Raw genomic sequence first — 57,671 nt, forward strand, 5'->3', positions numbered from 1 at the left:
GGGTTACTTCTACCCGGGTCCGGCGGTGAAGGACGTCGGGCTCACCTCGGCGCCGCAGAAGAGTCAGGACGCGATCCGGGAGTTCGGCCGCCCCGAGTACGAGGCGCTGATCGCCGGCAACCCGACCGAGGTGCCGCTCGACGCGAAGAGCCTCGTGGCGGCGTTCAACCGGTGGGACCGCGAGATCGGCGGCGGGAAGGTCAAGCAGGGATGAGTGCCTTCTCCCAGCTGCGGTTGGACGGGGTGTCCCGTCGGTTCGGCGGTCAGGACGCGCTCACCGAGCTGGACCTGACCATCGAGACGGGCGAGTTCATCGCGCTGCTCGGCCCGTCCGGCTGTGGCAAGTCGACGGCCCTGAACTGCCTGGCCGGGCTCCTGCCGTTGACCCGGGGGAGCATCTGGCAGGACGAGCGGCGGATCGACACACTGCCGCCGGAGCGCCGGGGCTTCGGCATGGTGTTCCAGAGCTACGCCCTCTTCCCGCACCTGACGGTGCGGGCGAACATCGCCTTCGGGCTGCGCATGCGGCGGCTGCCGAAGGAGGAGACACGCCGGCGCACGGCGGAGGCGGTGCGGCTGGTGCGACTGGAGGACCACGTCGACAAGCTGCCCGGTCAACTGTCCGGCGGTCAGCAGCAACGCGTCGCCATCGCCCGCGCCGTGGTGTTCGAGCCGTCGCTGGTGTTGATGGACGAGCCGTTGAGCAACCTCGACGCCAAACTGCGGCTGGAGATGCGGACCGAGATCCGCCGGCTGCACCAGTCGTTGGGGCTCACCACCGTGTACGTCACGCACGACCAGGAGGAGGCGCTCTCCCTGGCGGACCGGCTGGTGGTGCTGCGGGAGGGGCGGGTGCAGCAGATCGGGTCGCCGCGCGAGTTGCACACCCGGCCGGCGAACTGGCACGTCGCCGACTTCATGGGCTACCGCAACCTGTGGCGGGGCCGGGTGGTGCGCTGCGACGGCAGCCGGGCCACTGTCGAGTCGTCCGGTCAACGCCTGCTCGGCGAGGCCGTCGGCGACCTGGCCGACGGTGCGGAGGTGGTGGTCGCGGTGCGCCCCGAGGACATCCGCGTCGACGGGGCCGGGGGGACCGCCAACGCCCTGTCGGCGACCATCGAGGTGGTGGAGTACCAGGGTCGCGAGTTGGCGGCCGAGGCGCGCACCGACACGGGTCAGGCGCTGCACCTGCGTACCGAGCAGCGAATCGCACCCGGCGACCAGGTCAAGCTCGCCATCGACCCGCAGCGGCTGCTGGTCTATCCCGCCGGCGCGACAGCGGAGACCGACCGCCTCGCGGACGCGTCGGTGGCGACACGGTGAGCGCGCCCGGGTCGGGCCGACCGTCGGCGCACTGGCAACACCGCCTCGCCGAACGGGGCATCGACCGTCAGCTCCTCCTGCTGGTCCCGGCGCTGGTCTTCGTCATCGCCCTGTTCCTCTATCCGTTCTTCTACGGGTTGACGCTGTCGTTCCAGCCGACGAACGGCGGGCCGTTCAGCGACTACGCCCGGTTCTTCTCCGACGCCTACGAGCGGGGCACGATCTGGATCACACTGCGGATCGCGCTGCCCGCCGCGCTCCTGAACGTCCTCGCCGCCGTGCCGATCGCCTACCGGATGCGCGGCCGGTTCCGGGGCAAACGGCTGGTCACCACGCTGCTGGTCGTGCCGATCACGCTCGGCACCGTCCTCACCGCCCAGGGGCTGCTGAACTTCCTCGGCCCGACCGGCTGGTTCAACCGGATCCTGCTCGCCACGCACCTCGTCGACGAGCCGGTACGACTGACCCACAACTACTGGGGTGTGTTCTTCTCGCTGGTGATCACCGGTTTCCCGTTCGCGTTCCTGCTGGTGCTCTCCTACCTCTCCGGGATCGACCCGACCCTGGAACGGGCGGCCGCGACCCTGGGGGCGGACTGGCGTCGCCGGTTCACCCGGATCACCCTCCCACTGCTGATGCCGGGTCTGGCCACCACGTTCTGCCTGACGTTCGTCCTGGCGTTCAGCGTGTTCCCGTCGGCCGTCCTGGTCGGCAACCCGGCCGGTGAGACGCGGGTCATCTCCCTCGCCGCCTACCAGGCGGCGTACGAGCAGTACGACTACCCGTACGCGTCGGCGATCGCCATGATCATGGGCTTCGTCGAGCTGGTCGTCATCGCGGTGGTGCTGGCCGCGCGCACTCGTTTCTACACCGGCGCCACCGGAGGCAAGGGCTGATGGCTTCGATCACCCAGGCGCCACCGGCGCGACCCCCCGCCACCAGCACCGACCGGCGTCGGCGCATCGCCGCCCGGCCGGCCGCCTGGATCGTGTGGGGCGTCGTCATCTTCTTCTTCGTCAACCTGTTGGGCGTCGTGGCGTCCGTGCTGGTCAGCTCGTTCGGCAAGCGCTGGTTCGACACCTGGCTCCCGGACGGCTACACCACGAGCTGGTACGGCCGGGCCTGGGACGAGTTCGCGCTCCTGCAGGTCATCGTCGTGACGCTTGAGGTCTCCGTACTCGTCGTGGGTCTCGCGCTGCTGATCGGCGTCCCGGCGGCCTACGTCCTCGCGCGGCGGTCCTTCCCCGGCAAACGGCTGATCTTCCTCGTGTTCCTGCTGCCCATCCTCATGCCCCCGATCACGTACGGCATCCCGCTGGCGACGGTCCTCTACAAGTTCGGGCTGGCCGGGAACATGTCCGGGGTGGTGCTCGCCAACCTCGTACCCTCGGTGCCCTTCGTCATCCTGACCATGACCCCGTTCATCGAGCAGATCGACCCGCGCATCGAGAGCGCCGCGCGGATGTGCGGCGCGGGTCTGCGCACGGTGTTCCTCCGGGTCCTCACGCCGCTGCTCGTGCCGGGCATCCTCGCCTCCGCGATCCTCGTCCTCGTCCGGACCGTCGGCATGTTCGAGCTGACCTTCCTGACCGCGGGTCCCGACTCGCAGACCCTCGTCGTGGCGCTCTACTACTCGATGTCCGCGTCCGGGATCCGCGCGCAGCAGTCGGTCGACGCCATGGCGGTCATCTACACCTCGATGATGCTCGTGCTGCTCGTCGTCGCACTGCGCTACGTCAACCCGACCCAGCTCGTGGCCCAGGTCAAGGAGGACCCCGAGCACTGACGGCCGGCGACCGGCCCGGTCAACCGCCCACCACGTCCCGGTACGCCCCGGTGGCCCGCCAGCCGACGTCCGGACCGGCCGCCACCTCGTCGAGGATCTCGCCCACGCGGCCCGCGACCGTGCGGAGTGCGGGCAGCTTCGCGCGCAGGCCGCGGTAGGTCGTGGCGAGGGTCGGGTCGACCGCGACCGGCTCGGTGCGGGCGCCCTCGGGATCGAGCAGGGTGACGGCCTCCTTGAGGTCGGCGGCGAGGCCGATCGCGTAGAGCCCGAGCGCGGCCGCGCCGAGGGCGGCGTCCTCGTCCTCGCCCGCCACCTGGGTCGGACAGTCCAGGACCGCGGCCATCACCGCACGCCACAGCGGAGAGCGGAACGCGCCGCCGGCCAGGCGAACGCTGCTGACCGGCGTCAGCTCGGCCAGGCGGTCCCGGACGCCGCCGAGGTGCAGGCACACACCCTCCAGCGCGGCGCGCACCAGGTGACCTCGGGAGTGCTCACTCCGCAGTCCCAGATACGCGCCCGGCGGGCCGAAACCGACAGCCGACGCCCGGTCGTCCAGCAGGTAGGGCAGCATCACGAGGCCGTCGCTGCCCGGGGCGATCCGTTCGGCGAGCGCCAGGAGTTCGGGTGCGGCGAGCTGGTCATCGGACGCCTCGCGGCGGTCGGGGTCGACGGCGCTGCCGGCCCACCGCACGACGTTGCCGCCGTTGATGACCGTCCTGCCGACCACCCACGCGTCCTCGGTCAGCGCGGCGCAGGAGAAGGTCTCCGCCGGGTCGACGAGCGGCGCCGCGACGACCGTCCGCAGGGCCCCGGTGGCCGCGAGCGTCAGGCCGGCGACGGTGCTGTCGATCGCCGCCATGCCCAGGCTGCTCGACGGACCGTCGCCCGCGCCCACGACGACAGGTGTGCCGGACGGCAGGCCGACCGCCTGCCCGGCCGCCGAGGAGAGCCGCAACACGCCCGTCGTGGGCAGGACCGGGGGCAGTTGACTGCCGGACACCCCGACGAGATCGAGTACGCCCGCGCTCCACACCCGCCGGTGCACGTCGAACATGCCGGTGCCGGACGCCGACGACAGCTCGGTCACCAACGTCCCGGTCAGCCCGAGGACCAGGTAGTCCTTCAGGCCGATCCACCACCGCGTCGCGGCGCAGAGGTACGGCTCGTGGCGGGCGAACCAGATGAGCTTGCAGAGCGGGCTTCCCGGGTGCACGGGGGTGCCGGTGACCCGGTGCAGCTCCCGGCTCTGGCCGGAGACCCGCAGGTCGCGGGCCACCTCCGCGGAGCGCGTGTCACGCCCGGTCAGCAGCGGCGTCACCGGGCTGAGTGTCGCGTCCAGCCCGATCACGCCGTACCTGGGAGAGCTGACCGCGAGGGCGACGACCTCCGCCCCGGCGGTGTCGGCGACACACGCGGACACCGCCGCCAGGGTGGCCGCCAGCAGCACGTCGGGGTCCTGTACCTGCCAGCCGGGCACCGGTTGGAGCAGCGGGTACGCCCGTGTTCGGACGTGTCGGGCGGAGCCGTCCAGCGTGAACGCGCCCGCCCGCACGGCGGTGGTGCCCACGTCGACCCCGAGGATGACACGACGCTCCGGCCCCATGAGCACATGGTCGAGCGGTGTTCGACGGGTGGGCAAGCGGTTGCGCACAGTTGTCGTGCCGTGTGGAACGAACCGGCACGCTAGAGCCGATTGACGTTGAGGCCATCTGCATGACCGGCCGAACGCCGAAGACGAAGAAGACCGCGCTTCGCCCGACCCGGCACCGATGTCAGACGTTGAACTTGCCGCCCTTGATGCCCCGGACGAAGCCGGCCCACTGACCCGCACCGAACGACAGCACCGGTCCCTGTCGGTCCTTGGAGTCCCGGACCATGACTGTCGGGGTTGGCGTGGCAACCTCGACGCAGTTTCCCTCGTTGCTGCGGGTGCTTGTCTTCCAGTTGAGCGTGGTCATGTTAGTTCCTCTGCGATCGATGCCATGAGTTTGCGAGACTGCGCTTCGGTGAGCGCCGGGTTCTCCATGATCTCCCACGCCTCCCCATACGTTGCGACCTCGGCGGGCTTGTCGAGGTAGAGCGCACCGGTGAGGCTGTCGGAGTAGATGATCGACGGCTCGGCTCCCCCCTCGAATTCGAGGATCGTGAACGTGCCGCTGGTCATGTTGCCCCGGTGCAGACCCCCGGCTAGCGGAATCACTCGCAGCGAGACGTTCGGCTGCCTGCTGACCTTGATCAGGTGTTGCAGTTGCTCTACGTCCACCCCTCGCCGCAAGACAGCCTCCTCGAGCAGAACGTCGAACTGCGGAGCGGGTGGTGCCGAGCGCGTCAGCAGCGCCTGACGACCGAGACGCACCGCCAGCCGTCGCTCGATCTCCGGCCGGGTGAAGTCTGGACGGGCCACCTGCAAGACGCGGGTAGCGTACGTCTCGGTCTGAAGCAGGCCGGGAACAAGCTGCGCTTCGTACGTCCGCAGTCGAGCTGCTGCGGCTTCCAGCCCCACGTACAGCTCGAACCACTCCGGGATGGCGTCGCCGTAGGAGTGCCACCAGCCTCGACCCTTCGTCTCCTTCGCGAGACCCATCAAAGCCTCGGTCAGTTCTGGTGACGCTCTGTAGATTTTGCACATCGCTTCTACGTCGAGCGATCTCATCGACGTAGCGCCGGTCTCGATGCGCCAGATCTTCGGTGTCGACCACTCCAGCGCGTCGGCTGCTGCCTTGACCGTCACGCGGGCCTCCTCGCGAAGCTGCCGCAGGTACCGCCCTAGCTGTCGCCTCGGGACAGTAGAGCCGGTGTCTGTCGTCACTGCCGCTCTCCTTCTCGTGACTACATACCGGGCGCAGCTTGCACTCGATATGTAACTCCTGCCGGTCACGCATAGCAATGAAATCTGTCAAGATGAAATCTACTCTTACGTTTCATCCAAAATGTAATATTGCATATCCCTGCCGACCGGTAAACCATTGCGCTGGGTGTGGTGGTCGGGTGGCTGTGGGTAGCCGTGCTGCCGCGAACCTCTATGAGGGAGGGCGGATGAGCCGGCACGTGTCTTACGGCGAATACCTGGCGGCGGTAGCGATGACCCTGGCTCGCAGGCACAGGCCGGTGTGGTCGTGGATCAAGTGGCGCAACGTCTGCAAGTGCGGCAACGAGCTGCCGTGCCGGGCCAGACACAAGATTCCGATCAACCGGGGCCACTGGCCGGGTGAGGGTCGATGACCACACACGGCCCGGTCCTGCCGCTCTGGCTGTGCGAGGGATGCGACAGGCCCTGGCCGTGCGCCACGCGCCGAGGGGAGTTGCTGGATGAGTACGCCACGTCGCCGGTCGCGCTGGCCGGGTATCTGGGATCGCACCTCGCCGCAGCCATGCGGGACATGTCCTGGGCTCCCGCCGACACGGTGTACCGCAGGTTCCTCGGGTGGCTGCCGTGAAGCCGGGAGACGTCGTGCTGATCGGGGCGGCCTGCTCGGTGCAGTTCTCGGGGGACCGGGCGCTGATGCTGCGTCTGGTGTCGATCGGCGAGACCGACCCGTACAACGACTGGATCTGGATCGCCGGGTACGTGCTCGACACGAAGCGGCTGGCTAAGGCCAAGCGCGAGGTGTACGTCTTGCGGGCCGGGCTGGTCGTCCAACGGCGAACCGCCCCGGCGGGTGTGCAACCGAGGCGGTCCGGTTCGCGCGTGACTGCCTAAGCCGTATCGGCGAATTCCCCCACGGGGCAATCAGACCAGGAAGTTCTCTCGCATCTTCGCGCCCAGGTTGATCCCGCCGACCGCCCGGGGGCCGGCCGGATCGTGCACGGCGACGGTGTTGTTGCGGCGCATCAACTCACGGACGGCGGGCGGCAGTCGCGGCGGGTCGTCCATGGCCGCGAGCACCTGCCCGGCACTGGAGATCAGTCGATCGGCCAGGGCGGCGGCGTCGGTGTCCACCCGCACCCGCCCGTACTCCCAGCCTGCGGTGGTGAGGTCGAGCACCTCGAACACGCGGGTCAGCAACGGGTTCGGGTCGGTCACCCGGTCGAGCCGGGGCGCCCGGCTGCCGACCACCGTGACAGCGGCGGCCACCTGCGCGTACGGGTGGAAGCCGGACGGCAGTGCGAACAGCGGCCACCGCAGCGCGGGACCGGCCTCCTTCCACAGCGGCCGGTAGTTGCGGCGGTGCACCAGCAACCGCCGTCCCGTCCGCCGGTGGATCTCCTGTGCCTGGGACTGCAGGTCCACATGCGCCTCGTCGGCGACCTGACCCACGATCTGGGCCGCCACCACCAGGCCGTCGTCGCTGTCCAGCGTCGCGGTGAGCACCTCGACCTGCTCGGTGAACCTGATCTGCGCGTGGACGCCGTACCGGTGCTGCACGTCGCGGAGCAGCGCCTGCTGTCGTGCCGGATCGAGCTGGACGCGCCTTCCGCCCAGCAACCGCCGGAGCCAACGCATGTCGCCTCGTTTCAGCAGAGCCGTCGTCGGACGGCGGCAATGCTAGTGCGTCGGCCCCACCCCGTGTGGTGACGGGTGCCCCGGAGCGCGCTGGCGGTCACCGGCGACGTGGCGTGATCAGGCCCGACTCGTACGCCCACACGACCAGTTGGGCACGATCACGGCAGTGCAGCTTAGCCATCGCCCGGTTCACATGTGTCTTGGCGGTCAACGGACTGATCACCATCCGCTGGGCGATCTCGTCGTTGCTCAGCCCGCCGGCCACGAGCTCGACGATCTCCTGCTCACGCGCGGTGAGCACGTCCCGCCCCGCCGTCGGTTCGGCCGGCGGTGGGCCGGACACGAACTCGCTGATCAGCGTCCGCGTGACGGCCGGCGCGAGCAGTGCGTCGCCGCGAGCCACGACGGCAATGGCCTGTAGCAGGTCGGTGGGGTCGGCGTCCTTGAGCAGGAAACCGCTGGCACCCGCGCGCAGGGCGGCGAAGACGTAGGAGTCGAGCCCGTAGTTGGTGACGATGAGGACGTGGACCGTGGCGAGGTCCGGGTCGGCGGCGATGCGGCGGGTGGCTTCGATGCCGTCGAGCCCCGGCATCTGCACGTCCATGAGCACCACGTCCGGGCGCAGGCGCCGCGACAGGTGCACGGCGGCGGCGCCGTCGCTGGCCTCGCCGACGACCTCCAGGTCGTCCTCCGCGTCGAGCAGGGCGCGGAATCCGGCTCGCATCAGCGCCTGATCGTCGACGAGCAGGACCCGGATCATGCGCGTTCCAGCGGGAACGTGGCCCGTACCGTGAAACCGTTGTCGTCGCCGGCGGCACGCAGGGTGCCGCCCAGCCCGCTCACCCGTTCCCGCATGCCGCGCAGGCCCACACCGGGTGTCACCGGGTGAGCCGGTGCTGCCCGGCCGTCGTCGGCGACCGAGATGGTGAGCTGCGCCGGGGCGTACTCGACGTGGACGTGCGCGGTGGCGGGGCCGGCGTGGCGGGCCACGTTGGTCAGAGCCTCCTGGATGACCCGATAGCCGGCCTGGTCGACCTCGTCGGGCAGCTCCCGGGGCTGACCGGCGACGTCCACCAGCACCGGCACGCCGACCGCCCTGGTCCGCTCGGCCAGCTCGTCCACCCGGGCCAGCCCCAGCCGGTCCTGGTCGGCGGGCGAACGCAGGACGTCGAGAGTGGTGCGCAACTCCCGCATCGCGGCGCCGCTGGCCTCCTGGATCGCCAACAGAGTGGCCGACGGCTCCTCGCCGTGTTTACGGGCGAGGTGCACGCCGATCCCGGCCTGCACCTTGATCACCGAGATGCTGTGGGTCAGGGAGTCGTGCAGGTCGCGGGCGATGCGCAGGCGTTCCTCCCCGGCGCGCCGCAGCGCCATCTCCTCGCGGGTGCGTTCGGCCTCGATCGCCCGCTGCTCGACCTGTTCCAGGTACGCCCGGCGCTGCCGCGCCACCAGCCCCGCGATGTTGGCCGCCACGAACCAGCCCAGCAGCAGGGGCGTTCGCTCGACGATGAGCTGGCCGGTCTGCGCCGTCGAGATGTCCCGGGCCAGGAACCCACCGAGAAAGGCGAAACTGGCGGCGGCAGCAGCCGCCCGCTGCCCCCGCCAGGCGGCGACGTAGACCGCTGCGAGCACCGGGAACGCGGCGGACACCCCGGGGTGCACCCGGACGTGCAGGGCCAGCATGGCGACGGTGACCACGCCCAGCGCCACCACCGGATACCGTCGGCACGCCGCCAGGGCGACAGTCATGGCCAGCACCAGGACGACGTCGACAGCACCAACCGCCGCGGCGTCCGGCGCGAGCGCCGCGTTGCCGAGCAGGAGGGCGCCGAGGGCGAGGCCACTGAGGGCGTACGGCAGATCGCGACGCATCGTCGAACTGTAGAACGCTCCGTCACCGTGCGGCATCCACCGACCGCGGTAGCCGGACGTACCGCGGACGCGGTAGCGCTGGACGGCCAAGTGCCTGCGACGGCACGACGTTTTCCCGGCTCGCCGAGACGAGCATCGAGCCCATGACATACCGCTTCACCACCCCAGTGAAGGCGTCGGCCGCGACCGGCCGGACCGCTGAGGTCTACCGGCAGATGTCGGACGACTTCCTCGGGCCACTGCCCACCTTCCAGGTGCTCGCCGCCGTGCCGGAGGTGCTGGCCGCGACCTGGGCACTGATGCGCGAGGCCCTGCTCGCCGGGGACGCGTCCCGGGTCGAGCGCGAACTCGTCGCGGCGGCGGTGTCCCGGGCCAACCGCTGCCAGTTCTGTGTCGACGCCCACGCGATGCTGCTGCACGCGCTGGGCGAGCCGAAGCTCGCCGAGGTCGTCGTCCGGGACGGGACACCGACCGGGGCACGGCATGCCGAGCTCGTCGGTTGGGCGCAGGCGAGCCGCAGCCCCAGGGCCACCGGCTGGACCAGCCCGTACCGCCCGGAGGTCACCGGCACCCTGCTCGCGTTCCACTTCATCAACCGGATCGTGTCCGCGTTGCTCGATCCCGACCTGCTCCCCGGCGGACTGCAACGCTCCCCGGTGGTGCGGTCGGTCGGCGGCTGGCTCGCCGCCAGGACGGCCCGGGAACCGAAGGAACCCGGCCGAGGCCTCGCGTTCCTGGACGCCGGCACGACGGCGTCACCCGGTTGGGCGGGGGACAGCCCGGTCGGCGTCGCGTACGCGGCCCTGACGGACGCCGCCGGGCGCGGCGGGGACCTGTTGGGCGAGGTGGCGCGCCAGACCGTCACGGCCACCGTGCGGTGGGAGGACGGGCGGTTCCCGGCCCGGCCCGCGGACTGGGCCGTCGACCTGGTCCGGGACGTGCCGGGCGCCGACCGCGTCGGCACGCGGATCGCCCTGCTGGCGGCGTTCGCGCCCAGCGCGATAAGCGTCGGTGACGTCGCTCTCTGGCGGCTCTCCCATCCCGCCGACGCCGACCTCGTGCGGCTCGTCGCGTTCGGAGCGATCACCGCCACCGAGCACATCGCCCAGGCACTGACCTCGGCGCACCCCCTGGGAGACCACCATGCGTAAGGCATTCGTCATCAGCAGCGCCCTGTTGCTCGTCTCCTTCGTCCTGCAGTTCCTCTTCGCCGCCGTGGGCGGGTTCACCAGACCTTGGGGCGACGACGCGTACGCCCTGCACAGCATCAACGGCATGGCGGTCATCCCGGCCCTCAGCCTGCTCACCGCGCTGTGCGCGGCGCTGGCCAGGGCACCGGGCCGGCTCATCGGGCTGGCGCTCCTGCCGATCGGTCTGGTCGTCGTGCAGGCGCTCCTCGCCATGCTCGCCAACGCGGCCACCGACGCCGCGGGCGTCAGCACCCCGCTCGGCCCGATCATCGGTGGGCTGCACGCCCTCAACGGGATCATCGCGGTACACGTCGTGGTCGCCGTCCTGCGGGGGGCACGGAAGCTGTCCGACCCCGAGCCGGCCGACTCCACCGGCGACGTCGTCCGCAGCGGAGAGCCGGCATGACCACCGGCTCGCTGCTCGCGGTCGATCTCGTGCTCGCGGTCCTCGTGGCCGCCGGTTGGCTGGGCGGCGGCGCGGCGGCGGCCGTCCGGCGTCGTCCGCTCGCGCTGGCGCTGGCGGCCGTCGCGCTGCTCGCCACGCTTGCCCGCGCGATCACCATCACCGCGCTCGCCCGTGCCGGCTGGTGGTTCGTGGCGGAGAAGGTCCTCGTCGCCGCCCCCCTGTCACTCGCGGCGGTGGCCGCGGCCGGGCCGCGGTGGCGATCGGTCGCGGGCGACATCCGGTCCGTCGCGGTTCCACTCCTCTTCGCCGGGTACGCCACGAGCGGCGCCCTGTTCGTGACGGTCCTGCACGGTTATCCGGCGTCGGTGGGCGCGGGACTGCTCACGGTCGCCGGGGTCGTCACGGCGACGGCCGTGTCCTGGCGCGCTCTGGGTGTGCGCCCGCCCCGGGTGCTGTCCCGGGTGGCCCTCGTGGTGGCGGTCGGTGCGGTGGTGACCGGAACCGGCCTGACCGTCGTCCCGAACGCCACGCCCGTCGTACCCCATGATCATGCCTATCGGGACGAGCGGACCACCGACGAACCGACCCGGCGGTTCACCCTGACGGCCGGGACCGCCACGGTGAGCGTGAGTGGCCGGGACGTCGCGGCGTGGGCGTTCAACGCGCAGGTACCCGGGCCGGAGCTGACCGCCACCGTCGGCGACGTGGTGGAGGTGACGCTGCGCAACCGGGACATCGGGCGCGGTGTCACGCTGCACTGGCACGGATACGACGTGCCGAACAGTCAGGACGGGGTGCCGGGCGTGACGCAGGCCGCAGTGCGGCCCGGCCAGGAGTTCGTCTACCGGTTCCGCGCCGACCAGGCCGGGACGTACTGGTACCACACGCATGCGGTCTCCGACGTCGGCGTGCGGATGGGCCTCTACGGAGTCCTGGTGGTCCACCCGGGGCCGATGGTCGGCCTCGACGCCACGATCCCGGTGCACACGCTGGCGGGCCGGCCGCTGCCCGACGCGAGGGTGGAGCCGGTCGCGGCCGGCACTCCCGTACGGCTGCGGCTGATCAACACCGACAGCACGACGCACCGCTACGCCCTGGCCGGGACGGCGTTCCGGGTCGCCGCGATCGACGGCTCCGACCTGCGGGGTCCCACGTCGCTCGTGGACACCGCGGTGCTGATCCCCGCCGGCGGCCGCTACGACCTGGTGTTCGACGCGCCGGAGACGCCTGCGGCGTTGTTCGTCGACGGACGGGCGGTCTACTCGACCGGGCCGGTGTCGGCGGCGACGGGCGACTGGCCGGTGCTGGATCCGCTCGGCTACGGCGCCGCCGCCGCGGTGCCGTGGTCCCGGTTCGACCGGACGTTCACCCTCGTCCTCGATCGTGGCCTCGACCTGCACGACCTGCTTCCCCGCTACGCGCACACCGTCAACGGCGCGGCCGACCCGGACATCCCGCCGCAGGTCGTGCGCCTCGGCGACGTCGTCCGGTTCACGATCGTCAACCGGTCGGCGATCGTGCACCCGTGGCATCTGCACGGCCACCACGTCCTGGTGCTGTCCCGCGACAGGAGGCCGGCGGCCGGAAGTCCGTTGTGGCTGGACTCCTTCGACGTCCGACCGGGGGAGGTGTGGGAGGTGGCGTTCCGGGCGGACAACCCGGGGGTGTGGGCCAACCACTGCCACAATCTGGCGCACGCCGACGCCGGCATGACGATGCACCTGATGTACTCGTGAGCCGCCGGCCGCCGGGGCGGAGATCGAAATCTGTGAGTTCGAGGTTGAGGGTATGGGAGCGCTCCCGTAACATACCTGTCGCGGCCTGTTAACGCTCACAAACGCCACCGAGCCAGCGACCACCGCCAATGTTCGGGCCGCCGTCCCCTCAGGAGGGTGCTCCATGACCAGATCCAGATACACCAATGTCGGTCTGGCGTCGGCCGGCGTTGCCCTACTCGTGTCGACGTCGGTTGTCGCGGCACTGCCGGCCGGTGCCGCTGCGGCGGGCTGTTCGGTGAACTACGCCGTCTCGTCGCAGTGGCAGGGCGGGTTCGGCGCCAACGTGTCGATCACCAACCTGGGTGATCCGGTGACCAGCTGGACGTTGACGTGGTCGTACGCGGCCGGGCAGACGGTCACGCAGGCGTGGAACACGTCGCTGACGCAGAGCGGCGCCGCGGTCACCGCGAGGAACGCGAGCTACAACGGCTCGGTCGGCACCAACGCCACGGTGTCGTTCGGGTTCAACGGATCGTGGACGGGCAGCAACCCCGCGCCGACGAGCTTCGCGCTGAACGGCGTGACGTGCGGTGATGGCACGACGCCGACGAGCCCGCCCCCGACGAGCCCACCCCCGACCAGCCCGCCGCCGACGAGCCCGCCGCCGACCACTCCACCGCCCACGACGCCGCCCCCGACGACGCCGCCGCCGACCCCCTGCGACCTCCCTTCGACCTACCGCTGGTCGTCGAGCGGCGTGTTGGCGACTCCGAAGTCGGGTTGGGTGTCGCTCAAGGACTTCACCGTCGCGCCCTACAACGGCCAGCAGCTCGTCTACGCGACCACGCACAACTTTGGCAGCTCCTGGGGTTCGATGAACTTCAGCCTGTTCTCGAACTACTCGCAGATGGCCTCGGCCACGCAGACCGGGATGAACTCGGGGACTGTCGCGCCGTCGTTGTTCTACTTCGCGCCGAAGAGCATCTGGGTGCTCGCCTACCAGTGGGGTGGGCCGGCGTTCTCGTACCGGACCTCGACCAACCCGACCAACCCGAACGGCTGGTCGGCGCCGCAGACGCTGTTCACCGGGAGCATCACCGGTTCCGGTACCGGGCCGATCGACCAGGCGCTGATCGCCGACGACACGAACATGTACCTGTTCTTCGCCGGCGACAACGGCAAGATCTACCGGGCCAGCATGCCGATCGGGAACTTCCCGGGCAGCTTCGGCAGCAGCTACACGACGATCATGAGTGACACGACGAACAATCTGTTCGAGGCGCCGCAGGTCTACAAGCTGCAGGGTCTGAACAAGTACCTCATGATCGTCGAGGCGATCGGTTCGACGGGCCGCTACTTCCGCTCGTTCACGAGCACCAGCCTCAACGGTACGTGGACGCCGCAGGCCGCGTCCCAGAGCAACCCGTTCGCCGCCAAGGTCAACAGTGGTGCCACCTGGACCAACGACATCAGCCACGGTGAGCTGCTGCGTACCAACGCCGACCAGACGATGACGGTCGACGCGTGCAACCTGCAGCTGCTGTACCAGGGTCGTTCGCCCAGCTCCGACGGCGTCGACTACGGCCTCCTGCCGTACCGGCCGGGTCTGCTGACCCTCCAGCGCTGACACTGCTGGCCACGAAAACGGGCGGGCTCGGCGACACGCCGAGCCCGCCCGCGGCCTTCCGGGTGCGAAACGCCGAGGTCCTCCTCGCTGCGGCCGTGGGCGGGGGAGTTTGGGATGATGCGCCGGTCTACCTGCGACAACACCCGAGCTGAAGGGATTCCCGCGATGGCAACTGTCATCTCCACACTGTTCATCTCGGCCGACGGTGTGGCCGAGATCGACCCCGACTGGCACTTCCCGTACTTCGACGAGAACATGGGCCGCGCCGTCACCGAGGACTACGACACCGCCGACGTGCTGCTGATCGGCCGTGAGACCTACGACAGCTTCGCCGGCGCCTGGCCCGAGCGTGAGGCCGCGGGCGGGGAGGACGCACCGTTCGCCAAGCAACTCGGGGACGTGCGTAAGGTCGTCGTGTCGCGCCAACCACTGGAATTCTCCTGGCGCAACTCCGAGTTGATCGCCGGTGATCTCGTCGGTGCCGTCACGTCGCTCAAGGCCGATGACGGGGTACGCGGCATCCTCGTCCCCGGGTCCATCTCCGTCGTGCAGCAGCTACTGGCCGCGGGGCTCGTCGACGAGTTGCGCCTGCTGGTGCACCCCGTGGCGGCGCGCAAGGGCCGCAAGCTGTTCGACGAGGGTGACACGGCGTACCACCTGCGGGTGGTGGAGACCGAGGCGTTTCCGACGGGCGTGCTGCGCGTGATCTACGCGCCGGCTGCGGCACCGGGGAAGGTCGGCTACGACGACGTCAGGGACCAGGTGCCGGCCGGGCAGTAGCCACCGTCGCGGGAACGTCGTAGGCCCGTGTGAGCATCGTCGTCGTGACTGGATGGACGTACAACGACCGCCCCGAGGGCGCCCGGTTCCTGACCGATCGGATCCCCGAGCCGGGGCGCACCGCGATCGAGGACGCCCTCTGGGCCTGGATCGTTCGCGGGGTGACCGACGCCGACGAGTTCGTTCACGTCTTCGACGACGAGGACGAGCGGTGCGGCGCCACCGACGAGGAGCTCGCCGCGGCGTACACGAAGGCGTTGGCTGCTCGGCGGGAGCAGCAGCGGGGGTGGGGTGAGGTGCGCGGCAATCTCACCCGCGCCTTCGCCGAGCTCAACGAGTTGGGTGTGGTGGCCCGGGAGGACTTCGGCTGTTGTGGCAGCTGCGCGAGCGCCGAGATCGATGACGAGTGTGACGAGTCCCGGCACTGGCACGGCTATCTCTTCTACCACCAGCAGGACACCGGGTGGTTGGTCGCCAGCGAGGACGGGGAGGTCTACCTCGGCTACGACGCCTACCCGACTGTCGGCTTCGACGAGGCGGCCTTCGCCGAGCTGTCGGAGGCCGACCAGCAGGCCAGCTACCGGGCCGACCTGGATCACCTGCTGGACACCATCGTGTTCCCGGTGCTGCGCAGGCACGGCCTGCGGGTCGAGTGGGATCGCGACCCCTCCCGGCGGATCCGGGTCACCGGCGCCCAGTGGTACGCGCCCCTGGCCTGAGCGCCACCACGCCATCCCACACCTCGGAACGTCAATTAATGAGGTTCATCAATATTGACGTTTGTCGTCGGCGGCGACAGGATCTCGGCACCACCACCCCCGTGATCCCTCTGGGAGGCGTCATGACCCGTCCCCGCCTGCCCCGCCTGCGGGCAGCCACCCGATTGGCCGCACTCACCCTGGCCGCCGCCGGCGTGCTGCTCACCGTCGCCACACCCGCCAGCGCCGCCGTCCCCGCCGGCCGGTACGTCGCGCTTGGCGACTCGTACACCTCAGGTCCGCTCATCCCCACCCAGGTCGACCTGAACTGTCTGCGCTCCAACCGCAACTACCCGTCGCTGGTGGCCGCCGCCGCGGGCTCGTCGTCGTTCGCCGACGTGAGCTGCTCCGGCGCCACCACCGACGACATCCTCTACGGGGGCAGCGGCGCGTTGGGCGGCACGCTGCCACCGCAGCTCAGCGCGGTCACCTCCAGCACGGCCCTGGTGACCGTGCAGATCGGCGGCAACGACATCGGCTTCTCCGGCATCATCGGCGAATGCGCGGAGGCGAGCCTCAGCAGCCCCCTCGGGTCACCGTGCAAGAACCGCTACACCGCCGGAGGTGTCGACCAGTTGCAGGCGCGGATCGCCGCCGCCACGCCGAAGGTGACGGCCGTGGTGCAGGCGGTCCGGCAGGCCGCGCCGAACGCGCGGGTCGTGGTCCTCGGGTACCCGGCGATTCTGCCGGACAGTGGTTACGGCTGCTGGCCGGTCGTCCCGATCGCCTACCAGGACGTGCCGTATCTGCGCGGCGTCGAGAAGTCTCTGAACGCGATGCTGGCGAGCACGGCGACCGCCAACGGCGCCACCTACGCCGACGTCTACGCCCCGTCCATCGGGCGCGACGCGTGCAAGAGCAGCGGCACCCGGTGGATCGAGGGGCTGGTGCCGCAGAACTCGGCCGCCCCCTTCCACCCCAACGCCCGGGGTGAGCAGGGCATGGCAACCGCCCTGCTCAGCAGGCTGAACAGCTGAGCGGCTCGAAACCGGTCGACCCGGCCCCGTCGCGCCGCGACGGGGCCGGCGTCGGCGACGGGTGCTTGGGATCGGCGGATCCGGGGTACCGGAGGTCCCATGCCGGATATGGGGCAACTCGTCGGAGACCGTTACCGCCTGGTCGAAAGCATCGCCAGCGGCGGTATGGGGGACGTCTGGCGGGCCGTCGACGAAACCCTGGACCGCTGTGTGGCGGTCAAGATGCTGCAGGCCCGGTTGGTCAGCGACGCCGGCTTCGGCGAGCGGTTCCGCCGCGAGGCGCGCGCGATGGCGGCGCTGCGTCACCCCGGTGTCGCCCAGGTCTACGACTACGGCGAGGTGTCCCGGTCCGGCGAGCCGGTCCTCGCCTACATCGTGATGGAGTGTGTGCAGGGGCAACCCCTGTCGGAGCGGATCGCCGAGGTCGGCCGGCTGGACGTGGCGGAGACGATGTCGATCGTCGCGCAGACCGCCCGTGCCCTCCAGGCCGCCCACGACGCCGGGGTCGTCCATCGGGACGTCAAACCCAACAACCTGATCATCGAGCCGGACGGGCACGTCGTACTCGTTGATTTCGGGGTTGCCGTGACCTCGGAGGCGGCGAGCCTGACCGGTACGAACCAGGTCGTCGGCACCGCCCTGTACATGGCACCGGAACAGGTCTCGAAGAACGAGACGACGCCGGCGATCGACATCTACGCGCTGGGGGCGGTCGCCTACCACTGCCTCGCCGGCAGGCCCCCGCACCAGGGTGAGAACGCCGTCGCGGTGGCACTGCGGCACCTGGAGGAGGAACCCGCGCCGCTGCCCGATGGCATCCCGGCGGCGGTCCGGCGGTTGGTCGCCACCGCGATGGCCAAGGAGCCCTCCCGCCGGTTCCCGTCGGCGGCGGACCTGGCCATCGCGGCGCAGCCCTTCGCGGGTCCGTCCGAGGAGGTGCTCCGGGCCGCCACCGAGGTGACCGCGATCCAGGCGGGTGTGGCGCACCTGGCCGCGCAGCGGCCCGGTGTCGGTGCCGCGCCGAGTCGGGCGACCGGCCCTGGACCTCGGGCACTCGCGGTGCTGCTCGGCGCGTTGGCCGCCGGGGCTGCCGTACTGGTGCTCGCCGATCCCACCGGGATGATGTCCGGACCGACCGGGCGACCCTCGACGCCTTCCTCGACGCCTCCCGGGGTGCCGCCCTCGGTGGCGCCGCAGGGAGACCATGGCCCCGGTGGCGGCGGTGGCCAACCGGCCACGCACAGTTCCGGCGGCGTGCCGGTTCGCGCCTCCGGATCCCCGACCCCGACGGCCTCCCGTCCCGCCGGCGAGGGGCCGGCAGGGCAGTCCGCGCCATCCGACAGCGGGGTGGATGCCTCCGGCCCCGCCGCGTCCGAGAGCGCCGACGCGGCACCGACGGCGGATCCGACGGACGGACCGACGGCGGCACCGACGAAGGAGTCGACGGGCGGGCCGACGGAGGATTCGACCGGCGAGCCGGCGGAAGAGTCGACGCAGGGGCCGACGGAGGACCCGTCCGGGGAGGACCCGTCCGAGGGACCGACGGTGGGGGAGTCGGCGGCCGGCGGCACCACGGCGCCGCGGGGCTGACCGACGACGGCCACGACTCCCGCCGCCCCGGCCCACGCGGTACGCGGACGCGCACTGGCGTGGCGGCCGGAGCCGCCACGCCAGTGGTGTGCTGTCAGACGCTGATCAGGATCAACTGGTACGGCAGGTGACCGTCGGCCAGTTCCAGTTGCCGTTGGCCATGACCGTTATCCCGAAGTTGTTGCCGTTGCCGTTCGGTGTCGCGGTGACGGTGCCGCTGGTGCCGCTGACCGAGGCGTTCCAGCTGTTCTGGATGCTCTGGCCGCCGCCCAGACCGAGGCTGACGGCCCAGTTGTTGGTGCCGCTGACCGCGACGTTGAGGTTGAACCGGTCACCCCACTGCTGACCGGCGGAGATCGTCGCGTTGCAGTTGCCGGTCCCCGGGTTGCCGGTGGTGGGTCCCGAGGTCGGGTTGCTGCCCCCGCCCTCCCGGACGGTGATGTCGGAGCTGCCGCTGCTCTGGTAGCCCTCGGTGGCCATGACCTGGTAGCTGTGGTTGGTGCCGAGGTTCAGGCCGGCGCGCGCCCAGGCGTCGAAGTGGTTGGCGGTGGTGATGGTGCCACTCGAACGCTTCTGCTGGCGGACGCTCCAGAACTGGTAGAACGTCTGGTTGCCGTCGATCGACGGGGCGTTGACCCGCTGGCTGCGCAGGATGTCGTACGTGCCGCCGTCAGTGGTGACCGTGCCCATCCGGGTGGCGCCGCTGCTCGGGTTGTAGGTGCCGAAGTTCTCCACCACGTAGTACTCGATCAGGGGGTTGCGCGTCCATCCGTACAGGGCGAGGTAGGTGTTGTTGTTGCCCGGGTTGTAGGTGCCCGAGTAGCTGACCGTCCGTCGGTTGCCGGTGGCCCAACCCTTGCCGCCGACCCAGTTGTTGGTGCTCCGGTCCCAACTGCTGGAGTATCGGCCGTCGGCGCGCAGCGTCATGCTGGCGTTGCCGCTGTCCTTCCAGAACGAGAAGTAGTACCCGTTGTGGGTGCCGGTGAGGCTCGAGGTGAGGGTCCGGTCGGCCTCGGCGTACGCGTTGGTGGCCGTCATCGTGCCGGTGACGGCCAGGACGACGGAGCATGCGGCGCCGAGAAGCAGCCGCATGCGGCCGCGCCTTCTCGGTGTGGTGTGACTGGTGTCGGTCATGTAACTGTGCCTCCTGGTGACGGCTGGCGGGGGCCAGCAGTGCGATACGGCCCGCGGGGTGTCGGTGGCCTGGGACGGCCCTCCGCGTCGTACCGCGTGGTGGTGCCGGTCGTCCTGCGCGACGACCGGAGGAGTGGGTCGCGGTGACTGTGCTGACGGCGATTGAGCCCCGTCGATGGCGACCGTATTAAGCAGGCCGTCGACTTGTCAACAATTTTCGGAAACACAGCCGCAACCTCGCGGTGACCGAAGGTCTGCTGCGGGCCGATGTCTAGCCAGGTCAGTAATCGATCAGAAGCCCTGGTTCCCGTGGCTAAGTGGCACTGACCGAAGAGGCTGTCCGAAAGCGGTGTCCGGAAACTTCCGGAGACTTTCCGGACCCCCAATCAGCCCGGCGGTCGACGGGTGCGAGCCGGCCGGGCGGCCAGTCAGCCCCGGAGGGCGTTGAGCCGCGCGGCCTGGCGGGTCAGGTGGTCGCGCTCGGGCAGGTTGGACGCCTTCCGGGCCGCCTCGGCGTACAACCGGGCGGCCGTCGCCACACTGCCGTCGCGCTCGTGCAGGTACGCCGCGACCGCCGTGAAGCGGGGCAGTGTGTCGTCCAGCGCCGCGAGCTCCGCGAGACCGGCGCGCGGGCCGTCGGCCTCGCCGATGGCGACCGCGCGATTGAGCCGGACGATCGGGCTGTCGGTCAGCCGCGCGAGTTCGTCGTACCACTCGACGATCTGCACCCAGTCGGTCTCCTCGGCCGTGGGCGCGTCGGCGTGCAGGGCCGCGATGGCGGCCTGGGCCTGGAACTCGCCCAGTCGGTCGCGGGCGAGGGCCGCCTGGAGGATCTCAACGCCCTCGGCGATCGACGCGGTGTTCCATCGACCGCGGTCCTGCTCGGCCAGCGGCACCAGGTTGCCGTCGGGCCCTTTGCGGGCGGCGCGCCGGGCGTGGTGCAGCAGCATGAGGGCGAGCAGCCCCGCCACCTCGGGGTGCTCGATGGCCGCCGCGAGCTGCCGGGTGAGCCGGATCGCCTCGGCGGCGAGGTCGACGTCGCCGGAGTAGCCCTCGTTGAAGACCAGGTAGAGGACGCGCAGCACGGTGGCGACATCGCCGGGCTGGTCGAAGCGCACCCCGGAGACGGTGCGTTTGGCCCGGCTGATGCGCTGTGCCATGGTCGCCTCCGGCACCAGGTAGGCCTGGGCGATCTGGCGGGTGGTCAGCCCGCCCACGGCGCGCAGCGTGAGCGCGACCGCGGACGCCGGGGTCAGCGACGGGTGGGCGCACAGGAAGTAGAGCTGGAGCGTGTCGTCCACCACCGGGGTGGGGCCGGGTGGGGGCTCCTCGTCGACGAGGTCCTCACGCCGACGGCGGGCCGCGTCCGCCCGGGTCGCGTCGAGGAACCGGCGCCAGGCGACGGTGACCAACCAGCCCTTGGGGTCCCGTGGCGGGTCGACCGCCCAGACGCGGACCGCCTCGACCAGCGCGTCCTGGACGGCGTCCTCGGCCGCCGCGAAGTCGGCTCCGCGGCGGACGAGGACCCCGAGCACGCTCGGCGTGAGGCTCCGGATCAGTGCCTCGTTCACTCCGTGATGGTGGGCGGCTCGGTCAGGAACGGGCGCAGTTCGAGCCACTCGTGGATCGGCCTGCCGTCCTTGCCGGGGGCGGCGGACAGCTCCCCGGCAAGCTCGACGGCGCGTTCGTAGCTGTCGACGTCGATCGTCATCCAGCCGGCGATGAGGTCCTTGGTCTCGGCGAAGGGGCCGTCGGTGACCGGCGGGCGACCCTCGCCGTCGTAGCGAACCCAGGCGCCCTCCGGGGCGAGCGCCTGGCCGTCGACGAACTCGCCGGTCTGCTCGAGCCGTGCCGCGAAATCCTGCATGTACGTCACGTGCGCCGTGATCTCCTCCGGCGTCCACTGGTCCATGGGTACGTCGTTGACCGCGGTCGGGCCGCCGCGGTAGTGCTTGAGCAGCAGGTACTTCGCCATCGTGTTCTCCTCGGTGCGGGTGCGGCCGTTCGTGGCCACGTGCACCCCGGGGACGGAGCCGGTCCGCGGTTCTCGACATGGCCGCCCGGACTATTTTTACTCTCGCCGCGCAGCGCGGGGGAAATCGGTCGGACACGGCGGCGCGGAAACCGGCCGAAACTTGATTGGTTCCAGAATAGTGAGCTAGTGTTCGCCGGGTGATGGTCGACTTCGAGGCGCAACTGCGGGCCGCCTCGCTGCGCGTCACCCGGCCCCGTCTGGCGGTGCTCGCGGCGTTGCGCGAGCACCCGCACATCGGCACGGACGCGGTGATCGCGCTGGTTCGGGCGGATCATCCCACGGTCTCCCACCAAGCGGTGTACGACGTGCTGCGCGTGCTCACCGACGCTGGTCTGGTGCGGCGCATCCAGCCGGCCGGCGCGACCGCCCGCTACGAGTCCCGGGTCGCGGACAACCACCACCATGTCGTGTGCCGCTCCTGCGGCGCGATCGCCGACGTCGAGTGCGCCGTCGGTCACGCCCCCTGTCTCACCGCCTCGGTCGACCACGGTTTCGTGATCGATGAGGCGGAGGTCGTCTACTGGGGCATCTGTCCCGACTGCGCGACCGAAAGCACGCCCCAGAGATCCGCAAGCTCGGAAGGAAGTACATGAGCGACACGCAGGACAACGGCCCCACCAGTGCGCAGGGCGTGGACCAGAAGGCAGCCGCGGGTTGCCCGGTCGCGCACGACTCGGTGACCGCGCACGGCAGCGAGAGCGAGAACCCGGCGATCGACTCGCCGACTCCGAAGACCGGCGGTCGTCCGCGCACCAACCGGGACTGGTGGCCCAACCAGCTCGACCTCTCGGTGTTGCACGCCCACTCGTCCAAGGGCAACCCGCTGGGCGAGAACTTCAGCTACGCCAAGGAGTTCGCCAAGCTCGACGTCGAGGCCCTCAAGCGGGACATCACCGAGGTCCTCACCACCTCGCAGGAGTGGTGGCCGGCTGACTTCGGCCACTACGGCGGCCTGATGATCCGGATGAGCTGGCACGCCGCCGGCACGTACCGCATCGAGGACGGCCGCGGTGGCGCTGGCGACGGTGGGCAGCGTTTCGCGCCGCTGAACAGCTGGCCGGACAACGCCAACCTGGACAAGGCCCGGCGGCTGCTGTGGCCGGTCAAGCAGAAGTACGGCCAGCAGATCTCCTGGGCCGACCTGCTCGTGCTCGCCGGCAACGTGGCCCTGGAGTCGATGGGCTTCAAGACCTTCGGCTTCGGCTTCGGTCGGGAGGACGTCTGGGAGCCCGAGGAGATCTTCTGGGGTCCGGAGGACACCTGGCTGGGCGACGAGCGCTACGCCTCCGAGAAGGAGATGGCGGCCGGCGTCGGCTCGACCGAGATGGGTCTGATCTACGTCAACCCGGAGGGCCCGCGCGGTAACGCGGACCCGGCCGCGGCGGCGCACTTCATCCGCGAGACCTTCGGCCGGATGGCCATGAACGACGAGGAGACCGTCGCTCTCATCGCCGGTGGTCACACCTTCGGCAAGACCCACGGTGCCGCCGTCGCGGACAACCACGTCGGCCCGGAGCCCGAGGGTGCCCCGCTGGAGTCGCAGGGCCTGGGCTGGCTGAGCACCCACGGCAGCGGCAAGGGCGCCGACACGATCACCAGCGGTCTCGAGGTGACGTGGACCGACGTGCCCACGCAGTGGAGCAACCGCTTCTTCGAGATCCTGTTCGGCTACGAGTGGGAGCTCACCACCAGCCCGGGTGGCGCGAAGCAGTGGGTCGCCAAGGACGCCGAGGCGATCATCCCGGACCCGTTCGACCCGGCGAAGAAGCACCGGCCGACGATGCTCACGACCGACCTGTCGCTGCGCGTCGACCCGGCGTACGAGAAGATCTCGCGTCGCTTCCTGGAGAACCCCGACCAGTTCGCGCTGGCCTTCGCCAAGGCGTGGTACAAGCTGTTGCACCGCGACATGGGTCCGATCGAGCGTTTCCTCGGGCCGTGGGTGGCCGAGCCGCAGCTCTGGCAGGACCCGGTGCCGGCCGTCGACCACGAGCTCGTGGGTGACGCCGACCTCGCCGCGCTCAAGGCGAAGGTCCTGGACTCCGGTCTGACGACCGCTCAGCTGGTCTCCACCGCCTGGGCGTCCGCCGCGAGCTTCCGCCACACCGACAAGCGCGGTGGCGCCAACGGCGCGCGGATCCGTCTCGAGCCGCAGCGCAGCTGGGAGGTCAACCAGCCGGAGCAGCTCGCGACCGTCCTGACCACCCTGGAGGGCATCCAGCGGGACTTCAACGCCGCCGGCGCCGCGAAGATCTCGCTCGCCGACCTGATCGTGCTGGCCGGTTCGGCAGCCGTCGAGAAGGCGGCGCGCGACGCCGGGGTCGAGGTGACCGTGCCGTTCCGGCCGGGCCGCACCGACGCCACCCAGGAGCAGACCGACACGGAGTCGTTCCGGGTCCTCGAGCCCCGGGCCGACGGCTTCCGCAACTACCTGCGGTCGGGCGAGAAGACCCAGCCGGAGGTGCTCCTCGTCGACCGTGCCTACATGCTCAACCTGACCGCGCCGGAGATGACGGTCCTCGTCGGCGGTCTGCGGTCGCTCGGTGCCAACACCGGTGGCAGCCAGCTCGGTGTCCTCACCGACCGGCCCGGTGTGCTCACCAACGACTTCTTCGCCAACCTGCTCTCCCCGGGCACCCGGTGGAGCGCGTCGAAGTCCGACGAGCACGTGTACGAGATCCGCGACCTGGCCACCGACGAGGTGAAGTGGACCGCCAGCGCGGTCGACCTCATCTTCGGCTCCAACTCCCAGTTGCGGGCCCTCGCGGAGGTCTACGCCAGCCAGGACGCGCGCGACAAGTTCGTGGCCGACTTCGTCAAGGCCTGGACGAAGGTCATGGAGCTGGACCGGTTCGACCTCAACTGATCCTGTTGTGCACGACGAGCCCCGGTCGATCGGCCGGGGCTCGTCGGCCCTCACGGGTCGGGGGTCGCGGTCGGTGTCACGGCCGTGGCGGGGACTCTGCCCCGCCAGGTGTCGTGTTCGAGTCGGCGCAGCCGCTCCCGCTCGCCCTCGGCCATCCGGCTGGTGGCGTACCGCATCAGCGGCGGTGTCATCAGCGAGGTGACGATCGCGACCAGAACCACGACGGTGTACATCGCGGTGTTCAGTACGCCGAGGCGCAGACCGGTCAGCGCGACGATCACCTGGATGACACCGCGGGCGTTCATGCCCGCGCCGAGGGCCATCGCCGACCACCTGTCGAGCCGGCCGAGCCAGGCGCCCAGGAAGGCCCCGGTGAACTTGCCGACGACCGCCACCGCCAGCACGGCGAGGCCGGTGAGCAGCACGGCCGGCTCCGCCAGCGCGGTGAGGTCCATCCGCAGGCCGGCGGTGGCCAGGAAGATCGGTGCGAGGACCGACAGCACGATCGCCCGCAAGGGTGCGAGGAGCACCTGAGCCGACCGGGTGATGGCGATGAGCACCCCCGCGACCAGCGCCCCGAAGAGCGCCTCCATGCCCAGCGAGTGGGTGATCACCGCGCCGGTCAGCACGATGACGACCGCGGCCGCCACCGCCGGGCCGGGCTCGCCCGAACGGACCGTGCGCTCCATCACCCGGCGGACCACGACCCGACCCACGGTGGCGGCGAACGCCACGAAGCCCAGCAGGTACCCGACGGAGAGGCCGACGGCGCCGACGGTCAGGCCGACCGTCGCGGCGGTGGCGACAAGCGACAGCAGGAGCCATCCGACCACGTCGTCGATGACGCTGACGGCCAGGGTGAGCTGGCCGATGTCGCGGTGCAGCAGACGCATGTCCGAGAGGGTCTTGGCGATGACCGGCACCGCGGAGACGCAGATCGCCACGCCGATGAGGAGCGCGAACGTCCACCGCTGCGCGGCGGGTGTCGCCGACACCGAGGCCGGGATCAGCAGGCCCAGGCCGATGCCCAGAGCGAGCGGGATCAGCAGCCCGCAGGCGCTGACGGCGGTGGCGGCCCGGCGGTGGCGGCGCAGCACCGTCAGATCGACGTGGGTTCCGGTGATGCCGACGAGCAGCAGGAGGCCGAGTTGGGCGACCGCGTCCAGCAGATGCATCTGTGCCGGGTCGTCGGGCAGCAACCATCCGGTGATTCCCGGCGCGAGGTGCCCGAGCAGCGACGGACCGAGAACGACACCGGTGAGCAGTTCGCCGACCACGGCGGGCATGCCGAGTCGTTCGGCGAGCCCGCCGAGCAGGCGCGCGAGGAGCAGCAGGACCGTGACGGCGGTGAGGAAGACCAGGAGCTGGTGGTGGGCCAGCGGTGCCGTGGCGGCGGACAGGACCACGGGACGACCTCCTTGCCGGATGCGTCCCTTTATTCTCTGGTCCGGGCGCGTCTGGGGCGTCCTCCGGTGTGCCCTTCCCTCGCGCAGATGGCCGTGCCGGGCGGGTCAGGAGGTGATGGACCGGACCGTCGGCTGATCGTCCACGGTGGAGCTTTGCTCCGGCACACCAGGTGCCGACGTGGTCGCACGGGTGGTGACCTCCTGCGCCGGGACCGGCCCTCCACACGAGGTGCACATCATCACCAGCTCGACGAGGTGCTCGCAGGTGGTGTGGATGCTGACTCGTTCGGGCTGGCGGCCACCGGTGCTGTGCTTGTCACCCCACTGCATCAACGCCATCAGCACCGGTGCCAGCTCCCGCCCGCGCGGGGTGAGCCGGTACTCGTGCCGTAGCGGGCGGTACTTGTAGGGGACCCGTTCGAAGATGCCGGCCTCGACCAGGGTGTTCAGGCGCTGGGCGAGGACGTTCCGGGCCATTCCGAGGTCACTGAGGAACGAGTCGAAGCGGCAGTCACCCACAAGCGCGTTGCGGACGATGAGAAGCGTCCAGCGCTCGCCGACGACCTCGAGAGCGCGTGCGATCGAGCAGTCCTGTCCGTACCCTCGTCGAGACACAGCGTCATCCTAGGCCCGTTCGATGGGGCAAACGTGAGAAAAATTGCGCACCTCAGGCATCGAACCGACGTATCGGCAGGTGGTTGCCGCTGCGGCGGAGCAGCACGAGCGCCGCGAGGAGCCCGACCACGGCGAGGCAGGCGGCGACCGCGAACGCGGTCTGGAGGCCGGCGGCGACCTGTGCGGGCGCCGCGGGCGCGCCGGGTGTCGCCTGGTGTGCGACGAGGGCGGCCGAGACGATGGCGAGCCCGATCGCCCCACCCAGGCTGAACGAGGCGTCGGTGAGGCCCGTCGCGGCGGACGAGTCGGCGTCGGTCGCCCCGAGGGTGACGGCGATCTGCGCGGCCACGAACGCGGCTCCCGCGCCCACTCCGATGACCGGCAGCACGCTGAGGATGTAACCGGCGGCCAGCGGGCCACGCACCATCGTCAGCGCGAGCAGGCCGGCACCGACCAGCGCCATGCCGGTCATGGCGACCGTCCGCAGCCCGTGCCGTAGCACCACGGCCTGCCCGGCGTACGAGCCGACCACCGAGGGCAGGGTCAGCGCGACCATCAGCACGCCGAAGCCGCTGGCGGAGAGCCCCAGCGACTCCTGACCGTACAGGGTGATCAGCAGCAGCACGCCGTCGACGATCGTGCCGGCGGTGAACAGCACGATGAGCCCCGCGAGGCGGGTCCGGGAGCGCAGCAGCCCGGGGCGGACCAGGGGGCGGGCGGCACGGGACTCGACAGCCAGGAAGAGCAGCAGCAGCACGACCGCGCCGGCCAACCGCAGCAGCGCGTTGACGGCCGAGCCCTCGGTGGCGAACGCCCCGACGATCGTCCACCCGAACAGGACCAGGGCGCCGACCAGGCTGGCTGCGCCGGCCACGTCCAGCGGACGGCCGGGAAGGGCGCACCGGTCGGCGGGCAGAACCGGCGTGAGCAGCGCGGCGGCGATGCCCACCGGCACGTTCAGCAGGAACACCCACCGCCAGCCGGGGCCGTCGGTGAGGATGCCGCCCAGCAGCAGCCCCGCGGTGCCGCCGAAGGCGCCGATCAGGGTCCACAGGCCGAGCGCGCGGGACCGGGCCGGGCCGTTGCCGAGGGACAACGCGAGCAGCGGCAGCGCGGTGGTGGCGACCAGTGCCGCACCCACCCCTTGGAGGGCCCGGGCCGCGATCAACGCGCCACCCGACCAGGACAGGGCCGACAGCAGCGAGGCGGCGGCCACCACCGCCAGGCCGGTGGTGAACAGCCGGCGGCGCCCGAACAGGTCGGTCAGCCGGGTGCTGAGCAGCAGCATGCCGCCGAAGCTGAGCAGGAAGGCCGACATGAGCCACTGCACCGTCGCCGTGGACAGGCCAAGTCCACGTTGGATGCTCGGGATGGCGACGTAGACGATTGTGCTGTCCACCGCCACCATCAGGAACGAGGCACCGAGCGCGCCGAGGGCCAACCGTTGGCGTTTGCCGAGTCGCGGCGCCATCGGCGCCGGTGCGCTGAAGTTGTCCACCATCCCAGCCCCTTGGTTTCCCGGTGGTGCGGGAGCTAGCCGCATCGACAGGCGTCGGGCGCGCCGCGGGCTGTCATCCGGCCCACGACGGCCATGGGTGCGACAGACCGGAGGTGCGACGGCCCGGGTGTGCTGGGTGGGCCCCGGCTGTCGCTCATGCGTCGTCATCGACAACCACTCAGTGCGGATTTGAAACTGACGTCGCGCAATGAAGATAGCAGCAGAGACTCGCTCGCACGACCCTCCGGAGCACAGTCGCGGGGCAGCGCCGCACATCTTGACAAGACCGCGCCGCAGGGGTGGACGGCGGAGGTGCCGGACGCGCGTATTGGCCCGATTCGCCACTCCGTGTCCAGCGTGGACGGCGGCGCGACGAGGGACCGGCCGCCACGGAGGGTGGCTCAGCGTCGATCCGGGGTGCGGCCCGGACCCGGGCAGCCGGTGGTTCGGCCGCGGGGACGACCGTGTGACGGTGTGCGCCGCGGTGAGTGCCCTCGCGCGGCCATCGGCCGTGCCGGCGCCTGCTCAGCCCGTGCCGGCGCGCCTGCTCAGCCCGTGCCGGCGCGCCTGCTCAGCCCGTGCCCGTCCCGCCCACCGCCGAGTGAGGCCACGCGGGCGTGGGCGGGACGGGCACGGGCGTGGAGGTACGGCTCAGTGGACGGGAAGAGCCAGCAGGATCGGCGGGTCGAGCGGCGTCATCCGTCGCAGGTGGAGGTCCACCTCCGTCGAGCCTGGACGCCGGCAGATGGTGAGTGGCCCGGACGCGCCGATCAGCGCGTCCTGGTCCTCCGGGTTGGCGCGCCAGTAGCCCGGACCCTCAAGGAGGCTTGAGTACGCGAGGACGTACCACTGCCCCGGCGGCGGGTTGTCCAGGCGGTAGGGGCCGGGGCGTCCGAGGACGGTGCAGCTGGCCGGGCGTCCGAGTGGCACCGGGTCGCGGAAGAGTCCGATGAAGACGGAACGATCGCCGTCCTCGTCGAGCTCGGGCGAGTGCACCGTGCCCATGATCGTCGTGACCGGCGGCTGGGGGACCGGCCGGAGGTCGACGGGAACCTGCGGCGTCACCCCACCCAGCCTGCGGAAGGTGCTCGGCGAGACGCCGACGCTGCTGCTGAACCGGGAGCTGAAGGTGCCCACACTGGCGTAACCGACCTCGTGGGTGATCTCGGTGACGCTCAATGAGGTGGACAGCAGGAGCTGCTTGGCGCGGTGCAGCCGCATGACCATCAGGAAGCGCCCCGGAGAGATGCCTGTCGTTCGCTGGAAGATCCGGGTGAAGTGGAACTTGCTGAACATCGCGGTTCTGGCCATGCCATCCACGGTGTGTTGTTCAGCGAGATCCTCCCGGATCGCTCTGATGACGCGACCGACAGCTCTCTGGATACTGTCTTCCATCGCATCCCCCAATCCGACGGTTGGTACACGTGTGACGCAGGATTTGGTGCCTGTGGCCTGACACCTCAGATGTGGCGCGTGGCGATACGCCGGTCCCGCTTGCGTCGCCGGTTCGTTTACCGGGTGGCAACTACTTGTTAAGCACCTGAAGGAATAGATGCGGAGCAATGGTCGGCGACGGTGCGCTCATGCTAGCTGCCACTCGACCCGCAATCAACATGCCCATTTTTCCGGGTCGAGATACGGTTTCCTCCAGACTGGTCAGGCCAGCCTAAAATGGACGCTTGCCCCGAATGCGAAGACATTAGCCGCTGTCGCTGGGCATTCTCTGGCTGTTCGATCCGTTTTGTCGGGTGCCCGCCGGCCGGTATGGCCGAAAGGTGCGGTCCATCGTCTCGGCCGGTGGGCGCCCCGGCGTCGGACAGATATCCGACGCCGTGGTGCGTGCGATCCTGTCAACGGGACTGCGGCTGCCTGCTCCGGGTGAACTGTCCGGGAGCGCGACCCGACCCGGCTGGACCCCGGTACGCCTGGGCGATGTCCAGCCAGTGGTCGGCCTCGTCGCCGACCGCCGTCAGGGCCAGGTCATCGCGGTGCCGGCGCCGGGTGACGAGCAGGCAGAAATCCTCGGCCGGACCGCTGATCCGCTGCTCGGCGTCCTCCGGCCCGAACGTCCACGCCGCGCCGGAGGGCGCGGTGATCTCGAAGCGGAACTCGACGTCGGGCGGCGTCAGCCCGCGTGCCAGATACCCGAAATCCCAGGTCCGGACGGCGAAGCCGACCAGGTGGCCGAGTCGGTCGGTGGGGGTGCGGCGCTCGCCCAGGGCGTCCACGACGTCCTGTCCGTGACCGAAGACCTCCATCATTCCGGCCGCGGCGAGCACCGGCGCCGGCAGGGGACGTACCAACCATGGAACCGGCTGGCCGGCCGGCACCGCGGCGAGAGCCTTCTCGGCCGTGGCGCGCTCGGCACGCCACCGGGACAGCAGGACCGGATGTGGCTCGACGACGAAGTCGGCCATGGCGGCCGCCACGTTGGCGTCGAAGTCGTCGCTGAGTCGGCTGGCCACCTGCTGGAACGCGGCCGGCTGCGCGGCGGCCAGTCCGGCGAGCCGGAAGGTCGCCGCCAGGTGGGCGATCTGGTGCCGGATCGCCCAGCCGGGCGCCGGGGTCGGGGTGTCCCACTGGTCGGCGTCCAGCTTCGCCACGAAGGCGTCGAGGGCCTCACTCTCTGCGGTGAGATCGGCGATCACGTCGGGTGCCTGGGTCACGTCGTGCCCTCTTCCTGATAGTCGTCACGAACGATTTGTCTGCTCGACCGTCTGGCCCTGCACGGCGTACCGACTCCAATTTCGACGCAACTGTGCGTCGATTGGATTGGGAAACTGCGGTGACCGTTCCTGAAGGTCGCTATTGCCTGCGGTAATACATCGTCACTCCCGGAGAGGAAGTGATCTATGTCGAATATCCTTTCCGAGTGTGCCTCAGTCGGCGACCGTAGTTCTTCTCTGTTCGTGCCGTCACTCGACCGGTCCTCGACCAGTAATTACGATGGGTGTCGATCGCGCGTGGGCCACCGACGGGGAAATTGCCGTGATCATCTGATCACGCAGAGCAACCGGGAAGTAGGCAACAGTCTCGGGCTGCCCCTAGCCTCGGCTCATCCGGATCCACCGGACAAGGACACGGGCGCCACTGGCGTCCGTCTTCCATGGGGAGAGCCGATGGCAGGCTTGTGGCGCACCCTCCGTGCACGGCTCATGACGCCGGACATCGTCGAGACGACGATGAGCCGGCGGGGATTTCACGTCAAGGACGAACCCACCCGCCGCCGGCTGGAGTCGGTGGGCGCCAGCTTCCTCACCGGCTTCCGGGCGGCGGTCGAGGCCCGCGAGGACGCCGACATCAACCGCCTGGACCTCATCGAGCGGCAGTTCCGCGGGTTCGCCTACGAGGGCGCCGCCATGGGGTACGCCATCCTGGACGGTGTCTCGCCGGGTGGCGACCGCACCGGCCGCTTCCTGGCCGGCGCCGGCGCCCCGCACATCTACATGGCGTACGTCGGAATCGGCTGGGCGTACGCCAAGCTGCCCAGTTGGCGCTGGCGGGCCGTCGCGGCGCCGGATCCGCTGCTGCGCTGGCTGGTGCTCGACGGACTCGGCTTCCACCGTGCCTACTTCGAGACCGACCGTTTCGTGCGCCGCCAGGAGGTCGCCCCGGTGGCCTGGCCGCCGGACGTGCCCGGCGACTACTCGCGGCGTGCCATCGATCAGGGCATCGGCCGCGCCAGCTGGTTCGTCGCCGGCGCCGACCCCGACGTCGCAGCCGACCTGATCTCCCGCTTCGACGAGTCCCGCCACGGCGACCTGTGGAGCGGCATGGGCCTGGCCGCCACCTACGCCGGCGGCGCCGACTCCGACGACCTCAAGAAGCTGTACGTCCACGCCGCCCAGTACCGTCCGCAACTCGCCCAGGGCTCCGCCTTCGCCGCGCAGGCGCGGCTGGGAGCCGGTCTGGTCACCGAGCACACACCCCTCGCCACCGGCATCTTCTGCGGCTGCACCCCGCAGGAGGCGGCCGCGATCACCGACGTCGAGCGCGACACCCTCGGACCGGACGGGCCTGAGCCGGCGTACGAGGTCTGGCGTCAGCGGATCCAGGCGCACTTTGCCTGACCGCGGACCACAACGGAGGGTGGACACCGTGGAGCGGATCACGACCGGACCCCGCACGCTGCCCGGCGGGGCACTCGCAGCGCGCTTCACCAACTCGGTGCTCGTCCACGAACCGGATCGGCTGTTGGTGACGACGACGACGCTGGGACCGGGGGAGGACCCGTACCTCGGCGATCCCGGGGGCGACGCGGCGCTGGCGTTCCCGGCCGCGTGCGCCCTCGAGGCCGTGGCACAGGGGTGGGCGGCGCTGTCCGGGCACGACGGGCCACCGGTGATCGAGGCGGTCGAGTTCGGTCAACCGCTCGTGGTGCCCCGCGACCGCGCCGTGGAGCTGCGCCTGACCGCCGTGGCCGGACCGCAGCCCAGGACGGCCACCGTGACGCTGCGCAGCGTGTACCTCGGAAACGAGGTGGAACACGTCCGCGCCCGGCTGCGGCACCGCGGCGTCGGCGGGCTGCGCGACCGGGTGCCGGTCGTACGGCACCCGGCGGCCACGGTGCCCGTCCCGACCGCGCTGCCGGTGCCCCCCGCGCGGCGCCCCGAGCAGTCACCGCCGGCGCTCAGCCCCGCCGGCGAGGTGTACGACGCGCCGGTCCGCCGCGACCGCAGGCTGCATCGGCTGCTGCGCTACCGCGAGATCACCGCCTCCGGCTGCGTGGCCGAACTCGCCGGAGCCAGCGCGACGTGGTGGTTCGGGGCCGCCCCGCCGGAACCACTGGTACTCGGCGACCCCGGCCTGCGCGACGCGTTGCTGCACGCCGTGCAGGCCTGGGCACCCGACACGGTGCTGCAACCGCTGGGCGTGGACCGGATCTGGCTGGCCGGTGCCGGCCCGTACGAGCAGGTGACGGTGTACGCCGTCCACCGGGACCGGGACGGGGACGTGCACCGGTTCGACCTGGAGGCGATGGCCGACGGGCGGGTCGTCGAGCGCTGGACCGGGCTGCGGCTGCGGCTGGTGTCCGGAGGCCGTCCGCCCGGTCCGTGGCCGGCGCAGGTGTTCGGACCGTACCTGCACCGCAGACTCAGCGAGCTGGCGGGCATCGACGTCGCCGCGGTGCTGGAGCCGGGTCTGCGCCGTGAACGGCGTCGGGAGCACACCGCCCTGGCCGTGGCCCGACTGCTCGGTGCCCACACCACGGTGCGCTACCGCCCCGACGGGCGGCCCGAGCTGGGCGGCGGCCGGTGCGTGTCGGCGGCGCACGGCGGGGCCAACACCCTGGCGGTGGTCTCGGGCCGGCCGGTCGGCTGCGACCTCGAACCCGTCGCGCGGCGTGAACGCGCCGAGTGGCGCCGTTTGCTCGGCGGGCACCTCGCCCTGGCCGACCTGATCGCCGCCGAGACCGGGGAGCCGCTGTCCACGGCGGCGACCCGGGTCTGGTCGGCGCTGGAGTCGTTGCACAAGGTTGGCGTCACGGCGGTCACCCCACTGACCTACACCCGGCACACCCCGGACCGGTGGGTGTTGCTCACCGCCGGCCGGTGGCGGGTCGCCACCTGTGTGGTGGGGCTGCGTGGCGTGCCGGAGGAACTGTCCGTGGCGGTGGCCGCGGCCGGCTGACCGTCGATCCGGGACCGCCGCGCGGTGCGCGGCGGTCCGTCGTGTCCGGCGCCGGTTTCGCGCCACGTCCTCTCGCTTGCGTTCTTCGTGGACGCGGACAGCAAATCGCGAGATGTGTCCGTGGCGGTGCCCGTCCACCATTGGATTGCGTCACGACGGAGGAATGTCGCAGACGGTTTCCGGCTACCCGGACATTGCGCGGCGACAGGCGTGCAACGCGTTTCTGTCAATTCGAGAGATCGTCGGAGGTGATGCCCGTGCCCAGGGAATTCGAGACGGATCAGGCGCGGACGATGTCGCTGGAAGCGTATGCCGACACGATTCTGCCCGGCGAGCGGCGCTGGCCGGGGGACCGGGCCATCGCCGGTGTCTCGCAGGGCGGCGGCGCCGTCGCCTCCGGCGCGCTGGAGGTCCTCCGCTCCGCCGAGGGTGGCATGGCGCCGGCGCTGGACATGCTGGCCGACGGCCTCAACGAGCACGCCCGCGCGTACGTCGCCGAGCGGGGAATCGAGCCGGACGCGGAGGTCCCGCCGTTCGTGTCGCTCGACTACCCGGACCGGGTGCTGCTGGTGCAGCGGCTGACCGACCGTGCGAACCCGGAGTGCGACGCCTGGATCAGCCTCGCCATGTTCTGCACCATCGCCTTCGACGCGGGGTCGCACACCAACACCGTGGAGGCGCTCGCCGCCGGACACGTCGGCTTGAAGACGATGGGCTTCCGCATGCCGGACAGCGACGGGCTGTGGCGGTTCGACACCTACAGCTACGGCCGGCAACTGGCCAGGCCGCACCCCGACACGACCCCCTCCGGGAGCCCTTCATGACGAGTTCCGAGAACACCGACGTCCTCGTGATCGGCAGCGGCTTCGGCGGCGCCATCGCCGCCTACCACCTCGCCGCGGGCGGCGCGCGGGTCGTCGTGCTGGAACGCGGGCCGTGGCTGTCCGGCGAGGACTTCCAGCACGACTTCAAGTTCGGCTCCTCGTCGACCCGGATCTTCGACTTCGTCATCGGCGACGGGATGAGCGTGCTCAGCGGCAACTGCGTCGGCGGCGGCAGCGTCGTCTACTTCGCCGCGATGCCCCGCGCGCCCCGGTTCGTCTTCGACCGCAAGGGACGCTTCAACCGCCGGATGTGGCCGGCGGCGGTGTCCCGGGACACGCTCGAGCCGTGGTACGACCGGGTGGCCGAGGCGCTGCCGGTCACCCAGACGGCCTGGGACACCGTGCCGTTCGCCGGCGGGCTGTTCGGCGCGGCCTGCGACCACGCCGGACGGACCGCGAACGCGGTGCCGGCGGCGGTCGACACGGCCAAGTGCACCAACTGCAACTGGATGATGTCCGGCTGCCGGTTCGACGCCAAACGGTCCCTGCTGCTCAACTACCTGCCGGCCGCGCTGGCGCACGGCGCGCAGATCCGCCCGCTGCACGAGGTACAGCACCTGTCCCGCACCGACGACGGTGGCTACCGGGTGCACTACACCGTGCTCGACGACGTCGACTACCGGGTCGAGGTGGGTGGCGGGACCATCGACGCGAAGATCGTCGTACTGGCCGCCGGGGCTGGCGCCACGCCGGTCATCCTCCAGCGCTCGGAACCGACCCTCGGCGCCATGCCGCACGCCGTCGGCCGGTACTTCTCCGGCAACGGCGAACGGCTCAACACCGCGATCTTCGACGAGGACCGCATCCGTGACGTGCTCGGCCTGAGCCGGCCCGACGGCGTGCCGTACGAGGCGTACCAGATCGGCAAGGGCCCCTGCGTGGCCACCTGGGACAAGCTCGACGGGTCCCTGCCCGAGTACGAGCGGTTTTCGCTGGAGCAGCTCTACTTCCCGCCGGGCTTCGGCACGATCCTCGCCCAGGTGCCGGACGCCGTCGGACCGACGTGGTTCGGCGCCGAGAAGAAGGAACTGCTGCGGCGCTGGCAGTCCTGGCTGACCGTCTTCACGATGAGCGAGGACGACAACGAGGGGGTCTTCGGCGCGCCGCCGTCCAGCGGCAACTCGATGCGACTGTCGCAGCAGATGCTGGGCCGGGGTTCGTTGCGCTACGAGCCGACCGAGAACACCCTGCGCGGGTGGGCGCTCTCCGACGCCGAGGTACGCGACATCCTGGAGCGCGACGGGCTGGCTCGGGTGATGCCGTGGACCAACGACGTGGTGGGCGCGTACACCGTGCACCCGCTGGCGTCCTGCCGGATCGGCGACGACCCGGCGACCTCGGCGCTCGACGACCGGCACGAGCTGCGCGACCATCCCGGCATCTTCGTCACCGACGGATCCGCCGTGCCGGCCGGTCTGACCGTGAACCCGGCGATGACGATCGCCGCACTGGCCGAGCGGGCCGTGCCGGGCATCGTCGAGGCCGCCCGCGCGCGGGGGGTGGACGTCCGCTACGGCGCGCCCGCGCCGGATGGCGCCACCAGCAGCCGCGCCGCCGTGCTGCCGCTGGTGAGCGGAGCGCTGCGGCGGTGACCGGTCTCTACGCCCGGGTGGCCCGGCGGCCCTCCCGGGGGCACGTGCGGCGGGTCACCCCGGTGCGGGTCGAGCGGGCGGACGGCCTGGTGGCCGCGGTCTACCAGCAGGTGGAGCGCGACTTCGGCATGCTGGCCCCGCCGGTCAGCCTGCACTCGCCCGCGCCGCAGGTGCTGGCCGCGTGCTGGGTGACGCTCCGCGAGACGCTGGTCGCGGTCGGACGGGTGGACCGGGCGACCCGCGAGACGGTGGCGGCTGCGGTCTCGGCCGCCAACTCCTGCCCGTACTGCGTGGAGGTGCACTCGGCGACGCTCGACGGCCTGGTCCGGCCGGCGAGCGACGCGCCGACCGACGCCCGGTTGGCGCGGATCGCCGACTGGGCACGGGCCGGGACGGCTCGGGCGTCCGCGCGGGACGCCGTGCCCCCGGTCGCCCGCGACGAGGCCGTCGAACTCCTCGGCGTGGCACTGGCCTTCCACTACCTCAACCGGATGGTGAACATCTTCCTCGAACCCTCGCCGATTCCCGCCGGCCTGCCCGCACCGATCCGTGGCGGCGTACGCCGGACCTTCGGTCGGTTGATGGCCCGGGGGACGCGGGGTGACCGGCCGGCGGGCGCCGCGCTGGAGCTGCTGCCGTCCGTGCCGCCCGCGCCGGACCTCGCCTGGACGACCGGCCACCCGGTCCTGGCCGACGCGCTCGCCCGTGGCGCCGCGGCCGTCGACGACGCCGGGCGTCGCTCGGTGCCGGAGTCGGTACGGGACCTGGTCGCCTCCCGGCTCGACGCCTGGGATGGCCGCCCGACGGGTCTCAGTCGGTCCTGGGTCGGTGCGGCGGTGGGTGACCTGCCCGCCGCCGACCGTCCCGCGGGACGGCTGGCGCTGCTCACCGCGTTCGCGGCCTACCAGGTCGACGACGAGGTGGTGGCCGACGTACGTGCCGGCGGGGCGGACGATCGTGCGCTGGTCGAGTTGACCGCCTGGGCGAGCATGGCGGCGGCACGCCGGGTGACGGCCTGGGTGCCGCTCGACCCGGTCGGGCCGCCGCGCCCGTCGTGACCCGTGCCCGCCGTCGGCAGCTCGCCGACGGCGGGCGTCCGTCCTGTCCGTCGCTGTCCGGGAGGAAGCATGTCTACCGTTTTGGGCTCGCTGCGCAGGCTCGCGCTGGCACCGGCGTTGAGCGAGGTCGGCTTCGCCCGCCGAGGTTTCCCGGGGCCGCCGTCGGCCGCCACCGCGCGGCTGGAGGCGATTCCCCGGGCCGTCGTGTGCGGCTTCGAGTGGGGCATCGACGCCCGCGACCTCACCGAGGTGCGCGACCGGGTCGAGCTGGTCGACGACGGCATGCGCGGCTTCGCGTACGAGGGCGTCACGATGGCCTTCACCGTGCTGGACGCGATGGGCAGCGGTCGCCGACGACGCACCCGTGAGCTGCTGCTCGGGCCGGGGGCGCCGCACCTCTTCCTGGCCTACATCGGCATCGGCTTCGCGATGGCGAGGCTGCCCCGGCCGCTGTGGCGCAAGGTGGTGCCCGAGCTGGAGCCGGGACCGTTCCACCCGACGATGACCTGGTTGGCGGTGGACGGTTACGGCTTCGACCTGGCCTACTTCCACGTCGGCAGGTGGGTCGACGAGCAGCGGGTGCCCGCGCCGTACGCCTGGCAGGGACGGCCGGACTACTTCGGCCGGGCGGTGGACCAGGGGATCGGCCGGGCACTGTGGTTCATCCACGGCGCCCGGGTGGACGACGTGGACGCGGCCGTGCGCCGCTTCGCCCCGGAGCGGCAGGCGGACCTGTTCAGCGGGGTCGGTCTGGCCGCCACGTTCGCCGGTGGGTGCGGTGCGGCGGACCTCGCGGTCCTGCGCCGCCAGGCCGGCCGGCACGCCCCGGAGCTGGCGCTGGGAAGTGTGTTCGCGATGCGGGCGCGGGTGCACGCGGGCTTCGTGCCTCCGCACTCCGCGGTGGCTGCCGCCGCCCTGACCGACCTGTCCGTGACCGCTGCCGTCGCGTTGGCCGACGGCACCGCGCCGGGCGCCGACTCCGGCGGGCCGGTCCCGCCTTACGAGATATGGCGGACGAACATCCGTCGGCATTTCGACAGGGCTTTTGTGGAGTAATTCCACATAGTCGTTGCCGTGATCTGCCGAGTCTTTATATAAAACCCAGTCCCGTCTCCGGGACGCATTATCGAGAAGTGTCATCAATTCGATGTACGACAATGGTCAGCAATTTTCGAGTAGCCCGGGTTCTGGCGTCCTGTGAGGATCTGCTGACACGTCCCCCCGCATGGCGGACGACAGCACCGAACCCCGTCCGGGTCTTCCCGGCCGCCGGACCGGTCGCGTGTCGACCGCCTCCGGTCGGGTCGGGCCAGCCGGCGACAGCAACTGCCGGGCGCGGCCCGTGACCCGACCGGCCCGGGCCGGTACGCCACCGCGACGCGCGGTGGGTTCGCTCCGACGAGTCCGTCACAAACGGGAGGTCTTGAGTTCATGTCAGCGACGTTTGGCTTGCTGCGCCGGCAGCTCGCCGGGTTCATCGGCCTCGCACTCGTGGTCGGGATGTTCTTCGCCGTCCGGCTGCCCAGCGCCTCCGCGGCGGAGCGGACGGGGCTGGCGTCCCGGTACGCGTTCGAGCCCATGGGAATCGCCCTGCCCTCCGGTGCCGTCCAACAGTCCGTCCGGAAGGTGAACCGGGCCTACACCAACATCGACGCCTGGATCTCCTCCGTGGGCGCCGGCATCGCCATGAACGACCTGGACGGCGACGGTCTGGCCAACGACCTCTGCCTCACCGATCCCCGCACCGACCAGACCGTCGTCACGCCGACGCCGGGCAGGGGCGAGCAGCGGTACCAGCCGTTCGCGCTGGACCCCACGCCGCTGCCGATCAGCCGGATCACCGCGCCGATGGGCTGCGCGCCGGGTGACTTCAACGAGGACGGCCGGATGGACCTGCTGGTCTACTACTGGGCCCGCACGCCGATCCTCTTCCTCGCCCGGGGTGGGGCGCTCGCCCTCGGCAACGCCGCCTACCGGGCCGTCGAACTGGTGCCGGGCGTCGGCGCCGGGGAGTACAACGGTCCACTGTGGAACACCAACGCGGTGGCGATCGACGACTTCGACGGGGACGGTCACGTCGACATCTACATCGGCAACTACTTTCCGCACAGCCCGGTCCTCGACGACACGGTCGACGGCGGGGTGGAGATGAACGACTCGATGTCCAACGGCATCAACGGTGGCGAGGACTACGTGTTCCGGTGGACCGGCGGCGCCGCGGGCGCCGAGCCGACCGCCGCCTTCCAGCGGATCAGCAACGTGATCCCCCGGGACGTCTCCAAGGGCTGGGCCCTCGGCGCGTCGGCCGCCGACATCGACGGCGACCTGCTGCCCGAGCTGTACCTGGCCCACGACTTCGGCCCCGACCGGCTGCTCTACAACCGCTCCACCCCGGGCAACATCGAGTTCGCCCTGGTCGACGGGGTGCGCGGCGCGACCGTGCCAAAGTCCAAGGTGCTGGGCAAGGACTCCTTCAAGGGGATGGGCGCCGACTTCGGTGACATCGACGGCGACGGGCTGTACGACCTGTTCGTCAGCAACATCACCACCCCGTTCGGCATCCACGAGAGTAACTACGCGTTCATCAACGCCGCCAAGAACCTGGGGGAGGTCAAGACCAGTTTCAGTGGTGGCGACGCGCCGTTCGAGGACCGCAGCGCCGATCTCGGCCTGGCCTGGTCGGGCTGGGGCTGGGACGTCAAGATGGCCGACTTCGACAACGGCGGCCGGCTCGCCATCGCCCAGGCCACTGGTTTCGTCCGGGGTGAGGTCAACCGGTGGCCCCAGCTCCAGGAGCTGGCCACCACCAACGACACCCTGGTCCACAACCCGGCCTGGTGGCCGAACGTGCGCGCCGGCGACGACGTCGGTGGCAACCAGCGGCTGCACCTGTTCGTTCGGGGCGAGGACGGCCGGTACGTCAACATCGCACCCGAGATCGGGCTGGACATCCCCGTACCCACCCGAGGGTTGGCCACCGGCGACTCCGACGGTGACGGCCGGCTCGACCTCGCCGTCGCCCGCCAGTGGGCGGAGCCGATCTTCTACCGCAACACCAGCCCGACCGCGGGGGCCTTCCTCGGCCTGCGCCTGACCCACCAGTCCGCCGACCCGGACGGCCGGGGCTCGCCCGCCGTCGGCGCCCAGGTCGCCGTCACCACGCCCGACGGCCGCACGCTCGTCTCCAAGGTGGACGGTGGCGGCGGGCACTCCGGCAAGCGCAGCAACGAGGTGCACATCGGGCTGGGCGACAACGTCACCGGCCCGGTGAAGGTCAGCCTCTGTTGGCGCGACCGCACCGGACAGATCCGTAAGCAGGACCTTCAGCTGACCCCGGGTTGGCACGACGTGCAACTCGGCTCGCAGGCCAACGAGAGGTAATGGACATGGCCGAGACCACGATCAACCCCGTCCGACACGACGCCAAGATCACGACTGCCCTTCGGCGTTTCGCCATGTCGATCACGATCTTCAACATCGTCGGTTACACCTACCTCGGCTTCGAGCAGCCCTGGCTGTGGCCCTTCATCGCGCTCGCCACCGGATACACCGTCGAGATCTTTCTCGAGACCATCGGCGCCCGCTCCGAGGGTCGCGCGCCGCGCTACCTCGGGGGCGGCAAGCGCGGGTTCATGGAGTTCCTCCTCCCCGCGCACATCACCTCCCTGGCCGTGAACATGCTGACCTACGTCAACGACCGGGTCTGGGTGATGATGTTCGGGGTCACCGTCGCGATCGCCGCGAAGTGGATCCTGCGGGCACCCGTGCGGGGCCGGTTGCGGCACTACATGAACCCGTCCAACTTCGGTATCGCGGTCATCCTGATCCTGTTCCCCTGGGCCAGCATCGCCCCGCCCTACCACTTCACCGAGCACACCACCGCGATCGGCGACTGGCTCATCCCGGCGATCATCCTCACCGCCGGGACAATGCTCAACGCGAAGCTCACCAACCGGATGTGGCTGATCCTCGGCTGGCTGTCCGCGTTCGCGCTGCAGGCCGTGGTGCGTGGGCTCATCCTCGACACCGCCGTCCTGGGCGCGCTGGGCATGATGACAAGCGTGGCGTTCGTGCTCTTCACGAACTACATGATCACCGACCCGGGCACCAGCCCGTCCAGCCCCGCCTCGCAGGTCGCCTTCGGGGCCGGAGTGGCCACCGTCTACGGGGTGATCACCGGCGCGGGCATCGCGTACGGGCTCTTCTTCGCCACCGCCACGGTCTGCCTCATCCGGGGCCTGTACCTGTGGGCCCTGCACATCTCCAACAAGGTCCGCGAACAGCGTGAGGCCGCCGACGGCGGGGGCACCGCGGGCGGCCTGCCGGCGTCGATCGCCACCGGCACCGGGCCTCTCGTCGCCGCCGAGCCCAACTCACACAAGGAGGCGGTACCGGCATGAGCAGGATCGCCGTCGTCGGCCTGGCGTGCCGATATCCCGACGCCGCGTCCCCCGGGGAACTGTGGGAGAACGCGGTCACCGGACGGCGGGCGTTCCGCCGCCTGCCGGACGAGCGGATGCGACTGGCCGACTACTGGGACGCCGACCGCAGCGCCCCGGACCGGTTCTACGCCCGCAACGCCGCCGTCATCGAAGGCTACGAGTTCGACCGGTTGAAGTTCCGGATCGCCGGCAGCACGTACCGGTCCACCGACCTCACCCACTGGCTGGCCCTGGACGTGGCCGCCTCCGCCCTCGGTGACGCCGGCTTCCCGATGGGGGAGGACCTGCCCCGCGAGCGGACCGGCGTGGTGGTGGGCAACACCCTCACCGGGGAGTTCGCCCGCGCCAACGTGCTGCGGCTGCGCTGGCCGTACGTCCGGCGGACCGTCGGCGCGGCCCTGCGCGAGCAGGGCTGGGACGACGACCAGCTCGCCGACTTCCTCGGCACCCTCGAACAGCGCTACAAGGCGCCGTTCCCGGAGATCGACGAGGACACCCTGGCCGGCGGCCTGTCCAACACCATCGCCGGACGGATCTGCAACTACTTCGACCTCAAGGGCGGCGGCTACACCGTCGACGGCGCCTGCTCCTCCTCCCTGCTGTCGGTGCTGACCGCGTGCCGCGGCCTGGCCGACGGCGAACTGGACGTCGCCGTCGCGGGCGGGGTCGACCTGTCGATCGACCCGTTCGAGATCATCGGATTCGCCAAGACCGGCGCGTTGGCCCGCGGTGAGATGAAGGTCTACGACCGGGGCGCCAACGGCTTCTGGCCGGGCGAGGGCTGCGGCATGGTCGTCCTGATGCGACACGAGGACGCGGTGGCGCAGGGCCGACGGATCTACGCGTCGATCGCCGGTTGGGGAGTGTCGTCCGACGGCAAGGGCGGCATCACCCGGCCGGAGGAGGACGGCTACCGGCTGGCGCTGCGCCGGGCGTACGAGCGTGCCGGCTTCGGCATCGAGACCGTCGCCCTGTTCGAGGGGCACGGCACCGGCACCGAGGTGGGCGACGCGACGGAACTGCGGGCGTTGACGGCGGCGCGGCGGGACGCGGGCGCTTCCGGCACACCTGCCGCGATCAGCTCGATCAAGGCGATGATCGGACACACCAAGGCGGCAGCCGGCGTCGCCGGTCTGCTCAAAGCCGTCCTCGCGGTGCATCACCAGGTGCTCCCGCCGGCGCTCGGGTGCGAGGAACCGCACGACGTGCTCACGTCGACCGACGCGAAGCTGCGGGTTCTTCCCGCCGCCGAGCCGTGGCCGGCCGACGCGCCGCTGCGCGCCGGCATCACCGCCATGGGATTCGGGGGGATCAACACCCACCTCGTCCTGCAGGGCGAGGACGGCGCCCGCCGCTCCCCGGACGCCCGGACCCGCGCGATGGCGTCCCGGACGCAGAACGTGGAACTGCTCGCCCTGGACGCCGACACCCCGGCCGAACTGGCCGAGCGGATCGGCGCACTGGCCGCGCAGGTGATCCGGCTCTCCTACGCGCAGCTCGGTGACCTGGCCGCCGGCCTCTACCGGGATCTGGGCGACCGGCCGTACCGGGCCGCCGTGGTGGCCCGCTCGCCGGAGGACGCCGAACGTCAACTGCTGCGGGTGCACGCCGCCCTACAGGCCGGGGAGACCCGCCTGTACGCGGTGGACGGCCGGGCCTTCCTCGGCCACGCCCGCGGCACCGCCCGGGTCGGTCTCCTCTTCCCCGGTCAGGGCACCGGCCGTGGCCGGCCCGCGCAGGCGCTGCGTCGCCGGTTCACCCAGGCCGACCGGATCGTCACCGAGGCGGCGCTGCCCACCGGTGACGTGGTGGCCACCGAGGTGGCCCAACCGCGCATCGTCACCGGGTCGGTGGCCGGGCTCAGCGTGCTCTCCGCGCTCGGCATCGAGGCCGATGTGGCCGTCGGGCACAGCCTCGGCGAACTCACCGCCCTGCACTGGGCCGGAGTGATGGACCTGCCGTCGGTGCTGCGGATGGCCGCCACCCGCGGCCGGACCATGGCCGAGCACGGCCGCCCCGACGGGACGATGGCCGGGATGTCGGCCGACCCGGAGACCGTACGCGGCCTTCTCGGCGACGACCCGGTGGTCATCGGCGGCTACAACAGCCAGCGGCAGACCGTGATCTCCGGTCCGGTCGACGCGGTCGGCCGGGTGCTGGAGCGCGCCGAGGCGGCCGGCGTCGCCGGAAAGCGGCTGCGGGTCTCCCACGCCTTCCACTCGCCCCTGGTCGCCGAGGCGGCCGAGGCGTTCGGCGGGTACCTCGCCGCGGAGCGGTTCAACCCGCCGAACCGGCAGGTGATCTCCACCGTGACCGGCGCCGAGCTGTCGCCGGACACCGACGTCGCCGGCCTGCTGCGTAACCAGATCACCGATCCGGTGCTGTTCACGCAGGCCGTCGCGTTGGCCGCGAAGGAGGTCGACCTGCTTGTCGAGGTCGGGCCCGGACACATCCTGTCCGACCTGGCCCGAGGCGACGTGTCGGTGCCGACGGTGGCGTTCGACACCGACGACGAGACGGTCGCCAGCGTGCTGCGGGTGGCCGCGGCGGCGTACGTCGTCGGGGCCGCCCGGGTGCACCCGCAGCTCTTCGACGGCCGGTTGGTCCGGCCGCTGAAGGACGCCGACGAGTTCACCTTCTTCACCAGCCCCTGCGAGACGGTGCCCGAGGTGGTGCTGCCCGAGTCGCAGCAGCGGGCTGTGGAGGCCCCCCAGGCGGTCGGTGACGCGCCCGCCGGCGAGTCCGCGGCGCTGACGCTGCGCCAGCTCGTCGCCGAGCGGGCGGAGCTGCCGCTGGACATGGTCCGGGAGGACAGTCGACTCCTCGACGACCTGCACCTGAGCTCGATCACGGTCAGCCAGGTGGTCAACCAGGCCGCGGAGCGGCTCGGCGTACCCCCGTCCCGGCTGCCCACGAACATCGCGACGGCGACCGTTCGGGAGGTCGCCGAGGCGCTGGACACCCTGATCGGCACCGGCCTGATGGAGGACCTGACGCAGCCGGTGTCCGTGGCCGGGGTGGACACCTTCATCCGGGCCTTCGCGGTCGACCTGGCCGAGACACCCGCGCCGGTCCCCGGTCCGACCGAACCGGCCGGGACGTGGCAGCTGTTCGGCGCGCTCACCGACCCGCGCGCCGAGCAGGTCCGCCAGGCGCTGGCCTCCGGCGGCGTGGGTGGTGGCGTGCTGGTCTGGCTGCCGGCCGACTGCACCCCGGAGCAGCTCAACCCGGCCCTGCAAGGGGCACAGGCGGTCCTGGCCGACGGGGCGGGCGACCGCTTCGTCGTGGTGCAGCACGGGCTCGGCGCCAGCGGCCTGGCCCGCACCCTGCGGTTGGAGGCACCCCAGATCCGGACCACGGTTGTGCACCTGCCGGCCGGGCTCGACGCGGCCGAGCGGGTGCTGACCGAGGTCGCGGCGACCGAGGGCTACCGCGAGGTCCACTACGACTCCTCGGGGGTGCGTCGGGAGCAGGTCCTGCGGGCCCTGCCGATCGCACCGGCCCGCACCGACGCCCCACTGGCCGAGGGCGACGTGCTGCTCGTCACCGGTGGCGGCAAGGGCATCACCGCGGAGTGCGCGCTCGCGCTCGCCGTGGACGCCGGCGCGAAGCTGGCGGTCCTGGGCCGCTCCGACCTCGCCGGCGACGCGGAGCTGTCGGCCAACCTGGAGCGCTTCGCCACCGCCGGCGTCGAGGCAGGGTACTTCCAGGCCGACGTGACGGATCCGGTGGCGGTCCAGGCCGCCGTGGACGAAGCCCAGCGTCAGCTCGGCCCGGTCACCGGTGTGCTGCACGGCGCCGGACGCAACGAGCCGGCGGCGCTCACCTCGCTGGACATGGACGCCGTCCACGGCGCCCTGGCGCCCAAGGTCGGCGGGCTCACCGCCGTCCTGGACGCGCTCGAGCCGGACCGGCTGAAGCTGCTGGTCACCTTCGGCAGCATCATCGGCCGGGCCGGGTTGCGGGGCGAGGCGCACTACGCCACGGCCAACGACCGACTCGCCGAGCAGACCCGCCGTTTCGCCGACGCCCATCCGAACTGCCGGTCGGTGTGTCTGGAGTGGTCGGTCTGGTCGGGCGTCGGCATGGGTGAGAGGTTGTCCGTCGTCGAGTCGCTGACCCGCGACGGCATCACCCCCATCACCCCCGACGAGGGCGTGGCGATGCTGCGTCGACTCGTCACCGACCCGGACACCCCGCCGGTGGTGGTGGCCAGCGGTCGGGCCGACGGCCTCGACACGCTGCGCTTCGAGGAGCCGGAGCTGCCCCTGCTGCGCTTCGTGGACCGACCCCAGGTCCGCTACCACGGTGTGGAGCTGGTCACCGACGTCGAACTCACCGCCGGCAGTGACCTGTACCTCTCCGACCACCTCCTCGACGGCAACCTGCTGTTCCCGGCGGTCTTCGGCATGGAGGCGATGGCGCAGGCGGCCATGGCCGTCACCGGCCGCGACCAGACGCCGGTCATCGAGCAGGCCCGCTTCGCCCGACCGATCGTGGTGCCGCCGCTGAGCAGCACCACCATCCGGATCGCGGCGCTGGTCACCGGCGACGACACCGTACGAGCGGTGATCCGGACCGCGGACACCGGGTTCGCCGCCGACCACTTCGAGGCGGTGCTGCGCTTCGTCGACGCCCCGACGCCGGCCGGCCCACCGGAGCAGGTCGCCGACGACCTGCCGCCGGTGCCGCTCGACCCGGCCCGGGACCTGTACGGCGGCACCCTCTTCCAGGGGGCGCGCTTCCAGCGGCTGCGCGGTTTCCACCGGGCCGCCGCCCGCGACGTCGACGCCGACGTGGCAACCGTGCCCGACACGGACTGGTTCAGCGCGTACCTGCCGAGCACCCTGCTGCTCGGCGACCCGGGAGTCCGCGACGCGCTGATGCACGGCAACCAGGTCTGCGTTCCGGACGCCACGCTGCTACCGGTGGCGATCGAGCGGCTGTACCCGGCCGGGCCACGGCTGGGGACCGACGGGCCGCTGCGGTACTGCGCCACCGAGCGGGAGCGCGACGGCGACACCTACGTCTACGACATCGCGCTGCGAAACGGCGCCGGCGAGGTCGTCGAGCGGTGGGAGGGCCTGCACCTGCGGGCCGTCCGCAAGAAGGACGGCCGGGGCCCGTGGGTGGCGCCGCTGCTCGGCTCCTACCTGGAGCGGACCCTGGGCGACCTGATCGGCGCCACCGTGGCGGTAGCCGTCGAACCGGACGGGACCGCCGACGACCCGGACGCCCTGGCGGTCGGTCGCGCTCTCGGGCACGCCGTGTCGCTGCGCTACGACGGCAACGGACGTCCGGAGAAGGTCGGCGAACGCTCGGTGGCGGTCAGCCACGGAGCCGGTCTCCGCCTCGCCGTGGCGGCGTTCGCCCAGGTCGGCTGCGACGTTCGGCCGGTGCCGGAGCGGGCCGCGGACGAGTGGTCGGCGGTCCTGGGCCGGCACGCGACGTTGCTCGACCAGTTGGTCGACGGTCCCGGCGAGGACCGCGACAGCGCCGGCGCCCGGATCGAGGCGGTCCTGGCCTGCCTGGGTCAGATCGGCCTGCCGGAGCACGCGCCGGTGGCGCTGACCCCGGTGCGACGCGACGGCTGGCTGGTCTTCGCCTCCGGTCCGGTGCGGGTGGCCACCCTCGCCACCACCGTGGGGGACGACGCCACACCGGTCATCCTCACCGTCCTCACCGACGGCTGGTCGTGAGATGGAGGACTACTACGAGTACCGGCACACGGTGGGCTTCGAGGAGACCAACCTCGTCGGGAACGTCTACTACGTCAACTACCTGCGCTGGCAGGGGCGGTGCCGGGAGATGTTCCTGCACGACAGGGCGAACGACATCCTCGACGACCTGCGCGCCGACCTGAAGCTGTTCACGTTGAAGGTGGACTGCGAGTTCTTCGCGGAGATCACCGCCTTCGACCAGTTGGCCATCCGGATGCGGCTGGTCGAGCTGACGCAGACGCAGATCGAATTCGGCTTCGACTACATCCGGTTGCACGCCGACGGTGAGGTGCTGGTCGCCCGCGGTCGTCAGCGGGTGGCCTGTATGCGCGGACCGAACAACCGCACCAGCCCCGCCCGGGTCCCGGAGTCGTTGGCCCGGGCCCTGGGCCCCTACCGGGCACGGGTGGCGTAGCGACACACGGGAGGTACACGTGAACGTCCAGTCAGAGTCCGCCGTCGAGCCGTCCGACCCCGTCCAGCTGCGCCGAGCGTTCGGCTCGTTCGCCACGGGCGTGACCGTGGTGACGGTGGGCGGCGACTGTCCACACGGGATGACGGCGAACTCGTTCACGTCGGTGTCCCTCGACCCACCCATGGTGCTCGTCTGCGTCGACCATCAGGCGATCATGCACGGCAGCCTTCTGGAGCGCGGCCAGTTCGGAGTGTCCGTGCTGGCCGCGCATCAGGAGCCGGTGGCCCGGCACTTCGCGAACCGGCGTCGGCCCCTGGGAGCGGCCCAGTTCGACGCGGTCGACTGGGTCGCCGGCCGGCACACCGGCGCGCCACTGATCACCGGGGCGCTGGCGCACTTCGAGTGCCAACTGTGGCGCTCCTACGAGGGTGGCGACCACACCATCTTCGTGGGAAGCCTGCTGTCGGTGCGCCGTGAGCCGGAGGCCGACGGGGTGCTCTTCATGCACGGCCGGTTCCGGCAGCTCAACCCCGACGGGGTCGACGCGGCCAACGGGGTGCCCGCCTGGCACGCCACGGCCCGGGGTGGGGTGACGGGATGACGGCGACACGGGCCCGCCAGGTGCCGGTGGGGCCGACCGGGCCGGCGATGCTGCGGACGCTCTGGCAGCTCGGGCGGGACCGGCTGGGCCTCATGCGGACGGCGGCGAGCTACGGCGACGCCGTCCGGCTCGGCCCCAGCTTCAAGACGCTCTACTTCTTCAACCATCCCGATCACGCGAAGCACGTACTGGCGGACAACAGCCAGAACTTCCACAAGGGGGTCGGGCTGGCCCAGGCCCGCCGAGCCCTCGGCGACGGCCTGCTGACCAGCGAGGGTGAGCTGTGGCGCAAGCAGCGCCGGGTGATCCAGCCGGCGTTCCAGGCCAAGCGGATCGCCGCCCAGGCCGGCGTGGTGGTCGAGGAGGCCGGCCGGTTGGTCGACCGGCTGCGCGAGCACCGCGACGGCGCCCCCGTCGACATCGTCCGGGAGATGACCGGTCTCACCCTCGGCGTGCTGGGTCGCACCCTGCTCGACAGCGACCTCGGCGGGCACCACTCGTTGGGGCACAACTTCGAGGTCATGCAGGACCAGGCCATGTTCGAGATGGTCACGATGGGTTCGGTGCCGACCTGGCTGCCGCTGCCCCACCAGCTGCGGTTCCGTCGCGCCCGCCGGGAGTTGCAGCGGATCGTCGACGCCCTCGTCGCCGAGCGGCGGGCCCGCGGCGAGGTGGGTGACGATGCGCTGACCAGGCTGATCGTCTCGACCCGCGAGGAGACCGACCCGCAGGTCGGTCGGCTGCGGATGCGCGACGAGCTGGTCACCCTGCTGCTGGCGGGGCACGAGACGACGGCCAGCACGCTGGGCTGGACGTTCCACCTGCTCGACCAGCACCCGCAGATACGGGAGCGGGTCCACGCCGAGGCGGTGGAGGTGCTCGGCGACCGGCTGCCCGTGTACGAGGACCTGGCCCGGCTGCGGTTCATCGCCCAGGTGGTCAACGAGGCGATGCGGCTCTACCCGCCGGTGTGGATGCTCTCCCGCATCGCCCAGGCGCCGGACGAGATCGGCGGGTACCACGTGCCGGCCGGCGCGGACGTGCTGATCTGCCCGTACACCCTGCACCGTCATCCGGACTTCTGGGATGACCCGGAACGGTTCGACCCCGACCGGTTCGACCCGTCCCGGTCCGGGGGACGGCCCCGGTACGCGTACGTGCCGTTCGGCGCGGGACCGAGGTTCTGCGTCGGCAACAACCTGGGACTGATGGAGGCCACCTTCGTGATTGCCATGGTCATCCGGGAGCTGCGGCTCACCGCCGACCCGGCGCACCGGGTCACCCCGGAGCCGATGCTGTCCCTGCGGATCCGGGGCGGCCTGCCGATGCGGGTCACCGAGGACGGCCCGTCGAGGAGGCACGCGTGACCGGCGCCGGGTTCGCTGAGGTCAAACACGTGCCGGTCAACCAGGCGGTCCGGGACTACCTGGTCCGGTCCAGCTCGCCGCCGGACCCGGCGTTGAGCGGGCTGGTCGACTCGACCCGCGGGGTGGGCGAGGCGGCGGGGATGATGGTGCCGGTCGAGCAGGCCGCGCTGCTGACCATCCTCACCCGGCTCGTCGGGGCGCGTACGGCGGTGGACATCGGGACGTTCACCGGGCTGTCGGCCCTGGCCATGGCCCGTGGGCTCGCCCCGGGCGGCCGGGTGGTGACCTGCGACGTCACGGACCGGTGGATCGACATCGCCCGCGCGCACTGGGAGCGGGCCGGGGTGGCCGACCGGATCGAGTTCCGGCTCGGCTCGGCGGCCCGCACCCTGCGGTCGATGGCCGCCGACACGGTCGTCGACATGGTCTTCATCGACGCCGACAAGATGAACTACCCCACCTACTACGAGGCCGTGGTGCCGCTGATTCGGCCCGGCGGCCTGCTGTTGGCGGACAACGTCCTGCTCGACGGGTACGTCCTGGACCCGGACCTGGCCGAGCCCGGTCTGCCCCGCCGCGCCGCGCAGACGCTGCGCGCGTTCAACGCCACGCTGGCCGCCGACGACCGCTTCGACACCGTCATGCTGCCGATCGCGGATGGGCTCACCATCGCCCAGCGCCGCTGAGACCCTCCGTACGCGACCCCGGCCCGTCGGTCCGGGGTCGCGTCGTGGGCGGCCCCTCGCCGGCGGCCGCCCGCGGGACTGCCCGCACGGGCGGGCACGACGAAGCGGACCCACCCGCAGGTGGGTCCGCGATGTCCGTCCCGCACCGGTCAGGCCGGGTTGGCCGCCCGCGCGTCCGGGGTCCGCTGGACGGCGGCCACGACCGCCGCCGTGAAGGTGGGCAGGTCCGGGTCCTCGAAGAGAAGTCCGACGTCCACCGCCACGCCGAGCTCGTCCTCCACGCGTGTGATGATGCGAACGGCCGAGATGGACTGCCCCTGCAATTCGAAGAACGTCGCGTCGGGTCGATCCTGCGGCATGTGCAGAACCTCGCGCCAGATCACCTCGACACGCTTTTCGACAGTTGACTGACGCACGCCGTCCTGATCGATATCCGTCATTCGCAATGCTCCCTTCGTGGCGAGGTGCGGTACGCATGGCCGGCTGGCCACACGCCGGGCCGCAGCAGGCAGGGCGTACCGCGCATCCCATGCTCGGTGCGACCGGTGGGTTCGCGCATCCTTGCGATTGCGCGGCTGCCCGCCGGGGCTCGTGGCGTCGTCACCCGGTCGGTCGGCGTCGGAAAGCCTCGTCAGGTGATCGGATGTGCTCGATTTCCGAGATCGCAATTGTTGAGAAGACCCGGTCTTTGCCGCGTGCCACGATTCGACCGTGGCAATGAGCAGAGACACCACGCTGGCCGGTACGTCCGAGACGGGCGCCGGACCCGCCGGCACGTCCTGGACGCAGGACGGCGTGTGGCTGCTGGATCGCCTCGCCCCGTATCGGGGGGTGCACCGGATCGTCCGCAGCTGGCACATCGACGGACCGGTCGACGTGCGGGCGCTGCGCAGCGCCTGGCGTACGGTGCTGAGCCGGCACGAGGTGCTGCGAACCCGACTGGCCGAGGTCGACGGTCGCCCGGTGCCGGTGGTCTCCGCCGATCCCGAGCGCGCCTTTGCCCACATCGACCTGGCGCACCTGGACGCCGCCGACGTCGAGGGCGCGGCCGACCGGGTCTGCGCGGCGGCGGCCGCCGGCCCGGAGCACGCCACCGACGGTCCACTGGCCCGCCTGACCCTGGTGCGGACCGGCGCCGTCGCGTACCGCCTGGTACTGGCGCTGCACCGCGCCGCGGCCGACGACCGGTCGGTGTCCGTCGTCGTCGACGAGTTGTCCGTCTGCTACGCCGTGGCCGTGCGGCCCGCGGTCGCCCGCCCGGCGTCACTGCCCCCGGCTCCCCGCTACGCCGACTACGTCCGGTGGCAGCGTGAACTGGTCGCCGGGCCGGCCGGCCGGCAGTTGCTGGAGTGGTGGACGGACACCCTCACCCCGCCGCCCCCGCCGGTGCCGCTGCCCGTCGACCACGGCCCCGACACCCGGCCGGCGCTCGCCGCCGGCCTGCACCCGTTCGACTGGGGCACCGAGATGGGCGGCCGGCTCGCCGCGTTCTGTCAGGCACGGCGGACCAACCCGACGGTGGTCGTACTGGCCGCGCTCCAGGCCGTCCTGCACCGCTACGGCGACGACGACCGGGTCAGCGTGGTGCTGCCCGTACCGGTGCTCCCGCCGGGGTTCACCGGCCTCGTCGGTCCCTGCGACAACCTGGTGGTGCTCTGCACCGACCTCGGCGGCGCCCCCACCTTCACCGAGGCGGTGGGCCGCGTCGCGGCCGTGGTCCGGGCCGCCGGCGCACATCGCGACCTGCCGTTCGCGCGGCTGGTCGGGGAGCTGCCCGTCGACCGGGACCGGGGCCGGGTGCCGCTCTGCGACGTCGTGTTGGCCGTTCCCGGGCCGGAGGCCGAGCTGCGGCTGGCCGGTGCCGGGACCCGCCCGGCGGACGTTCTGGACGGCGGGCCGACCGTCGCGGACCTGGTGGTCACCGTCCGCCGCACCTGGCCGACGGTGACCGGCACGCTGGCCTACCGCGGGGACCGGTTCGAGGCGGCCTCGGCGCCGGGCGTGCTCGGGCAGGTCCGAACGCTGCTGTCGGCCGCGCTCGCGGCCCCGGACACGCGGGTGGACCGGCTGCCGCTGGACGAGCCGGCGGCGCTCGACCCGCTGCCGCGGACCCTGGACGTCGAACCCCCGCCGGTGTACGAGAGCGTCGCCCGGCACGCCGGTCGGATCCCGCGGGCCATCGCGGTGGCCGGGGCGAACGGCCGCTGGACGTACGAGGAGTTGGAGCGCCGGGTCGCGGCCCTGGCCGATCACCTCAGCGCGCTGCCCGTCGACGGCTCGCCGGTGGCGATCCGGATGGAGCCCGGTCCGTGGCAGCTCGCCGCCTCGCTGGGCGTCCTGCGCGCCGGTGGACACCTGGTCTGGTTCGGCGCCGGCGACGCGGGGGAGCGGGGCCGCGCGGTGCTGGCCGAACTGCGCCCGGCCTGTCTGCTGCGGGTGGGCGACGACCCGGGTGACGACCTGACCCGCTGGTTCCACGACGAGCTGCACGGCCGGGTGATCGACGTGACCGCGCCGGAGCCGGCACCGGGTGCGGCGAGCACGCCGGCCGTGGGCGACGACCCGGGCGCCCGGACCGCCTACATCGCCTACACCTCGGGCTCGACCGGACGGCCCAAGGGCATCGCCCAGACCCACCGCGCGCTCGCCCAGTTCGTCGGGTGGATGGCCCACGAACTGGAGCTGGGCCCCGGTGCCCGGGTGGCCCAGTGGGTCACCCCCGAGCACGACCCGAGCATCTGCGAGGTGTTCGCCACGCTTGTCGGCGGCGGCACGCTGCACCCGGTGCCGGAACGGATCCGCGTGCACCCCGAGAAGCTTGTCGACTGGCTGGTGCGCGAGCGGATCACCTTCCTGCAGACCGTCCCGAGCTTCGCCCGGGAACTGCTGGCCGTCGTCGCGGCCCGGGAGCCGGCCGACCGGCCCACCGGCCTGTCCCGGCTGGTGCTCATGGGTGAGGCACTGTCGGGGCCGCTGGTCGACGGGTTCCGCCGGGCGCTGCCGGACACCCGGCTGGCCAACATCTACGGCCCGACCGAGACGATCGCGGCCACCTGGCACGACATCACCGGCCCGGTGCCGGCGACCGTGCCGATCGGACGTCCCATCCCCGGGCGGCAGGTGCTGGTCCTCGACGAGGCGGGCCAGCACTGCCCGACCGGGGTCACCGGCGAGATCGTGGTCCGCAGCCGGCACGTCTGCGACGGCTACGTCGGCGGTGGTGGCGCGGCCTCCGTCTTCCGGACCCCCGCCGGCCATCCGGACGACGGGACGGACCTGCGGTGGTACCACACAGGTGACCTCGCGCGGCGGCGGTGGGACGGTCTGCTGGAGTTCCGCGGGCGCCGCGACCAGCAGGTCAAGCTCCTCGGCACCCGGGTCGAGTTGGCCGACGTCGAGGCGGCGCTCGTCGCACACGACGGGGTGGCCGAGTGTGTCGTGGTGCCGGTGACCGACCGGGACCAGTTGGTGGTCCGGCTCGCCGCGTACGTCGTACCGCGTCGCGGGCCCGACGGCGCCCCGCTCTCCGGGGCGGGCGAGTGGCGGACGCACCTGCGCCGACGGTTCGGCAGCGCGATGGTCCTCGTCTCCTTCGAGGCGATGCCCGGCCGGTTGCCCCGCACGGCGGCGGGCAAGGTGGACCGCCGCCGGCTGCCGGCACCCCGCTCGGCGTCGGCCCGCCGCGCCCCGACCGGCCCGGTGGAGCAGGCGCTGGCCGAGGTCTGGTCCGCCCTGCTCGGCGAAGGACGCATCGACGCCGAGTCGACGTTCTTCGCCGCCGGTGGGCACTCGCTGCTCGTCCCACCGCTCGTGGCGCGGATCCGGCGACGCTTCGGCGTCACGGTGACGCTGCGGGACTGCTTCACCCACCACACGTTGGCCGGCATGGCCGCCCTGATCGACGCGGCCCGCACGGCACACGACCGTTCGATACCAGCGGATTCGGCAGACCTGAGGGCTGTCACGGACGCGATGGAGTGAGTGCATTGACGTTGGCCAAAACCGCGCAGGCGGTGGCAATCACGGGCGAGGACCTGGACATCCCCGGAGTGCGACGGGTGGCAGAGGAGGACGCACCCATCGAGGTGGCGTCGTCGTCACTGGCCCGGGCGGGCAAGAGCCGGATGCTGTTCGAGGACATCGTGCGCCAGGACGTACCGGTGTACGGGGTCACCACCGGCTACGGCGAGATGATCTACATGCTGGTCGACACGGCCAAGGAGGTCGAGCTGCAGACCAACCTGGTCCGCAGCCACGCCGCCGGAGTGGGTCCGTTGTTCGCCCAGGACGAGGCGCGGGCGGTGGTGATCGCCCGGCTCAACGCGCTGTCCAAGGGGCACTCCGCGGTCCGTCCCGAACTGCTGGAACGGCTCGCGCTCTACCTCAACCTCGGCCTGACCCCGGCCATCCCGGAGATCGGCTCGCTCGGCGCCAGCGGCGACCTGGCCCCCCTGGCACACATCGCCTGCACCGTGATCGGTGAGGGCTACCTGCTGCGCGACGGGAAGAAGGTGCCCACCGGCGAGGTGCTGCGCGAGCACGGCATCGAGCCGATGCAGCTGCGCTTCAAGGAGGGGCTGGCGCTGATCAACGGCACCTCGGCGATGACCGGCCTCGGCGCGCTGGTGGTGGGCCGGTCGATGGACCAGGTCCGGCAGGCCGAGATCGTCACCGCCCTGGTGATCGAGACGCTCCAGGGATCCACCAGCCCGTTCCTGGCCGAGGGACACGACGTGGCCCGACCGCACCAGGGTCAGATCGACACCGCGGCGAACATGCGCACACTGATGCGCGGAAGCGCGCTGACGGTCGAGCACCGGCAGCTGCGCAGCCAGCTCCAGGAGGGCAAGCAGTCCGGTGTCGACGTCCAGCGCACCGACGTGTACATGCAGAAGGCGTACTCGCTGCGGGCCATCCCGCAGGTCCTCGGCGCGGTCCGCGACACCCTCTACCACGCCACCAACAAGTTGAACATCGAGCTGAACTCGGCGAACGACAACCCGCTCTTCTTCGAGGGGCACGAGGTCTTCCACGGGGCGAACTTCCACGGTCAGCCGATCGCGTTCGCGATGGACTTCGTGACGATCGCGCTCACCCAGCTCGGCGTTCTCTCCGAACGCCGGACCAACCGGCTGCTCAACCGGCACCTCAGCTACGGCCTGCCCGAGTTCCTGGTCACCGGCGACCCGGGTCTCAACAGCGGCTTCGCCGGCGCGCAGTACCCGGCCACGGCGCTGGTCGCCGAGAACCGCACCATCGGCGCGGCGAGCACCCAGAGTGTGCCGTCCAACGGCGACAACCAGGACGTGGTGAGCATGGGGCTGATCGCCGCCCGTAACGCTCGCCGGGTGCTCGGGAACAACCAGCACATCCTGGCCGTGGAGCTGCTCGCCGCCGCCCAGGCGGTGGACATCTCGAAGCGGCGCGCCGGGCTCAGTCCCGCGTCCGCGGCGGCGTACGAGTTCGTCCGGGGCATCGCGCCCACCCTGGATCGGGACCGCTTCATGGCCGACGAGATCGAGCAGGTCGCTGCCGCGCTGAGCCGGGGCGAGCTGGTCGCCGCCGTCGGGCAGAGCGACGTCGAGCTGCGCTGAGCGCACTGCGCCCGAGGGAGATCCGATGACCGACCGAGAGTACGACTACGACGTGGTGGTGGTCGGTGGTGGCCCCTGCGGCTCCACCATCTCCACCCTGGTGGCCATGCAGGGCCACCGGGTGCTGCTGCTGGAGAAGGAGCGGTTCCCGCGCTACCAGATCGGGGAGTCGCTGCTCCCGTCCACCGTGCACGGCATCTGCCGCATCCTCGGCGTGGAGGAGGACCTGCGCCAGGCCAACTTCATGCCCAAGCGGGGCGGCACGTTCCGGTGGGGCGCCAACCCCGAGCCGTGGACGTTCTCCTTCGGCCTCTCCTCGAAGTTCGCCGGCGACGCGGCCACCGCCTACCAGGTGGAGCGGATGCGCTTCGACCAGATCCTGCTGGACAACGCCCGCCGCAAGGGCGTCGAGGTCCGGGAGGAGACCTCGGTGGTCGACGTGCTCACCGACGCCGACACCGACCGGGTCGACGGTGTGCTCTACGCCGGCCCGGACGGTGTCCGCCGCGAGGTCCGCAGCCGGTACGTCGTCGACGCCTCCGGCAACAAGAGCCGCATCCACACCCGCGTCGGCGGCCAGCGGCGGTACTCCGAGTTCTTCCGCAACCTGGCCCTGTTCGGCTACTTCGAGGGGGGCAAGCGGATGCCGGCCCCGAACCGGGGCAACATCCTCGCCGTCGCCTTCGACGCCGGCTGGTTCTGGTACATCCCCCTGACCGAGGAGCTCACCAGCGTCGGCGTGGTGCTGATGCCCGAGGCGTTGGACCGCGCCCAGGGCGACCGGGAGAAGGCCCTGCTCGACCTGATCCAGCAGTGCCCGATGATCGCCGACTACCTCTCCGACGCCCGCCGGGTCACCGAGGGGCCGTACGGCGAGGTCCGGGTCCGCAAGGACTACTCGTACATCCAGGAGAAGTTCTGGCGGCCCGGGCTGGTCCTGGTCGGCGACGCCGCGTGCTTCATCGACCCGGTCTTCTCCTCCGGCGTGCACCTGGCCACCTACAGCGCGCTGCTCGCCGCCCGGTCGATCAACACGGCGCTGGCCGGCGGGGTCGACGAGACGACCTGCTTCGAGGAGTTCGAGGTGCGCTACCGGCGCGAGTACGCGCGGTTCCACGACTTCCTGGTCGCCTTCTACGACATGCACCAGGACGAGAACTCGTACTTCTGGAAGGCGAAGAAGGTCACCAACAACACGACCGCCTCCGACATGGAGTCGTTCGTGGAGTTGGTCGGCGGCGGCGCGTCCAACGAGGCCGCGCTCGTCTCCTCCGGCGTGCGCACCGGGCAGCGCGACGCCGCGTACCACGAGCTCGCCGAGCTGGTGGCGCAGCCGGTGCGCGAGGCCGGGGAGGACCGCGACCTGCTGCGCTCCACCCTGGCCCGGTCGGTGTCCAGGGAGGGCACCCGGATCCAGATCCAGGCCGAGCTCGGCGAGAGCACCGACGAGAACATCCCGGTACGCGACGGAGGGCTGGTCCCCTCCACCGACGGCCTGCACTGGTCGTCGCCGCCGCCGCGGCCGGCCGGCTGATGGAAGGGAGCCCGATGACCGACACCCTGCTGCCCCCGCCGACACCGGCCGGCGATCCGACGGCGGAGGCGCCGACCCGCGTACCGCTGTCCCTGCAACAGGAGTTCCTCCACCACATCGAC

Annotated in this window: 49 protein-coding genes (2 of these 49 only partly in view); 34 read left to right on the forward strand and 15 right to left on the reverse strand. The window is 71.5% G+C overall.

From position 1 onward, the window contains the following. The 4 genes in view from AB0C25_RS10260 to AB0C25_RS10275 are tightly spaced (each overlapping or abutting the next) and all read left to right on the forward strand, a layout consistent with a single transcriptional unit that may run on beyond the window. A protein-coding gene (locus tag AB0C25_RS10260) for an extracellular solute-binding protein (protein ID WP_357371592.1) crosses the window boundary here: on the forward strand, positions 1 to 214 show its end. It extends 1,007 nt beyond the left edge of the window; 214 of the gene's 1,221 nt are visible here — the last part of the coding sequence; its start codon lies beyond the left edge, outside the window; it ends in the stop codon at positions 212 to 214. Continuing rightward, entirely contained in the window at positions 211 to 1,323 is a 1,113-nt protein-coding gene (locus tag AB0C25_RS10265) for an ABC transporter ATP-binding protein (RefSeq protein WP_357371594.1), read from the forward strand. The genes AB0C25_RS10260 and AB0C25_RS10265 overlap by 4 nt, the downstream gene beginning before the upstream one ends. Next, positions 1,320 to 2,219, forward strand: a complete 900-nt coding sequence (locus AB0C25_RS10270) for an ABC transporter permease (RefSeq protein WP_357371596.1) — start codon at positions 1,320 to 1,322, stop codon at positions 2,217 to 2,219. Before AB0C25_RS10265 ends, AB0C25_RS10270 begins: the two co-directional genes overlap by 4 nt. Further along, the gene (locus AB0C25_RS10275; protein WP_357371598.1) at positions 2,219 to 3,109 is read left to right on the forward strand and encodes an ABC transporter permease; all 891 of its coding nucleotides are present in this window, start codon (positions 2,219 to 2,221) and stop codon (positions 3,107 to 3,109) included. Before AB0C25_RS10270 ends, AB0C25_RS10275 begins: the two co-directional genes overlap by 1 nt. Positions 3,110 to 3,128: 19 nt before the next feature. Here the strand turns inward: AB0C25_RS10275 and AB0C25_RS10280 are convergent, their stop codons facing one another. The 3 genes from AB0C25_RS10280 to AB0C25_RS10290 all read right to left on the reverse strand — a co-directional run bounded on the left by AB0C25_RS10280 (position 3,129) and on the right by AB0C25_RS10290 (position 5,918). After that, on the reverse strand, positions 3,129 to 4,712 hold the full coding sequence (locus tag AB0C25_RS10280) for a gluconokinase (protein ID WP_357371600.1): 1,584 nt from the start codon (positions 4,710 to 4,712) through the stop codon (positions 3,129 to 3,131). 169 nt (positions 4,713 to 4,881) lie between these two features. Further along, positions 4,882 to 5,067, reverse strand: coding sequence for a DUF397 domain-containing protein (locus AB0C25_RS10285; RefSeq protein WP_357371602.1), 186 nt, complete (start codon positions 5,065 to 5,067; stop codon positions 4,882 to 4,884). Continuing rightward, complete coding sequence (locus AB0C25_RS10290; protein ID WP_357371604.1) at positions 5,064 to 5,918, reverse strand: helix-turn-helix transcriptional regulator; 855 nt, start codon at positions 5,916 to 5,918, stop codon at positions 5,064 to 5,066. Before AB0C25_RS10290 ends, AB0C25_RS10285 begins: the two co-directional genes overlap by 4 nt. Before the next feature lie 227 nt (positions 5,919 to 6,145). Between AB0C25_RS10290 and AB0C25_RS10295 the strand changes: the two genes are divergently transcribed. Genes AB0C25_RS10295 through AB0C25_RS10305 form a run of 3 tightly spaced genes read left to right on the forward strand, consistent with a single transcriptional unit; the run spans position 6,146 to position 6,809 of the window. Continuing rightward, a complete protein-coding gene (locus AB0C25_RS10295) occupies positions 6,146 to 6,331 on the forward strand; it encodes a hypothetical protein (RefSeq protein ID WP_357371606.1) in 186 nt (61 codons plus the stop codon). Beyond that, complete coding sequence (locus AB0C25_RS10300; RefSeq protein ID WP_357371608.1) at positions 6,328 to 6,546, forward strand: hypothetical protein; 219 nt, start codon at positions 6,328 to 6,330, stop codon at positions 6,544 to 6,546. The genes AB0C25_RS10295 and AB0C25_RS10300 overlap by 4 nt, the downstream gene beginning before the upstream one ends. Continuing rightward, a complete protein-coding gene (locus AB0C25_RS10305; protein ID WP_357371610.1) occupies positions 6,534 to 6,809 on the forward strand; it encodes a hypothetical protein in 276 nt (91 codons plus the stop codon). The genes AB0C25_RS10300 and AB0C25_RS10305 overlap by 13 nt, the downstream gene beginning before the upstream one ends. Positions 6,810 to 6,839: 30 nt before the next feature. On the opposite strand, the gene AB0C25_RS10310 is transcribed toward AB0C25_RS10305, so the two are convergent. The 3 genes from AB0C25_RS10310 to AB0C25_RS10320 form a co-directional block, all read right to left on the reverse strand. Beyond that, complete coding sequence (locus AB0C25_RS10310; RefSeq protein WP_357371612.1) at positions 6,840 to 7,553, reverse strand: hypothetical protein; 714 nt, start codon at positions 7,551 to 7,553, stop codon at positions 6,840 to 6,842. A 97-nt stretch (positions 7,554 to 7,650) separates the two neighbouring features. Continuing rightward, on the reverse strand, positions 7,651 to 8,313 hold the full coding sequence (locus AB0C25_RS10315) for a response regulator transcription factor (RefSeq protein ID WP_357371614.1): 663 nt from the start codon (positions 8,311 to 8,313) through the stop codon (positions 7,651 to 7,653). Further along, on the reverse strand, positions 8,310 to 9,425 hold the full coding sequence (locus AB0C25_RS10320; protein ID WP_357371616.1) for a sensor histidine kinase: 1,116 nt from the start codon (positions 9,423 to 9,425) through the stop codon (positions 8,310 to 8,312). Before AB0C25_RS10320 ends, AB0C25_RS10315 begins: the two co-directional genes overlap by 4 nt. A gap of 143 nt (positions 9,426 to 9,568) precedes the next feature. On the opposite strand from AB0C25_RS10320, the gene AB0C25_RS10325 reads away from it, so the two are divergent. The 8 genes from AB0C25_RS10325 (at position 9,569) to AB0C25_RS10360 (ending at position 18,471) form a co-directional block, all read left to right on the forward strand. Further along, positions 9,569 to 10,576 (forward strand): carboxymuconolactone decarboxylase family protein, encoded by a 1,008-nt coding sequence (locus AB0C25_RS10325; RefSeq protein ID WP_357371618.1) that lies wholly within the window; start codon positions 9,569 to 9,571, stop codon positions 10,574 to 10,576. Beyond that, a complete protein-coding gene (locus AB0C25_RS10330; RefSeq protein WP_357371621.1) occupies positions 10,569 to 11,021 on the forward strand; it encodes a DUF6220 domain-containing protein in 453 nt (150 codons plus the stop codon). Before AB0C25_RS10325 ends, AB0C25_RS10330 begins: the two co-directional genes overlap by 8 nt. After that, a complete protein-coding gene (locus tag AB0C25_RS10335; protein ID WP_357371623.1) occupies positions 11,018 to 12,757 on the forward strand; it encodes a multicopper oxidase family protein in 1,740 nt (579 codons plus the stop codon). Before AB0C25_RS10330 ends, AB0C25_RS10335 begins: the two co-directional genes overlap by 4 nt. 163 nt (positions 12,758 to 12,920) lie before the next feature. Further along, positions 12,921 to 14,366, forward strand: coding sequence for a non-reducing end alpha-L-arabinofuranosidase family hydrolase (locus AB0C25_RS10340; protein WP_357371625.1), 1,446 nt, complete (start codon positions 12,921 to 12,923; stop codon positions 14,364 to 14,366). Between the two features lie 165 nt (positions 14,367 to 14,531). Next, positions 14,532 to 15,146 (forward strand): dihydrofolate reductase family protein, encoded by a 615-nt coding sequence (locus AB0C25_RS10345; protein WP_357371627.1) that lies wholly within the window; start codon positions 14,532 to 14,534, stop codon positions 15,144 to 15,146. A 44-nt stretch (positions 15,147 to 15,190) separates the two neighbouring features. Further along, on the forward strand, positions 15,191 to 15,865 hold the full coding sequence (locus AB0C25_RS10350; protein ID WP_357371629.1) for a hypothetical protein: 675 nt from the start codon (positions 15,191 to 15,193) through the stop codon (positions 15,863 to 15,865). Positions 15,866 to 15,987: 122 nt separating this feature from the next. Next, positions 15,988 to 16,881, forward strand: a complete 894-nt coding sequence (locus tag AB0C25_RS10355; protein ID WP_357371631.1) for an SGNH/GDSL hydrolase family protein — start codon at positions 15,988 to 15,990, stop codon at positions 16,879 to 16,881. A gap of 99 nt (positions 16,882 to 16,980) precedes the next feature. Next, positions 16,981 to 18,471, forward strand: a complete 1,491-nt coding sequence (locus AB0C25_RS10360; RefSeq protein WP_357371633.1) for a protein kinase — start codon at positions 16,981 to 16,983, stop codon at positions 18,469 to 18,471. 111 nt (positions 18,472 to 18,582) lie between these two features. Here the strand turns inward: AB0C25_RS10360 and AB0C25_RS10365 are convergent, their stop codons facing one another. The 3 genes from AB0C25_RS10365 to AB0C25_RS10375 form a co-directional block, all read right to left on the reverse strand. After that, a complete protein-coding gene (locus tag AB0C25_RS10365) occupies positions 18,583 to 19,605 on the reverse strand; it encodes a glycoside hydrolase family 11 protein (RefSeq protein ID WP_357371636.1) in 1,023 nt (340 codons plus the stop codon). 428 nt (positions 19,606 to 20,033) lie between these two features. After that, positions 20,034 to 21,176, reverse strand: coding sequence for a sigma-70 family RNA polymerase sigma factor (locus AB0C25_RS10370; protein WP_357371638.1), 1,143 nt, complete (start codon positions 21,174 to 21,176; stop codon positions 20,034 to 20,036). Further along, the gene (locus AB0C25_RS10375; protein ID WP_357371993.1) at positions 21,173 to 21,580 is read right to left on the reverse strand and encodes a YciI family protein; all 408 of its coding nucleotides are present in this window, start codon (positions 21,578 to 21,580) and stop codon (positions 21,173 to 21,175) included. Before AB0C25_RS10375 ends, AB0C25_RS10370 begins: the two co-directional genes overlap by 4 nt. 197 nt (positions 21,581 to 21,777) lie before the next feature. On the opposite strand from AB0C25_RS10375, the gene AB0C25_RS10380 reads away from it, so the two are divergent. Then, positions 21,778 to 22,233: a Fur family transcriptional regulator gene (locus AB0C25_RS10380; protein ID WP_357371640.1), complete on the forward strand. Its 456-nt coding sequence runs from the start codon at positions 21,778 to 21,780 to the stop codon at positions 22,231 to 22,233. Further along, positions 22,230 to 24,506, forward strand: coding sequence for a catalase/peroxidase HPI (katG, locus tag AB0C25_RS10385; protein WP_357371642.1), 2,277 nt, complete (start codon positions 22,230 to 22,232; stop codon positions 24,504 to 24,506). The genes AB0C25_RS10380 and katG overlap by 4 nt, the downstream gene beginning before the upstream one ends. Positions 24,507 to 24,556: 50 nt before the next feature. Here the strand turns inward: katG and AB0C25_RS10390 are convergent, their stop codons facing one another. The 5 genes from AB0C25_RS10390 to AB0C25_RS10410 form a co-directional block, all read right to left on the reverse strand. After that, complete coding sequence (locus AB0C25_RS10390; RefSeq protein ID WP_357371644.1) at positions 24,557 to 25,912, reverse strand: cation:proton antiporter; 1,356 nt, start codon at positions 25,910 to 25,912, stop codon at positions 24,557 to 24,559. A gap of 105 nt (positions 25,913 to 26,017) precedes the next feature. Next, the gene (locus AB0C25_RS10395; protein ID WP_357371646.1) at positions 26,018 to 26,527 is read right to left on the reverse strand and encodes a helix-turn-helix domain-containing protein; all 510 of its coding nucleotides are present in this window, start codon (positions 26,525 to 26,527) and stop codon (positions 26,018 to 26,020) included. A gap of 52 nt (positions 26,528 to 26,579) precedes the next feature. Then, positions 26,580 to 28,028 carry an MFS transporter gene (locus tag AB0C25_RS10400; protein WP_357371648.1) on the reverse strand — a complete coding sequence of 483 codons (1,449 nt, stop codon included), beginning with the start codon at positions 28,026 to 28,028 and terminating at the stop codon, positions 26,580 to 26,582. A 648-nt stretch (positions 28,029 to 28,676) separates the two neighbouring features. Then, on the reverse strand, positions 28,677 to 29,336 hold the full coding sequence (locus AB0C25_RS10405; protein WP_357371650.1) for a helix-turn-helix transcriptional regulator: 660 nt from the start codon (positions 29,334 to 29,336) through the stop codon (positions 28,677 to 28,679). A 539-nt stretch (positions 29,337 to 29,875) separates the two neighbouring features. Then, entirely contained in the window at positions 29,876 to 30,691 is an 816-nt protein-coding gene (locus tag AB0C25_RS10410) for a TIGR03084 family metal-binding protein (protein WP_357371652.1), read from the reverse strand. A gap of 453 nt (positions 30,692 to 31,144) precedes the next feature. Between AB0C25_RS10410 and AB0C25_RS10415 the strand changes: the two genes are divergently transcribed. The 13 genes from AB0C25_RS10415 (at position 31,145) to AB0C25_RS10475 (ending at position 50,421) form a co-directional block, all read left to right on the forward strand. Next, positions 31,145 to 32,095 carry a DUF1702 family protein gene (locus AB0C25_RS10415; protein ID WP_357371654.1) on the forward strand — a complete coding sequence of 317 codons (951 nt, stop codon included), beginning with the start codon at positions 31,145 to 31,147 and terminating at the stop codon, positions 32,093 to 32,095. A 28-nt stretch (positions 32,096 to 32,123) separates the two neighbouring features. After that, positions 32,124 to 33,656, forward strand: coding sequence for a polyketide synthase dehydratase domain-containing protein (locus tag AB0C25_RS10420; RefSeq protein WP_357371656.1), 1,533 nt, complete (start codon positions 32,124 to 32,126; stop codon positions 33,654 to 33,656). Between the two features lie 293 nt (positions 33,657 to 33,949). Then, positions 33,950 to 34,480, forward strand: coding sequence for a DUF5987 family protein (locus AB0C25_RS10425; protein ID WP_357371995.1), 531 nt, complete (start codon positions 33,950 to 33,952; stop codon positions 34,478 to 34,480). Beyond that, on the forward strand, positions 34,477 to 36,132 hold the full coding sequence (locus AB0C25_RS10430; RefSeq protein WP_357371658.1) for a GMC family oxidoreductase: 1,656 nt from the start codon (positions 34,477 to 34,479) through the stop codon (positions 36,130 to 36,132). The genes AB0C25_RS10425 and AB0C25_RS10430 overlap by 4 nt, the downstream gene beginning before the upstream one ends. Further along, entirely contained in the window at positions 36,129 to 37,190 is a 1,062-nt protein-coding gene (locus AB0C25_RS10435; protein WP_357371660.1) for a carboxymuconolactone decarboxylase family protein, read from the forward strand. Before AB0C25_RS10430 ends, AB0C25_RS10435 begins: the two co-directional genes overlap by 4 nt. Before the next feature lie 69 nt (positions 37,191 to 37,259). Beyond that, complete coding sequence (locus tag AB0C25_RS10440; RefSeq protein ID WP_357371662.1) at positions 37,260 to 38,246, forward strand: DUF1702 family protein; 987 nt, start codon at positions 37,260 to 37,262, stop codon at positions 38,244 to 38,246. Between the two features lie 375 nt (positions 38,247 to 38,621). Continuing rightward, positions 38,622 to 40,571: a CRTAC1 family protein gene (locus tag AB0C25_RS10445; protein WP_357371664.1), complete on the forward strand. Its 1,950-nt coding sequence runs from the start codon at positions 38,622 to 38,624 to the stop codon at positions 40,569 to 40,571. 5 nt (positions 40,572 to 40,576) lie between these two features. Continuing rightward, entirely contained in the window at positions 40,577 to 41,590 is a 1,014-nt protein-coding gene (locus tag AB0C25_RS10450) for an enediyne biosynthesis protein (RefSeq protein WP_357371666.1), read from the forward strand. Further along, a complete protein-coding gene (locus tag AB0C25_RS10455) occupies positions 41,587 to 47,331 on the forward strand; it encodes a type I polyketide synthase (protein WP_357371668.1) in 5,745 nt (1,914 codons plus the stop codon). The genes AB0C25_RS10450 and AB0C25_RS10455 overlap by 4 nt, the downstream gene beginning before the upstream one ends. Before the next feature lies 1 nt (position 47,332). Next, positions 47,333 to 47,767, forward strand: coding sequence for an acyl-CoA thioesterase (locus AB0C25_RS10460; protein ID WP_357371670.1), 435 nt, complete (start codon positions 47,333 to 47,335; stop codon positions 47,765 to 47,767). Positions 47,768 to 47,786: 19 nt separating this feature from the next. Further along, entirely contained in the window at positions 47,787 to 48,368 is a 582-nt protein-coding gene (locus tag AB0C25_RS10465) for a flavin reductase family protein (RefSeq protein ID WP_357371672.1), read from the forward strand. Beyond that, the gene (locus AB0C25_RS10470; protein WP_357371674.1) at positions 48,365 to 49,735 is read left to right on the forward strand and encodes a cytochrome P450; all 1,371 of its coding nucleotides are present in this window, start codon (positions 48,365 to 48,367) and stop codon (positions 49,733 to 49,735) included. Before AB0C25_RS10465 ends, AB0C25_RS10470 begins: the two co-directional genes overlap by 4 nt. Next, the gene (locus AB0C25_RS10475; protein WP_357371676.1) at positions 49,732 to 50,421 is read left to right on the forward strand and encodes an O-methyltransferase; all 690 of its coding nucleotides are present in this window, start codon (positions 49,732 to 49,734) and stop codon (positions 50,419 to 50,421) included. The genes AB0C25_RS10470 and AB0C25_RS10475 overlap by 4 nt, the downstream gene beginning before the upstream one ends. A gap of 149 nt (positions 50,422 to 50,570) precedes the next feature. Here AB0C25_RS10475 and AB0C25_RS10480 read toward each other — a convergent pair whose 3' ends face one another. Next, entirely contained in the window at positions 50,571 to 50,861 is a 291-nt protein-coding gene (locus tag AB0C25_RS10480) for a phosphopantetheine-binding protein (protein ID WP_357371678.1), read from the reverse strand. 277 nt (positions 50,862 to 51,138) lie between these two features. Between AB0C25_RS10480 and AB0C25_RS10485 the strand changes: the two genes are divergently transcribed. The 4 genes in view from AB0C25_RS10485 to AB0C25_RS10500 are tightly spaced (at most 25 nt apart) and all read left to right on the forward strand, a layout consistent with a single transcriptional unit that may run on beyond the window. After that, positions 51,139 to 54,402, forward strand: a complete 3,264-nt coding sequence (locus AB0C25_RS10485) for an AMP-binding protein (protein ID WP_357371997.1) — start codon at positions 51,139 to 51,141, stop codon at positions 54,400 to 54,402. 5 nt (positions 54,403 to 54,407) lie between these two features. Further along, on the forward strand, positions 54,408 to 56,015 hold the full coding sequence (cmdF, locus tag AB0C25_RS10490; protein ID WP_357371680.1) for a tyrosine 2,3-aminomutase: 1,608 nt from the start codon (positions 54,408 to 54,410) through the stop codon (positions 56,013 to 56,015). Positions 56,016 to 56,040: 25 nt separating this feature from the next. Continuing rightward, complete coding sequence (locus tag AB0C25_RS10495) at positions 56,041 to 57,549, forward strand: tryptophan 7-halogenase (protein ID WP_357371683.1); 1,509 nt, start codon at positions 56,041 to 56,043, stop codon at positions 57,547 to 57,549. Between the two features lie 14 nt (positions 57,550 to 57,563). Continuing rightward, on the forward strand, positions 57,564 to 57,671 hold the start of the coding sequence (locus AB0C25_RS10500; RefSeq protein WP_357371685.1) for a condensation domain-containing protein. Its footprint extends 1,275 nt past the window's final position; only the first 108 of its 1,383 coding nucleotides appear in the window; its start codon is at positions 57,564 to 57,566; its stop codon lies beyond the right edge, outside the window.

The sequence above is a fragment of the Micromonospora sp. NPDC048839 genome, assembly GCF_040649915.1.
Lineage (GTDB): Bacteria > Actinomycetota > Actinomycetes > Mycobacteriales > Micromonosporaceae > Micromonospora.

Coding starts and splice junctions, on each gene's coding strand:
- AB0C25_RS10330 (WP_357371621.1), top strand. CDS start 10,569: ATGCGTAAGGCATTCGTCATCAGCAGCGCCCTGTTGCTCGTCTCCTTC.
- AB0C25_RS10325 (WP_357371618.1), top strand. CDS start 9,569: ATGACATACCGCTTCACCACCCCAGTGAAGGCGTCGGCCGCGACCGGC.
- AB0C25_RS10425 (WP_357371995.1), top strand. CDS start 33,950: ATGTCGCTGGAAGCGTATGCCGACACGATTCTGCCCGGCGAGCGGCGC.
- AB0C25_RS10430 (WP_357371658.1), top strand. CDS start 34,477: ATGACGAGTTCCGAGAACACCGACGTCCTCGTGATCGGCAGCGGCTTC.
- AB0C25_RS10315 (WP_357371614.1), bottom strand. CDS start 8,313: ATGATCCGGGTCCTGCTCGTCGACGATCAGGCGCTGATGCGAGCCGGA.
- AB0C25_RS10340 (WP_357371625.1), top strand. CDS start 12,921: ATGACCAGATCCAGATACACCAATGTCGGTCTGGCGTCGGCCGGCGTT.
- AB0C25_RS10405 (WP_357371650.1), bottom strand. CDS start 29,336: ATGGCCAGAACCGCGATGTTCAGCAAGTTCCACTTCACCCGGATCTTC.
- katG (WP_357371642.1), top strand. CDS start 22,230: ATGAGCGACACGCAGGACAACGGCCCCACCAGTGCGCAGGGCGTGGAC.
- AB0C25_RS10335 (WP_357371623.1), top strand. CDS start 11,018: ATGACCACCGGCTCGCTGCTCGCGGTCGATCTCGTGCTCGCGGTCCTC.
- AB0C25_RS10295 (WP_357371606.1), top strand. CDS start 6,146: ATGAGCCGGCACGTGTCTTACGGCGAATACCTGGCGGCGGTAGCGATG.
- AB0C25_RS10320 (WP_357371616.1), bottom strand. CDS start 9,425: ATGCGTCGCGATCTGCCGTACGCCCTCAGTGGCCTCGCCCTCGGCGCC.
- AB0C25_RS10440 (WP_357371662.1), top strand. CDS start 37,260: ATGTCTACCGTTTTGGGCTCGCTGCGCAGGCTCGCGCTGGCACCGGCG.
- AB0C25_RS10485 (WP_357371997.1), top strand. CDS start 51,139: ATGAGCAGAGACACCACGCTGGCCGGTACGTCCGAGACGGGCGCCGGA.
- AB0C25_RS10360 (WP_357371633.1), top strand. CDS start 16,981: ATGCCGGATATGGGGCAACTCGTCGGAGACCGTTACCGCCTGGTCGAA.
- AB0C25_RS10280 (WP_357371600.1), bottom strand. CDS start 4,712: ATGGGGCCGGAGCGTCGTGTCATCCTCGGGGTCGACGTGGGCACCACC.
- AB0C25_RS10470 (WP_357371674.1), top strand. CDS start 48,365: ATGACGGCGACACGGGCCCGCCAGGTGCCGGTGGGGCCGACCGGGCCG.
- AB0C25_RS10275 (WP_357371598.1), top strand. CDS start 2,219: ATGGCTTCGATCACCCAGGCGCCACCGGCGCGACCCCCCGCCACCAGC.
- AB0C25_RS10450 (WP_357371666.1), top strand. CDS start 40,577: ATGGCCGAGACCACGATCAACCCCGTCCGACACGACGCCAAGATCACG.
- AB0C25_RS10400 (WP_357371648.1), bottom strand. CDS start 28,028: ATGGTGGACAACTTCAGCGCACCGGCGCCGATGGCGCCGCGACTCGGC.
- AB0C25_RS10310 (WP_357371612.1), bottom strand. CDS start 7,553: ATGCGTTGGCTCCGGCGGTTGCTGGGCGGAAGGCGCGTCCAGCTCGAT.
- AB0C25_RS10480 (WP_357371678.1), bottom strand. CDS start 50,861: ATGACGGATATCGATCAGGACGGCGTGCGTCAGTCAACTGTCGAAAAG.
- AB0C25_RS10495 (WP_357371683.1), top strand. CDS start 56,041: ATGACCGACCGAGAGTACGACTACGACGTGGTGGTGGTCGGTGGTGGC.
- AB0C25_RS10415 (WP_357371654.1), top strand. CDS start 31,145: ATGGCAGGCTTGTGGCGCACCCTCCGTGCACGGCTCATGACGCCGGAC.
- AB0C25_RS10345 (WP_357371627.1), top strand. CDS start 14,532: ATGGCAACTGTCATCTCCACACTGTTCATCTCGGCCGACGGTGTGGCC.
- AB0C25_RS10455 (WP_357371668.1), top strand. CDS start 41,587: ATGAGCAGGATCGCCGTCGTCGGCCTGGCGTGCCGATATCCCGACGCC.
- AB0C25_RS10460 (WP_357371670.1), top strand. CDS start 47,333: ATGGAGGACTACTACGAGTACCGGCACACGGTGGGCTTCGAGGAGACC.
- AB0C25_RS10300 (WP_357371608.1), top strand. CDS start 6,328: ATGACCACACACGGCCCGGTCCTGCCGCTCTGGCTGTGCGAGGGATGC.
- AB0C25_RS10365 (WP_357371636.1), bottom strand. CDS start 19,605: ATGACCGACACCAGTCACACCACACCGAGAAGGCGCGGCCGCATGCGG.
- AB0C25_RS10285 (WP_357371602.1), bottom strand. CDS start 5,067: ATGACCACGCTCAACTGGAAGACAAGCACCCGCAGCAACGAGGGAAAC.
- AB0C25_RS10375 (WP_357371993.1), bottom strand. CDS start 21,580: ATGGCGAAGTACCTGCTGCTCAAGCACTACCGCGGCGGCCCGACCGCG.
- AB0C25_RS10265 (WP_357371594.1), top strand. CDS start 211: ATGAGTGCCTTCTCCCAGCTGCGGTTGGACGGGGTGTCCCGTCGGTTC.
- AB0C25_RS10445 (WP_357371664.1), top strand. CDS start 38,622: ATGTCAGCGACGTTTGGCTTGCTGCGCCGGCAGCTCGCCGGGTTCATC.
- AB0C25_RS10355 (WP_357371631.1), top strand. CDS start 15,988: ATGACCCGTCCCCGCCTGCCCCGCCTGCGGGCAGCCACCCGATTGGCC.